This is a genomic window from Streptomyces viridochromogenes (assembly GCF_001270495.1).
GTDB classification, from domain to species: Bacteria; Actinomycetota; Actinomycetes; order Streptomycetales; family Streptomycetaceae; genus Streptomyces; species Streptomyces viridochromogenes_A.
Genome location: NZ_LGUR01000207.1, coordinates 172,517 through 226,272 on the forward strand (window position 1 = coordinate 172,517; position 53,756 = coordinate 226,272).

A 53,756-nucleotide genomic window follows, 5' to 3' on the forward strand; every position below is an offset into this window, starting at 1 on the left:
GAGTTCACGGCGCCCGACCGTCCCGCGGACCCTCGCCGCGTCAACGCCATCGTCAACGCGGCCCGAAGCATGGTCCCTTCGGCCGACCTCACCCACCGCACCGACGAGTGGGCCGGCCCCCGCCCGTGCACGGCCGACGGTCTGCCCCTGGTCGGCCCGACCCGCTCGCCTCGGGTCCATGTCTGCGGCGGGCACGGGATGTGGGGCATCGCGCTGGGGCCGCTCAGCGGCAAGTTGCTGGCGGAGTCGATCGTCACGGGCCGCGGGGCGCCCGAGCTGGCCGCGCTGCATCCGCTGAGATGAGGCGCGGGACGCTGAGGTGAGGGGGCGCGGGCGTCCTGTCGGATTGTCTCGAGCTGGCCCCTGGCCTGTTCGATCGCGAGACGCCCTGCGGCGAGGTGTGGAGCTGGCTCTACACAGGCATCATCACCGAGCTGGGGGTGGACGGCTTCTAGGAACGGCTGGGGCACAGGGGCCACGTCGCCTTCGTAAGGTCACCGGCCCTCCAGGTCCACAACGGATGGTTGATCGGAGTGACACTCCGACCGGCTGAAACTCACCCCAAAGGACAGCTGAACAGGGAGATGAAACAACTGGCAACGCCGCCGCGTCACAACACCACGTTGTACGGCTAGGGTGGCAGGCGTGGATCTCAATGCCGTCCGGACCTTCGTCGCCGTCGCGGATGCCGGCCAGTTCCAGAAGGCCGCCGTCGATCTGGCCCTCACCCAGCAGGCCGTGTCCAAGCGCGTCGCCACGCTGGAGCGGGACATCGGCGTGCGGCTGCTGACCCGCACGCCGCGAGGGGCCGAGCTCACCATCGACGGGCAGGCGTTCCTGTCGCATGCCCGGACCCTGCTCCAGGCCGAGGAGCGGGCGAGAGCCTCCGTGCGTCCCGGCAGCCGGGCCCTGCGCGTCGACGTGGTCGGCCGACGGGCCTCCCTGGCCGGACACCTGCGCGACTTCCATCGCGCCCACCCCGGGATCGCCCTCGACGTCGTGACACTGCCCGGCTCGGCGGAGGCCATCGCCGCCGTCCGGGACGGTGTCATCGACGCCACCTTCCGCGCGGTCACCATGCCCGGGCAGCACATCCCGGACGGCATCGAGTTCACCCCGGTCCACGACGAGCCGATCCACCTGTTCACCGGCCCGGCCCACCCGTTCGCCCGCGCCGCCGCGGTGACCCCCGCCCAGCTGGCCGGCCACCGGATCTGGATGCCGGGCAACGTCCCCGGCGCGGAGTGGACCGCGTACTACGACGCGCTCGCCGCCGACTTCGGGCTGGCCATCGAGGCCACCGGCCCCAACTTCGGGGTCGAGGCCCTCATCGACACCATCGCCGCCTCCGAGACGCTGGCGACCTTCCTCGGCACCCAGACGCCCCTCGTCTGGCCCGCCGGCTACGACATGCGGCTCATCCCGCTGCGCGACCCGACGCCGGTCTACCCGCACTCGATTCTCTGGCACGCCGACAACCCGCACCCGGCCCTCACCGCGCTCCGCGCCTACCTCGCCTCCGTCCACCACGACCCTCCGGACGGCGAGATCTGGACGCCGGCGTGGGCGCGGCGCGCTACGAACGGCTTCTCAGGTCCGCACTGACCGCCGCCGCGACGACCCGGTCCCGTTCGGCGGAGCCGAACAGGCCCTCGGACAGCCAGGTTTCGGCGAGCGCGCGAACTTCAATCTGGTGTCGGTCGGCTCCGGCAAGTGCGTGGCCCCGAGCGGCGGTTCGTCGGCCTCGAACACCAACCTGGTCCAACTGCCGTGCTCCGCTTCGAACGGCAGGGTGTGGCGGCTGCCCGCCTTCACCGGCGGCGGCAGCGGCCCGGCCACCTTCACCAACCCGCTGTCCCAGCGCGGGCCCGACCCCTGGCTGACGTACCACGACGGGTACTACTACCTGGCCACCACGACCTGGAACTCGACGGTCACCATGCGCGAGTCCCCCACCCTGGGTGGACTCGCCACCGCCCCCGAGCAGGTGATCTTCAACCTGACCCGGCCCAACGGGGCGGGCACGATGTGGGCCCCGGAGTTCCAGCTGCTCGACGGTCCGGGCGGCAAGCGCTGGTACTTCTACTACACGGCCGGGCGGGAGCCGTTCGATCTGGGCACCCAGCGCATCCATGTGCTGGAGAGCGCCGGCCTTGACCCAATGGGCCCCTACAGCTTCAAGGCCGACCTGCTCGACCCGACGCAGGACAACACCGGGGAGCTGGACCCGGGCATCCTGCAACTCAACGGCCGGCTCTATCTGCTGGGCACCTTCTACAACGGCTCGCAGCCGATGTTCATACGGCCACTGTCCAACCCCTGGACGGCGAGCGGTACCCGGCGCGTCCTGTCCGCCCCGACCTACGGCTGGGAGACGGTGGGCAGCGCGGTCAACGAGGGCGCCGAGGTGCTCCAGCGGGGCGGGAAGACGTTCATCGTCTACTCCGCGAGCCACTGCTCGACGCCCGACTACAAGCTGGGCATGCTCTCCTACAACGGCGGTGACCCGCTCGACTCCGTCTCCTGGGTCAAGTCCCCGAACCCCGTCTTCCAGCGGTCCGACGCCAACGGGGTGTACGGCCCGGGGCACAACGGCTTCTTCAAGTCGCCCGACGGGACGGAGGACTGGATCGTCTACAACGCCAACAGCTCCGCGAGCGGTGGCTGCGACATGCACCGCAGCACCAGGGCGCAGAAGTTCACCTGGAACGCCGACGGCACACCGAACTTCGGAACCCCGGTGGGCCTCGGCGTCCCGCTGATCTCACCGTGGGGCGAACAGGCGGACCAGGCGGACCAGGCGGACCAGGCGGGCTAGGCGCCGAGCGCCCCGAGGAGGACGGCGATGCCGAGCAGTCCGACGGTTCCGAGAACGGTACCGAGCGTGGCGGGCCACATACGGCCGATGCCCTGACGGGCGTAGTGCATGCCCGCCGCGCCAAAGGTGACGGCCAGGCCGCCGGCGATCAGAGCGAACGGAGAGATGACGAACGAGGTCAGGGCGGCGATGGCGCCGAAGACGAGAGCGGTGGGCCCCAGGGCGGCGGCGGGTGAGTCCTGCTGGGCTGCGGTGATCGGTTCACGCATGACCGGTTCCCCCTTTTCTGAACACGTTCAAAGTATGCGTGCTCATCGACGCGAGGTCCAGCCGGATGCCCCCGTTGACCGTGTGTTGGTGATCACGGAGTCCTGAGGTCGTCCACCCTCTCTCCCTCGGCCTGGGAGGGCTCGGTCCTGGGGACGTCCGGGTGCTGCTCCACGGCATTGCGCTCCGCGGGTTCGTCGCGTTCGCCCTCGGCCTGGGAGGGGGTGTGCGAGTACAGCCAGCGGTCGTAGTCCGAGGCTCCGGTCTTCATGGCTGACCTCCCTGGGTCGCTCCTCTTCCATGCTGCTCCCGGGCCGACGCGCCGACCAGTCGTCCTCACCCGGTGAGGCCGATCTCGGCGCAGGCCGCGCGCAGCGGCCGGACGCAGATCTGCTCGACGGTGAACCGGCCCTCGTTGATGAGCGTCTGGCGCACGTTGTCGGCCGTGACCTCCTTCGGCGTGAGGAGGATGGACGGGATGTCCTTGGTGGTCGGGCTGTCGGTCGTCGTCGTGGCGACGCCGTCGGCCCCCTCGTCGCGGCCCACGGCGACGGCCATGGCGGCGGCTGCCGCGGCTTCCTTCTCGAACGGTTTGTAGACCGTCATGTACTGCTCGCCCTTGACGATGCGCCGCACGGCCTCCAGGTCGGCGTCCTGCCCGGTGATCGGCGGGAGGTCCTTGACGCCGGCGTTCTTGAAGGCGGAGATGACACCGGCGGCGATGGCGTCGTTGGCCGCGACGACGCCGTCGATACGGTCAGCTCCCAGGGCGGAGATCGCGGCGGACATGTTGGCGTGGGCGTTCTCCGGGCTCCAGCCCGCGGTGTCGTACGATCTGGCGATCTTCGCCTTGCCCGAGATGACGGACATCGCGCCCTCGCGGAACCACGCCGCGTTGGCGCTGCTCGGATCGCCGTTCATCATCACGACGGTCCTGCCCCTCCCCCTCTCGTCCATGGCCTTCAGCAGCGCCTCGCCCTGAAGCCGACCGACCTGTGCGCCGTCGAAGCTGACGAAGCCCGAGATCGGGCCTTCGGCGAGGCGGTCGTACGCGATGACCGGGACGCCCGCCCGCTTCGCCTCCTGGATCGAGGAGCGCACCGCCCTGCTGTCGGCGGGGTCGAGGATCAGGACCTTCGCCCCGTTGGTGATCATGGAGATCACCTGCTGCCGCTGCCTCGCCGCGTCGTTCTCGGCGTTGGCGTACACCATGGTGCAGTCGGCACACAGTTCCTTGAGCCGCTGTTCGATGAGTGGCTTGTCCGAGTGCTCCCAGCGGGGAGTCACCCGGTTCGGGAGCAGGAGCCCCACCGTGAAGCTCTCCGCGCCCGCTCCGTCGTCCTCGCCGCAGGCGGCCAGGGACGCCGTCATGAGTCCCGCGACAAGCGCCGCGACGACGTGCAGCGTGCGGGTCCTCATCGCAGCTCGCCTCGTTCCGTTCAGAGCTTGGAGTCGGCGGGAGCGGGGTCGTTCCGTGCCACGGTGACCTCGCTCCACACCTGCTTTCCGCCGGCCACCGGCATCGAGCCGCAGGACTCCGACACCGCCTCGACCAGCAGCAGGCCCCGGCCGCCGGTCGACTCCCAGTCCACGATCACCGGCTTGGCGGGCGCGCGCGGCGAGGAGTCGCTCACATAGACCCGGACCCGGTCCCCGCGGAGCATCAGGTCGAGACGGACCGACCCCTGGGTGTGCACCAGGGCGTTGGTGACCAGTTCGGACACCACGAGCAGCACCGCGTCGGCCGCTTCCTCGACCTTCCACCGGCGCAGGGTGCGCGCGGTGAAGCGCCGGGCGTGCATCACGGCGTCGGGCAGCCGCCACACCACCCAGCCGGCCCGGATCGGCCGGGTCTTCATGCCGTCGTAGCGCAGCAGCAACAGCGCCACGTCGTCCTCGCGTCGGCCGATGTCGCCGAGCAGGTCGTCGGCCATCCGGGCCGGATCGGCCGGGTCGGCCGCGGCGAGCGCGGTGCGGGTCCGTTCCATGCCCACGTCCAGGGGCAGGTCGGCGGCCTCGACCAGACCGTCGGTGACCAGGGCGAGCACCGTACCGGGGGTCAGGGTGACCGCGGTCATGGGGAACTCCGCCTCCGCGAGCACCCCCAGCGGGGGGCCGCCCTCGACCTCCACCTCCTCGGTGCTGCCGTCGGGGTGGCGCAGCAGCGGGGAGAGGTGTCCGGCCCGGACGACCAGGGTGTTGCCCTCCTCCATGTCCAGTTCGACATAGCAGCAGGTGGCGAAGAGGTCGGTCTCCATGCCGACGAGCAGGCGGTTGGCGTGGGAGACGACCACGTCGGGCGGGTGGCCCTCGACCGCGTACGCCCTGACCGCCGTACGCATCTGGCCCATGATCGTCGCGGCTCCGGCGCTGTGTCCCTGCACATCGCCGATGACCAGCGCGACCCGGTCCTCGGACAGGGCGATGACGTCGTACCAGTCGCCGCCCACCTGAAGGCCGCGCCGGGCGGGCAGGTAGCGGGCGACGGCGGTGCCGCCGGGCAGTTCGGGCAGGCGCCGGGGCAGCAGGCTGCGCTGGAGCATCGTCGCGAGTTCCTGCTCGGCGTCGTAGGCGTGCGCCCGCTTGAGGGCCTGCCCGATGAGTGCCGCGGTGGCGGTCAGCAGGGACCGCTCCTCGGGGATGAACTCGTGCGGCTGGTCCCAGCCGACCAGGCACACCCCGGCGACCCGGCCCTTGGCCGGGAGCGGCAGGACGGCCAGGCCGCCGGGGCCGATGCCGGCGAGTCCCGGTTCGAGGGCCGTGCCGGCGGGCCAGAGGTCCATACGGCCGTCCCGCAGGGCCAGTTGAAGGGTGGGCAGGGCGCTGACCGGCGCGTCGGGCCACTCGGAACGCCACTGGGCGCGCCACAGTTCCGGCCAGGCGTCGGGCTGGGGCGGATCGAGCAGGGTGACCACGAGCCGGTCGTCCCGGACGTCGGCGAGCGCCACCCGGTCGGCGCCCAGCGGCTCACGCAGCGCGGCGACCGCCACGCGGCCGACGTCACGGACCGTCAGAGCATCGTCGAGTACGGCGGTCAGCCACTGGATCCGGGAGACGTCGTCGGTGCTGCGGCTCTTGACCGAGGTGGCCGTGACCACGCCCAGCACCTGCTCCGGCTGTTGGTCGGTGTGCGCCATCACCCGGCAGATCAGGCTCAGCCAGCGCATCTCCCCGGTGGGGCAGCGGACCCGGAACTCCAGCTCCCGACGGCCCGGCGCCTGTGTGGACGGCTCCAGGACCGACATCAGCGCCGGCATGTCCTCCGGGAGGGCGTGTGCGAGCAGGGTGTCCGCCTTGCCGTCGAAGTCGTCCGGCGTGGTGCCGACCAGGTCGAGCAGTGTGCCGTCCGCCTCGATCAGTCCGGTGTCCGGCACCAGGACGAACGTGCCGACGCGCAGGCTCCGCAGGGCGCGGCCCAGCAGGGAGGGCTGCGCGGGCCGGCCGGACTCGGCCAGCAGCAGACCGGCGACCGCGTCGGCGTAGCGCTCCAGGAAGCGCTGTTGCCCGGCGTCGAAGCCGTCCGCGGAGGCCCCCACGACGACGAGGCAGCCCAGCCGGCTGCCCTCCCTTTCCAGGGGCAGCGCGCCGAGCGAGGCCGACCTGGCGCGCGGGGGCGTGGGCGCGCCCACGGGATAGGAGGCGAGGGCCGCGGCGCTCAGCCACAGCGGCCGGTCGGTGCGGAAGGCGTGGGTCGCGGCTGAGCCACCGGACACGGCGAGCCGGTCCGGCAGCCGGTACTCGGGAGTGCCGCCGACCGTTTCCAGCAGCTGCAGCTCCTCGTCCCCGTCGGTGGGCGCGTAGACCGCGGCCAGCGCCGCTCCGGCGAAGGTCAGGGCGCGGTCGCCCGTGACGGCCTCCGGCTCCGTAGGCGGTGAACCTGTGTCCGCGGTGCCGACCTCCAATGCCCCCGGCGCCGAAACTCCGGTCCGGGCACGGCCGTCATGAGGCATGTCCGCAACCAACCTCCCGTCCGTACCGGAGGTGCCGAAGGGGATCGGGGCACCACCTCCCGCCGCCCCGGTCGCTTCCACACACCAGAATCGCATATATGGATGAGCCGGACATATCAGGCTGCTGCTCCATCGCTCCCCGGGACGCCGCCACTGACGCCATCGCTGCGTTCGCAGATCACCCCGGCCGGTGTCAGACTGACCACGTGGTCGCCCTGCCACGTCCACGCCGCACGTTCGAGCCGGATGTCCGGCACCGACATCATGGCCATCCGTCGACTGCCGGCGTTCTGCCCGGCCGTACGCGCACCCGCGTCGTCGACACCATGAGCGCCTCCTCGCCACGCCGGGCGAAGAACAAGGGAGGTCTCGCACATGAAGGCCCGCATACGGAACGCGGTTCTCGCCCTGACCGCGATTTCCACGGCCGTGGCCCTGGCGGCCTGCGGGGCGGGCGGGGAGAGCGATTCCGCCGAGGGGGACGCGCCGATGATCGGGGTGCTCCTGCCGGACGTCACCACGGCGCGTTGGGAGACCCGGGACAAGCCCCTGCTCGACAGGGAGATCAAGGAACTCTGCGGTGACTGCGCGATCGAGCAGACCAACGCCAAGGGCGATGTGGCCATGCAGCAGGAGCAGATGAACTCGATGATCACCAAGGGCGTCGACGCGATCCTGCTCGTGGCGGTGGACGCCAGATCGCTCGCCGCCTCGGTCAGGAAGGCGGTGGAGGCGGGCATCCCGGTCATCGCCTACGACCGCCTCGCCGAGGGCCCGATCTCCGGTTACGCGTCCTTCGACGGCGAGGAGGTCGGCCGGCTCCAGGGTCAGGCCCTGCTGAAGGCCATGGGCGACGAGGTGCCCGGCGCCCAGATCGTCATGATGAACGGCGATCCCAGCGACCCCAACGCGGTGCTCTTCAAGAGGGGCGCCCTGGCCGTCCTCACGGGGAAGGTGAAGATCGGCAAGTCGTACGACACGCTCCAGTGGCGGACCGAGGCAGCTCACCTGAACATGTCGGGTGCCATCGCGGCCCTCGGCGTCGACAACATCCAGGGGGTCTACGCCGCCAACGACGGCCTCGCCGCCGGCAGCATCGCCGCACTCAAGGCGAACAAGGTGGACCCGGTGCCCCCGGTCACGGGGCAGGACGCCGAACTCCGCGCCGTGCAGCGCATCGTCGACGGAGAGCAGTACATGACCGTCTACAAGCCCTTCGAACCCGAGGCCGCCGCCGGCGCCGCCATGGCCGTGGCCGCGGCCCGCGGGGAGAGCCTCGACCGGGTGGCCCGGGACGAGGTGACGACGCGTGATGGGCGGCGGGTTCCGGCCGTCATGCTCACCCCGGTGTCCGTGACCGTCAGCAACATCAAGGACACCCTGGTCAAGGACGGGGTGTACACGATCCGGCAGATCTGCACCTCTCAACTGGCAGCCGCGTGCACCTCGGCCGGACTGACCTGACATCCGCCGCGACCGCGTCCGGATGTCCGGATCCACGGGAAGGAGATCGTCTCCGTGTCCGCTCCCCCACTGCTGGCGCTGCACGGCGTGTGCAAGCGCTACGGCGCCGTCGAGGTCCTCGAGGACATCGAACTGGAGGTCCACGCGGGCCAGGTCGTCGCCCTCCTCGGCGACAACGGAGCCGGCAAGTCCACGCTGGTCAAGGTGATCTCCGGGGTCGCTCCCGCGGACCGGGGCGTCATCGAGTGGGAGGGCCGCACGGTCCACATCAGGCGCCCCAACGACGCCCGGGATCTCGGCATCGCCACCGTCTTCCAGGACCTCGCGCTGTGCGGGAATCTCGACGTCGTCGGCAATCTGTTCCTCGGACGTGAGATCCGCAGGTTCGGGTTCCTCGACGAGATGGAGATGGAGCGCCGCACTCTCCAGCTGCTGGAGCAGCTGACCAGGGGCGTTCCGGAGCTGCGCGCCCCGGTCGTGTCCCTGTCCAGCGGTCAGCGACAGACGGTCGCCATCGCCCGCTCCCTCCTCGGCGATCCGCAGCTGCTCCTGCTGGACGAACCGACCGCGGCACTGGGGCTCCAGCAGACCACCGAGGTGATGGACCTCGTCGACCAGCTGCGCGACCGCGGTCTGGGTGTCCTGCTCATCAGCCACAACATGGGCGACGTCAAGGCGCTCGCGGACCGGGCGGCCGTGCTGCGGCTCGGGCGCAACAACGGCTTCTTCGACGTGAACACGGCGTCCCAGGAACAGATCATCTCCTCCATCACCGGGGCGACGGAGAACACGCCCCGACGGCCGGCCCACCAGGAGTCGGGATGGTGAAAGGGACCCGCGACACGGCGGACGACCCGCGGACCGAAGCCGCCGCCCCCACCGCCGAGGCCCGTCGGGCGGATCGCGGGCAGGTCGTCGCCCGCGCCATGGACAGCTGTGCCCGTGCCATGGAGAGCGGGGTCGCCTTCTCCCGGCGCAAGCTGCGGGCCGGTGAACTGGGCTCGCTCCCCGTCGTCCTCGTCCTCGCCGTCGTCTGGATCACCTTCCAGTCCCTCAACGAGAACTTCCTCTCGCCCCGGAACCTGTCCAACCTCAGCGTGGACATCGTCGGCACGGGGCTGATCGCGGTCGGCATCGTCTTCGTTCTGCTGCTCGGCGAGCTCGATCTGTCGGTCGGTTCGATCAGCGGACTCGCGGCGGCCGTCTTCGCCGTACTGAACGTGAACAACGGCGTGCCCGAGTGGCTCGCCCTCGTCATCGCGGTGCTCGCCGGCACGGCGGCGGGCACAGTGCAGGGCTATTCCTTCGCCAGAACCCGGGTGCCGGCGTTCGTCGTCACGCTCGCGGGGCTGCTCACCTGGAACGGCCTCATGCTCTACATCCTGGGGACCAGCGGCACGATCAACCTCGACGAGAACGGGCTCGTCGCGGACCTGACCAGCTACTACTTCACCCATGACTCCGTCGCGTACGGCCTGGCGGCAGTCTCCGCCGGCATCGTCTTCCTCGTGTCCTACCAGGACCGGCGGCGCCGCATGGCCGCTCATATGCCGCACCGCTCGCTCCAGGTCATCGTGGTGCGCGCGGGAGGGCTCGCGGTGGTCGCGTTCGCCACCGCGTATCTGCTCAACCGCTTCCAGGGCCTGCCGCTGGCCCTGCTGATCTTCCTGGTGGTGGTGGCCGGCCTCGACGTGATCCTCCGCCGCACCCACTACGGGCGGCAGGTCTACGCCCTCGGCGGCGGGATCGAGGCGGCCCGTCGCGCCAGCCTCCATGTGACGCGGGTGCAGACCGCCGTGCTCGCGGTCTCGGGCACCATGGCCGCGGTCGGCGGACTCTTCCTGGCCTCGCGCATCACGTCGGTGAGCCAGAGTTCGGGCTCGGGGGTGCTGCTGCTCAACGCCATCGCGGCGGCCGTCATCGGCGGTACCAGCCTGTTCGGCGGACGCGGCTCCACCTGGTCGGCGGTGCTCGGCATGCTGGTCATCCAGTCGATCGCCTCCGGCATGGCGATCACGGACACACCCGCCGCCGTCCAGTTCATGATCACGGGCGGGGTGCTCTTCGCCGCCGTGGTCATCGACGCGCTGTCCCGCCGCTCGCAGGAGGCCCACGGGCGGGCCTGACGTGTCCGTCCCACCCGGCCTCCCCGGTACGCGAGGCGCGAGACAGTCCCCGCGCACCGGGATCCCGGGCACGCCCCCGGCGGTCAGCCGTTGGAGAAGCGGCCCGCCTGGTCCAGCAGCTGCTCCGCGTCGTCGGTCGGCGGGTAGATCCAGGTCTCGTTGATCTTCTTCTTGAGCGCCTTGGCCTCCGGCCCGGTCAGCGCGACCCTGCGGTCCCAGCCCTCCGTGTAGACGGCGTCGGCCGGACCGAGGTCCAGGCAGGTGGCGTAGGGGTCCGGGGTGAACGGCAGTGGGGCGGTGCCGAGGAGGTCGGCGGCCACGTTGTGACCGGCGAACTTGCCCATGGGCAGAGCGTGCTGGCACGACTGCGTGGTGGTGCGCCCGTCGTCGGCGGCGGCGAGCGCGGTGTCGCCGGCCGCGTAGACGTCGGGCACTCCGGCCACCCGCAGGTACTCGTCCACGCTCAGCCGTCCCAGCCGGTCACGCTCGCCGGGGATCTCGGCGGTGAGGGGGCTCGCCGCCATGCCGGCCGTCCATACGACGGTCGCCGCGGGGATGACCTCGCCGTCCGAGAGGGTGATGTCCCGGCGGGTCACCGACGCCACGGTGCGTCCGAGCCGCCGTTCGATCTTCAGCTCGTCGAGCGCGTCGAGGATGGTCGGGCGCGGCCCCGGGCCGAGCTCCGGTCCCACGACGTCGGCGAGGTCGACCAGCACGACCCGGGCGTCCTCGGTCGCGCCCTGGGCGCCGGAGATCGCCTTGAGGCGCTCGCCCAGCGCGGTGGCGAGCTCCACACCGGTGAAGCCGGCGCCGACCACCACAGCGGTGTAGCGGCCCTGGGACGGAGCCTCGGCGGGCAGCCGGCGGAGATGGTGGTCGAGGGCGGCCGCCGCGGGGAGGGTGTCGACGTCGAAGATGTGCCGCGCACCGGGGAAGTCGGGCCGGATGAGCCGGCTGCCCGTGGCCAGCACCAACTTGTCGTAGGACAGGTTCAGTTCCTCACCGGTGCGGGTGACGGCACGTACGGCGTGCGCTTCGGTGTCGATCCCCGTGACGGTCGCCGTGACGCGGCGTACGCCGATCGGGCCGAGGACGCGGTCCAGGGCGACCCGCATGCCCTCGGGGGCGTCCTCGTACAGGCGGGGCCGGATGACCATGTCGTCGCCGCCGTCGACCAGCGTCACCCGCAGCGCGTCGCCGGCACCCGCCTCACGAGCCGCGCGCACGGCTCCGGCCGCGCTCCACACGCCGGCGAAGCCGCCGCCGATGATCAGGACATCTTTCATGAACTGCTCCGTTGTCGAAGTCGGTCGGGTGACGAGCCGGTGCTCGGCTCCAGGCAGGAGCCCCAGCAATTCTGGACACTAAATATCCTGGATATTGAATGTCAAGATTTACGGCCCCGCACCGCCGGGACAGGCGGCCGCGCCACACACACGGGATGCTTGGGGAAGGGCGACCGACGAGGACGGCCGGGAGGTGAGGGCGGTGATCGCCGTCAACCCGATGGACGGTTCCTCCGTGCTGGCGACCTTCGGCGCCCTCGGGGTCCTCGCGGTGATCTTCGCTGAGTCGGGCCTGCTGGTGGTCGGCTTCTTCCTGCCCGGTGACACCCTGCTGTTCCCGGCGGGCGTGCTGTGCGCGGCGAGCGCCGACCAGGCGCCACGGCTGGTGCTCTGGCAGGTTCTGCTGTGCGCGGCCGTCGGCGCCGTGGCGGGTGCACAGGTCGGGTTCGTCATCGGACGGCACGGCGGGCGGGCCCTGCTGGCCCGCACATCGAAGCGCCGCGTCCGGGACGCGGCGGCGCGGGCGGAGAAGCTCCTGGCCCGCTACGGCTACGGCAAGGCCCTGGTGATCGGCCGTTTCGTCCCGATGGTGCGGACCGTCCTGCACCCGGCGGCCGGTGCGCTCGGCGTACCCACGCGGACCTTCACCGTCTGGCAGATCGTCGGCGGCCTGCTCTGGTCCCAGGGCCTCGTCCTGGCCGGGTACACCCTCGGCGCCTCCGTACCCGACATCGACGACTACCTGCTGCCGCTGGTCGCCCTCATCGTCATCCTCTCCCTGCTGCCGCTGCTGCCCCTGCTGACCGAAGCCCGCCGCGCGAGGCACGATCGCTGATCCGCGCCACCGCCGCCAGACCCCCCGCCCGTCACGAGCCACCGTCGCGAGTCACCCCGGACACGGAGAAGTCGACGTCCCCGAACCCCGGGCTCGAAAACTTCCGTTCGGCGGGTCGGACATCGTTCGAAAACTCTTGACGCTGCGCCACACCGCGATTGACACTCTCGCAACACGACGTCACACAGCCGAAACGGCAGGGTGCCCATGGCCGAGGCCCCGCCATGCCTCAGCAGGGAAACTCCACATGCCGTACATCGCACGCGCCCGTGCCCGCGTGAGACGCCGGGCGGGCCGACTCGCCGGGCTGACCACAGCGTCGCTGTTGCTGGGCCTCGCCGCGCCCCTCGTTCCCGCGCAGGCAGCGGAAACGGCCGGGGCGGCGGAGATCACCGACGGCCTCGCCCTCTGGTACAAGCTCGACGCCGCCTCCGGCAGCACGGTGCCCGACGCCTCCGGCAACGGCCGCGACGGCACGGTCAACGGCGCCGCGGACTGGTCCGGCACCGGTCAGGGGCTCGCCTTCAACGGCTCGGACACCTACGTCAAGGTGCCGAACGACGTCATGAAGGGCATGGCCGCGATCACCGTCTCGCTGGACGTGCGGATCGACTCCACGCAGAGCACGCCGTACTTCCTCTACGGCTTCGGCAACACCAGCGGCGGCAACGGCAACGGCTACCTCTTCACCACCGGCAACTCCCTGCGGACGTCCATCGCCGGCGGCAACTGGTCGACCGAGCAGACCACCAAGCCCGCCGACTCCCACAACCTCACCCGCGCCGTCTGGAAGCACCTCACCTACACCCAGACCGGCAACACGGGCGTGCTGTACGAGGACGGCGTCGAGGTCGGCCGCAACACATCCGTCAGCATCACCCCGGGCTCGATCGGCTCCGGCACCACCACCGCCAACTACCTGGGCAAGTCGGTCTACTCCGGCGACAAGCTGTTCAAGGGACGGATCCGCGACTTCCGGGTCTACGACCGTGCCCTCGCCGGCTCCGAGGTCGAGCAACTCGCCCTCCCCGTCGCCACCCAGGGCGTCGCCGACGACAAGGCCGCGCTGAGCCTCGGTGACACCAGCGCCGTCAGGGCCGACCTCGACCTGCCGAAGACCGGCACGGCGGGCGGATCCTCGATCAGCTGGGCCAGCGACGCTCCGGCCGTCGTGTCCGGCACCGGCAAGGTGACCCGCCCGGCCGCCGGTCAGCCCGACGCCCACGCCACGCTCACGGCGACCCTGAAGAAGGGCTCCGTGACCGACACCAGGACCTTCGAGGTCACGGTGCTCCCCGACTTCGACGACCGGACCGCCGCAGAGCAGGCCGCCGAAGCCCTCACGGTCCACAACCTCGACGACGTACGCGGCAACCTCACGCTCCCGTCGACCGGCTCCTACGGCACCGACGTCACCTGGTCCTCCGCGAAGCCGGACGTCGTCTCGGCCGACGGCGTCGTCCGCCGACCCGCGCACGGCGACGGAGCCACGACGGTCGAACTGACCGCCACCGTCACCAAGGGCGAGGCGAAGGCGACCCGCGCCTTCACCGCGAAGGTGCCCGAACTGCCGAAGCACGAGGCCCTCAAGGGCTACATGTTCAGCTACTTCACCGGCGAGGGCACCTCGGACGGCGAGCAGCTCTACGCCGCGCTCAGCAAGGGCGACGACCCGCTGAAGTGGCGGGAGCTGAACGACGGCAAGCCCGTCCTGACCTCCACGCTCGGCGAGAAGGGCCTGCGCGACCCCTTCATCATCCGCTCCCCCGAGGGCGACAAGTTCTACCAGATCGCCACCGACCTGCGGATCTACGGCAACGGCGACTGGGACGCGTCCCAGCGCACCGGCAGCAAGTCCATCATGGTCTGGGAGTCCACCGACCTGGTCCACTGGACGAACCAGCGGCTGGTTAAGGTCTCCCCGGACAGCGCGGGCAACACCTGGGCGCCGGAGGCGTTCTACGACGCGCAGCGCGGTGAGTACGTCGTCTTCTGGGCGTCGAAGCTGTACGACAACGAGGCGCACTCCGGCGACACGTACAACCGCATGATGTACGCGACGACCCGCGACTTCTACACGTTCAGCGAGCCCAAGGTCTGGATCGACCGCGGCTACTCCGTCATCGACTCCACGGTGATCCAGCACGACGGGACGTACTTCCGCCTCTCCAAGGACGAGCGGAACAACACCTCCTCCACGCCCAACAGCAAGTTCATCTTCGAGGAGAAGAGCGACTCGCTCCTGGACCTCTCCTGGGACGCGGTCGCCGAGGGCATCGGCAAGGGCGCGATGAACGCGGCCGAGGGGCCGCTGGTGTTCAAGTCGAACACCGAGGACAAGTGGTACGCGTTCCTGGACGAGTTCGGTGGTCGCGGCTACATCCCGTTCGAGACGACGGACCTCGCCTCCGGCTCCTGGACCCCGTCCACCGGCTACGACCTCCCGGCCAAGCCCCGCCACGGCACGGTGCTTCCGGTGACACAGGCCGAGTACGACCGGCTGCTGCGCGCCTACCAGCCGGACCAGTTGGTGGCGGGCGTCGAGGACGTGACGGTGAAGACGGGGATCGGCGAGGCCCCGGTCCTCCCGGCGACCGTGATCGCCGAGTACGCGGACGGCGTCAAGCGTCCCGTCTCCGTGACCTGGGAGGACGTCCCGGCGTCGAAGTACGCGCAGGCCGGCACCTTCACCGTGACCGGCAGCCTGCCCGACGGCGCCGCGATCCCGGTGCGGGCCGAGGTCACCGTCTCGGAGGAAGGCGCGGACGTCCCGGCCGACCTGCTCCTGCAGTACGACTTCGACGAGACCGGCGGCAGCATCGCCCGTGACTCCAGTGGCCACGGCTACCACGGCACCTACGTCCGTACGCCCGGCTTCGGCACCGGCGTCGACGGCGGCTCGTTCAAGATGTCCGGCGACTCCGGCTCGCCGTATGTGAAGATCCCGAACGGTGTGCTGAAGGACGCCGACAGCGTCACCGTCTCGACGTACGCCAAGTGGAAGGGCGGGGACAACTTCCAGTGGCTGTTCGGGCTCGGGCCCGACAGCGACAAGTACCTCTTCGCCACCCCCTCCAACGGCGGGTCCAGCCTCTACTCGGCCATCACCAAGGCGAGTTGGTCGGCGGAGTCGAAGCTGACGGCCGGCTCGCGGCTCACGCCCGGCGAGTGGCAGCACGTCACCGTGACCCTCGACGGCACGACCGGCGCGATGGTCCTCTACGTGGACGGCATCGAGGCGGCCCGCACGACGACCACCATCAAGCCGTCCGAGCTGTACGACGGGAACAAGGACTACGGCGGCTACATCGGCAGGTCCCTGTACGCGGCCGACCCGTACTTCGGCGGCGAGGTCGACGACTTCCGCGTCTACGACCGGGCCCTGACGGCCGCCGAGGTCATGGAGCTCAGCGGCAACACCGCGGGCATCGCGAAGGCGACGCACCCCGCGCTGAAGGTCGACGCGCTCATCGACAACGCCGGCGGCAGGATCACGCTGCCGATGAAGGAGGGCACGGATCTCACGGCCCTCGCACCGGAGTTCACCCTCGCCCACGGCGCGGCGATCAGCCCCGCCTCCGGCACCGTGCGGGACTTCAGCAAGCCGGTGACGTACGAGGTGACCGGCTCGGACGGCACGAAGCGCACCTGGACCGTCTCGGCGCTCGTCATGCGGAGCCCGGTGCTGCCGGGGCTGAACGCCGACCCGAACATCGTCCGCTTCGGCGACACCTTCTACCTGTACCCGACCACCGACGGCTTCGAGGGCTGGAGCGGTACGCAGTTCAAGGCGTACTCCTCGACCGACCTGGTCCACTGGAAGGACCACGGCGTCATCCTCGACCTGGGTCCGGACGTCTCCTGGGCGGACAGCAGGGCGTGGGCGCCGGCGATCGCCGAGAAGGACGGTAAGTACTACTTCTACTTCTGTGCCGACGCCAACATCGGCGTCGCGGTGTCCGACTCGCCGACGGGCCCGTTCAAGGACGCGCTCGGTCAACCGCTGCTCAAGGCGGGCCAGTTCAGCGGCCAGATGATCGACCCCGCCGTGTTCACGGACGACGACGGGCAGTCGTATCTCTACTGGGGCAACGGCCGCGCGTACGTCGCGCCGCTGAACGACGACATGACCTCCGTCGACACGTCGAAGGTCAAGGACATCACCCCGAGCGGCTACAACGAGGGCACCTTCGTCGTCAAGCGCAAGGGCACCTACTACTTCATGTGGTCGGAGAACGACACCCGGGACGAGAACTACCGCGTCGCCTACGCCACCGGCCCCTCCCCCACCGGCCCGTGGACCAAGCACGGCGTGATCCTGGAGAAGGACCTCTCCCTCGGTATCAAGGGCCCCGGCCACCACTCGGTCGTCCATGTCCCGAACACCGACGACTGGTACATCGCCTACCACCGGTTCGCCATCCCCGGCGGCGACGGCACCCATCGCGAAACGACCGTCGACAAGCTGGAGTTCGACGCCGAGGGACTGATCAAGAAGGTCGTGCCCACCCTCACCGGCATCGACCCGGTGACCGTTGTGCACGCCGGTCCGGACGGCAGCGGCAAGGAAGGCGACGCGATCCCGCTGAACGGCACGATCTCCGGTGCGGGCAGCCCGAAGTGGTCGGTCGAGGACGACGCGCCCTGCACGGTCGCCGACCCCAAGGCCGCGCGGACCACGATCACCTGCACCGACGACGGCACGTACGACGTCACCCTGACCGGCGGCCGGGGCAGCGACACGGCCACCGTCGCCGTCGCCAACGCGGCACCGGCGATCACGGCGGCGACCGGGCCGAAGTCCGCCGTGCCGGTCCGCCAACGCGCCACGGTCACCGCCGACTTCGGTGACGCGGGCAGCCGGGACTCCCACACCTGCACGGTCGACTGGAAGGACGGCACCGACCCGACCGCGGGCACGGTCACCGGCAGCGTGTGCCGCGCCGAGCGCGCCTACACCAAGCCCGGCATCCATCGTCCGGTGATCAGGGTCACCGACGACGACGGCGCCTCGGACAGCATCACGCTCCCCGAGCTGATCGTCTACGACCGCGCCGCGGGCCCCGCGCTCGGCACCGGCGTGATCACTTCCCCGGCCGGCGCCTACCCGGCCAAGCCGGAGCTGACCGGCAAGGCGGCCTTCTCCTTCGCCGTCGCGTACGTCAGGGGAGCCACCGCCCCCACGGGCAAGGCCGCCTTCGACCTCGGGCCGGCCAAGTTGAAGTTCCGTTCCACCGGCTCCGACTGGCTCGTGGTCACCGGCTCCCGGGCGGTCTACCAGGGCTCCGGCACCGTCAACGGCAGCGGCGGCTACGGCTTCCGGATCACGGCGACGGACGGCCCGGACACCTTCCGCATCAAGATCTGGAAGAAGTCCACGGGTGACGTGGTCTACGACAACGCCGACGGCGCGAGGACCACGGGCGTCGTCAGGATCGGCGACGACCCCGGAGGACGTGAGGGCTGACCCTGAGACCCGCTCCGGACGTTCCCTGGTTCCGTCCCTGATTCCGGACGTGAACGGTTGTGGCCACCCTCGGCTCGCTGTGAAGCTCGTCGAGGAGTGGCCACTCCTGTGTTCCATGGTCCGAGAAGTATCAGGAGTACCAGGAGGAACTCTGTGCAACCGTTCATGAAGGCGCTCACCGGGGCGCTCACCGCGGGCGTGCTCGCGGTCGGCGCGCTGGTGCTCGGCCCCGGCGTGGCGGACGCCGGCCCCTCCGGCCGCTTATCCGCAGGCCCCTCGGTCGCACCCGTCGCCCCGATCGACTGGAAGCCGTGCCCCGAGCATCCCACGGCCGAGTGCGGCACCCTGCGGCTGCCGGTGGACTGGGCGCACCCGGCGGGCGAGAAGTTCGACATGGCGGTGGCACGGCGCAAGGCGACCGACCCGGACCGCCGGGTCGGCGCGCTCCTGGTCAATCCGGGCGGGCCGGGGGACTCGGGGGTGAACTTCGCCCTCACCCGCGCGCCCGCCCAGTTCAGCAAGGACCTCCAGGCCAGGTTCGACATCGTCGGCTTCGATCCGCGCGGTGTCGGAGGCAGCCGGCCGGTGAAGTGCTCGACGGAACTGCTCGGCCGGGCGCCGTCCGCGTACCCCCGCGACCAGGCGGAGTTCGACCGGCTGGCCGCCTACAACCGGGAGTTGCGCGAGGACTGCCGACGGCACAGCGGCCCGGTCTTCGACCACGCCGACACCCTCGGCGTCGTCCGCGACATGGAGGCCCTACGCAGGTCACTGGGCGAGCAGAAGCTCACCTACTTCGGCCACTCGTACGGCACGCTGATCGGCGAGCAGTACGCGGAGCTGTACGGCGACCGGATCCGGGCCATGGCCCTCACCGCGAACATCGACCACAGCCTGGGCGCCCGGGACTTCATCGTCTCCTCCGCGGTCGCCGCCGAGGACTCCTTCCACGAGTTCGTGAAGTGGTGCGGCCGCTCGCCGTCCTGCGCACTGCACGGCCGGGATGTCACCGCCGTGTGGGACGGTCTGCTCGCCCGCGCCGACCGGGGCGAGATCCGGGATCCGGAGGACCCCGGCCGGACCCTCTCCGCGAACGACATCGCCCTGTTCGCCTTCAGGTACAAGTTCTACGGCCCGGACTGGGACGAACTCGCCGACTATGTGGCCGGACTCGAAGCGCAGACGCGGCCGGGCTCCCACGCCGAACCGCGGCCGGGCACATGGGAGACGCCTGCCGCCAAGGGCACCGGTCAGCAGACGGAGGCCGCCCCCTTCTCCGCGGTGTTCTGCCAGGACTGGCGTATCCGGCCGAAGGACTACCGGGAGTTCGCCCGTCTGACCGAGGCCGAACTGCGGGCTGCGCCGCACATGCGCGGCTCACCACGCGTCCACGCCGCGCTGGCCGGGTGCGTCGGCTGGCCGGACGAGGTGAACAACCCGCAGCACCGCCTGCGCATCACCGAGGCGCCCAAGATCCTCATGCTGCACTCCCGCCACGACCCGGCGAACAACCACGCGTGGGCGACCAACGTGCACCGGCAGACCCGCGGGACGACCGTCCTGGTGACGTACGAGGGCGCGGGACACAGTGTCTACGGACGCAGTGACTGCACCCGGGGCGCGGTGGACGGCTACCTCATGGCCCTGACGATTCCGCAGGACGGAAGCAGCTGCCCCGCGGCCGGTCCGGGCGGCTGAGCACCGAGGCGGCACGGCACCCTCGACCGGCGCCCTGGGTTGTCCTTGACCGCCGCGTTCCATACCCGGTCCATGGCCGCCCGCTCCCACGGCGGCACGTCGGGTGCGGCGGTCTCGGCCAGACGCACGTTGTCGACGTCCGGCAATTGGATCTCGCGAGAGTGCAACAAGGATTCGGCCACAGGACATCGTGTCAGGACAGTGAGCCACCTCGAGCCTCGCAGCGGCCGCCGCTGTCCGGGCTGGAGGGCCGGGCAGGACAGCACCGCATAGATGCCCTCAGCGGCGCTGAGCCGCGTCACCCCCGAACGGTTCGAGGTCCGGGCGGCGAAGGCCGGCGCCAACCAGCGTTGCAGGCCCACGGCGATCACCGCCCGTCGGCCTTTACGGTCGTGGATGTCGGCGACGTCGAACACCCGCCCCGAGCCGTAGCGTCACGCCAGCTTCTTCCGAACACCACCATCGGCGAGACACGAAAGAACAGATCACGGCCGACCCGACGGCGGCGTCGGCAGGCAGACGACAACGGCTTCCACCTGGTGCGGCTGCCGGTGGTGCTCTGAACCGTTGCCTCAGCGGCCGCCGCCCAGCACCGCGAGCACGGCCTCGCCCAGCGCCTCCGGGTCCAGGTCGGCGTACGTGGACACCGCGTCCTCGTACGCCGCCTTGTCCGCGTTCGATGCTGCCTCGCGGGAGACGGCCGAGGACATCGTGGGCTGGAAGTTGCGCAGGGCGCGGAAGCGGTCGGCGAGCGCGAGCAGCCGTACGCCCCGCGCTGTCGCGCCGGTGGACAGGTCGACCGTCCCGAGGGCGAGCAGCAGGGCCCCGCACACCGGGAAGTCCACCGTCACCCGGTGCGGGGCGACCTTGGGGCGGGTCAGCAGCGTGGTCAGCCGGTCCGGGAGCGGTGTCGCGATGCCTGCGACGAGGTCGAGGCGGCCGTGCCGGGCGTGGGCGGTCACGGCGACCGCCTGGAGTTCCAGCACCCAGGGTTCCATGACGAGTTCGTCGCCGAAGACAGGGCTGGCGCCGTGCTCCAGCCGGGCCACGGCACGGCGCCACAGCGCCAGCCCGGTCTCGATGTCCCCACGGGCGAGGGCGATCTCGGCGCGGGCTCCCAGGTCGGGGACGAACGCGTCGGAGCCCTCGCCGTCGGGCTGGTGCCGCAGTGCCTCACCGAGCCAGTGCTCGGCCGCGTCGAGATCCCCGGTCTGGAGGTTGGCGAGCATCATGCCCCAGCGCAGCCCGATCGGGTCGCCCCACTCGCCGTACTCCTCCAACGCCTCCAGCGCGGACCGCACATGGACGATGGCCTCGGCGCCCCGTTCCATCTGGAGGCACAGCTCGGCGACGCGCGAGGCGGGCCAGAAACTGAGCAGGGGGATGTTCCGGTCGCCGAGGGCCGCCACCATCCGGCGGGCGGCGTCCAGGGCCCGGTCCGGCTGGTGCTCGCTCTGCCACACATAGCTGGCCAGGCAGTTGGCGACGCCGGCGAGCAGCGGGGCGTCGCTGTCGCACAGGGCCTCCAGGGCGCTGTGGTCGCCGAGTACCTCGGGCAGTGCGGACAGCACGGTCGCGACGGCGCGGACGAGGGTGTCCGGCGGGGCGGGCGGCAGCCGTCTCAGGGTGACGAGGGTGCGGACGGCGCCGGGGCCGACGCCGAGGAAGATGTTGGCGGTGGTCAGGGCGGCGGCGGTGCGGGCCGGTTCGACGTAGTCGGGGCCGGGCCGGTAGTGGGAGAGCAGCCCGGCGGTGTCCTCGGTGAGGGCGATCAGGCGCGCGTAGTTGGCGTCGGTGGTCCACAGGCCGGCCAGGACGGCGGTGACCGTGGCGACGGTGTCGGCGTCCGCGCGGGCGAGGGCGATCCGCACGGCCTGGACGAGGTTGTCCTGCTCGGCGCGGATGAGGTGCCAGGAGGCGAGCGGGTCGGGACCGAACGGCGCGTCGTGGTACTCGACTCCGAAGTCCCGCGCCCAGTGCAGGAACCGTTCCTCGACCGTCGCGTCCTCACCGGCCCGCTCGCGGTGGGCGGCGGCGAACTCCCGTACCGTCTCCAGCATCCGGAAGCGGCTGCCGTACGCGGTGTCGGTCACCTTGAGCAGGGACTGGTCGACGAGGTCCGCCAGCACGTCCAGGGTGTCGTCGTCGCCGAGGAGGTCCGCGAGGACGTGTTCGGCCGCGGTGGCGGTGAAACCGCCGGGGAAGACGGCGAGGGCGCGCAGGGCGGTCCGGCCCGCCGGTTCGAGCAGGTTCCAGCTCCAGTCGACGACGGCGTGCAGGGTGCGGTGCCGCTGGGGTGCGTCCCGGGGACCGCCGCGCAGCAGGGCGAACCGGTCCTCCAGGCGGCGGGCGATCTCGGCCACCGACATCACCCGGACCCGGGCGGCGGCGAGTTCGGTGGCGAGCGGCAGTCCGTCGAGGCGGTGGCACAGGTCGGCCACGGCGTCGGTGGGCAGCTCGACGCCGGGGCGGGCGGCGCGGGCGCGCTGTTCGAACAGCTCGACGGTGGTGGCCGGGTCCAGTTCGGGCAGCGGGTGGACGGTCTCGGAGGACAGTCCGAGCGGGGCGCGGCTGGTGGTGAGGACGCTGACGTTCCTGGTCATCGACACGAGGGCCTGGACGAGGCCGGCGACGCCGGAGACCACCTGCTCGCAGTTGTCCAGGACGAGCAGCGCCGGTCCGGGGCCGAGGGCGCCGACGATGCCCGCGAGCGCGTCGGCGGGCGGCCCGAAGCCTCCGGTGGGGGCGCGCAGGCTGTCCCCGACGCCGAGCGCCGAGGCGACCTCGCCCGCGACGTCGGCGTCCTGGCGGACACCGGCGAGCGGCACCAGATGCACGACCCGGTGTTCGGCCTCGCGCGCGACGGCACTCGCGAGGCGCGTCTTGCCGAGGCCGCCCGGCCCGACGACGGACGTGACCCGTGAGCTGTGGATCAGCCGGGTGACGGCGGCGATGTCGGCCTCCCGCCCGAGCAGCGGGTTCGGTTCGTGCGGCACCCCGCGCCGCACCACGGGCGCCTGACCACGCAGCAGCTCCTGGTGCAGCTCCTGAAGGGCGGGACCCGGATCGGTGCCCAGCTCGTCGCGCAGGCGGCGGCGATGGATGTCGTACGTCGCCAGCGCGGCGGCGGCTCCGGCGGTGGCCACCTGACAGCGCATCAGCTCCAGCAGCGGCTCCTCGTCGAGGGGGTGCCCGGCCACCAGCTCGGCGAGCGGTCCCACCGCCTCCTCCCGGCGCCCGGCGCGGGCCAGCGAGAGCGCCCGCAGCCGCACCAACGACAGGTGCGTGGCGCCCAGTTCGAGGCGCAGGGCCACCAGGGGGTCGCCGATCGGCGCCCTTTCCGCGGGGCCGCCGCCCCACAGCGCGAGGCCCTCCTCGGCCTCGGCGACCGCGCCGTGATGGTCCCCGGCCCGTGCCTTCTCCCGTCCCGCTGCGGCGTGCAGCTGGACGGCCCAGGCGTCGACCTGGTCCTCGCGCAGGGCGATGCGGTAGCCGGTGGGTGTGCTCGCGATGACCTCCACGCCGAGCAGCGACCGGGCCCGCGACACGAGGATCTGCAGCGCCTTGGTCGGGTTCTCGGGCTGCTCGTCCGGCCACAGCCCGTCCACGAGCCGGCCCGTGCCGCATCCGGCCCGCGGCTCCCCGGCAAGCAGCGCGAGCAGCCCGCGCAGACGGGGCGCGGTGATCTCCTTGCCCCGGTGGGAGACGGACGTCAACAGCGTCAGCTCGATGGTCACCCGAGCAGACTAATCAGAACGAGCGGGTGCAACCCTCTCGCAACGTTGCCCGTGCTGCCCTTGCTGCCATGTATGAGGAGACCCCGCGCGTCGAACTCACCCCCGCGGCCGCCGACCTGCTGCGCCGTCTGCGCGCGACGCACGGCCCGCTGATGTTCCACCAGTCCGGCGGCTGCTGCGACGGCAGCGCCCCGATGTGCTATCCGGAGGGCGAGTTCCGCACGGGCGGCTCGGACGTGCTGCTCGCGGAGCTGCACGTCGAGGGGGTGGCGGAGCCGGTGACGTTCTGGATGTCGCGCAGCCAGTACGAGGCGTGGAGCCACACCCGGCTGATCGTCGACGTCGTCGAGGGCCGGGGCAGCGGGTTCTCTTTGGAGGCACCCGAGGGGGTGCGTTTCCTCACCCGTTCTCGCGTCGTCGGCGCCTAGCAACCCCGCAGGTCATCGCGGTCTGGTGCACTTCCCCCGAGTCCTGCCACATTTGACGAGACATCAGGGGGAGGAATCGTGACACGTCGTCAGAAACGGTTCGGGGCTGCCAGAGCGGCCCTCACGCTGCTCACGGCACTCGGCACGCTGGCCGGTGGAGCCCTGGTGGGGGCGGCACCGGCCGGCGCCGCGCAGGACACCCCGATCGCGCCGGGAGTCACGTACGACGAGTTCGACATCGCGGCGGGACGGGGCACGGCACACGCCCATGTCCTCACCGTCGACCTTCGCGATCCGCGCGTACGTCTCGATCTGCTGCACCCGGGGGCGGTGGCGGCGCGGGCGACCGTCTCGCGGCAGGCCACCGCCCAGGGCGCCGTCGCGGGCGTGAACGGCGACTTCTTCAACATCAGCGAGGCCCAGCATCCGGGCGTCCAGGCGACCGGCGCGAGTGTGGGACCGGCGGTCGCGCGCGGCCGGGCGCTGAAGGCGGCGGTGCCGAACGGCCAGCGTTTCGGACCCGCGCTGCCGCCCGGCACGAGCACCGAGGACGTGTTCGGCGTGGGCGTCGACCGACGCGCCCGGCTGGACGGCCTGAGCCTCGTCGGCTCGATCGGCACCCCCGAGGGCCGGCTGCCCCTGCGCGGCCTCAACCAGTACGCGCTGCCCGTGGGCTCCATCGGGGCGTTCACCGCCAAGTGGGGCAGCGCCTCCCGGGCACGCGCCGTCTGCGGCACGGACACCGACCGGGCGGCCCCGTGCAGCACCGACACCTACGAGGTGACCGTCCGAGACGGCCGGGTCGTGTCGACCGCCGACACCCCGGGGAGCGGACCCATCGCCCCGGACACGACCGTCCTCGTCGGCCGGGAGGCGGGGGCGCGGCAGTTGCGGGAGTTCTTCGCGGGCGAGCCGGTCACGGTACGGCACCGACTGGCGGCGGCGACGTCACGCGTCCCGTTCCGCTTCGCCCTCGGCGGCTATCCGGTCCTCGACGGCGGGCAGCCGTTGCCCGGCCTCGACGACAGGGCCTCGGCCGTGCGCACGGCCGTGGGCATCGCGGACGGCGGCCGGCGCCTGCTGCTGCTCGCCCTGGACGGTGCGCCCGAGTACCGCACCGGTCTGACCATCGCGGAAGTGGCTTCCGTCATGCGGGAGCTGGGTTCGGTCGACGCCTTCAGCCTGGACGGCGGTGGTTCGTCGACGCTGGTCGCCCGCGCGCCGGGGGCGGCGACGGTCTCGGTGCGGAACCACCCGTCCGACGGCGCGGAACGTCCTGTCCCCAACGGCATCGGAATCTTCTCGACCCGCTGAGCCTCACGGTCTGAGGCTGCTGACGATGTCCGCCGTGGCCGTCAGACCGCTGTTGATGGTGGGCGCCATGCTCGTGCTGGCCAGATAGAAGCCGAGCAGCAGACACACCACCGCGTGGGTGATCTTCAACCCGCCGTTGCGTACGAAGATCACCGCAAGGATGAACAGCAGCAACACCACAGAGATGGAAATGGCCATCGTCAACCTCCTCCGCCACGTCCGCTTCGCGGCGTTCGGCCGTAAGTGTGGCGTAGCGGAGGGTTCGTCCGGGCGGCTGAGCTGTACTCCGAACGTGTGGTGTCCTGCCGACCGGCCCTAGGCCGTCCGGCGGCCGTCGAGGAAGGCCTCCAGTCCGGCGAGGTCGTCGGTGTTGAGGAAGTCGACGTCGGCGGCCAGCAGTTCGCCCCAGAGCGCGTCGCGGGCGGGTCCGGCCACGTCCGGGGTGGCCCAGAAGCGCACCTTCTGGCCTCGGGAGTGCGATGCCCGGACGATGCCGCGCAGCTTGCTCCGCTCCGCGTCCGGGAAGGCGCCCACGCCGAGCCAGGTGAAGTTGAGCGTCCAGTTGTCGCTGATCAGCGGGACGAAGGAGGCGGGCGCGGAGCTGCCGAGGTCGGCGAGGCGGCCGTCGTAGAAGGCCCGGCGGACGGTCTGGGCCTCCATCGGCGTACGGGCCGCACGGTCGCCGGAGATGACGGCGGTGACCGCGCCGGGGAACACCCGGCCGTGGGCGTACGTCGTGAACAGGTGCTTGTACCGCTTCAGATGCCGGTCGAGTTCGAGGTACGTAGCGGCGCCCTCGGTCTTGATGTCGACGAGCAGCTGGACCGGCTTGCGGTGTCCCCGGTGGACGGAGCCGTGGTTGGCCCTGACGCGGGCGGCCAGCGGGTCGAGGTAGAGGGACTCCAGCGTGCGGGTGGGGTCGAGGTCCTCGGGGTCGTGGGCCACGAGGAGCTGGTCGCCGACCAGGTATATGTCGGCTTCCAGGCTGCCGAAGCGGTGGTCGAGGGCGTCGAGGAGGGGACGCGGATGCTCGTAGTCGTTGTGGGCGTGTGCCCGCCACAACGGGCGTGGGCCGTGCTTCCGTTCGCCCGCCTCCGCTGAGGTGGCGGGCAGGGCGACCGCGCCCGCGAGGGCGGCGCCGAGGGTGGTGAGGGCTCCGCGACGGGTGGTGAGGGCCATGCTCTGCCTCCCAGGTAGGGCCGGATGGAACCGCTGCGAGTATGCGATTCCGAAGGGCCCAAACAGCAGAGCTGTGCGCCGAGTTGGCCGGACTGCCGCCGGGTGTTCACTTCGCCCCAGACGTGCACACCGGAAAGCCCGCCCCAGGTGGGGCGGGCTTTCCGCGCGCTTCGCTCAGGTGTACGTCAGGGCGCCTGGAGGTCGACGAGTTCGGCCAGCGCCGCGCGGTGGGCGCCCGCCGTGCCGTAGGCGATCGAGTCGGCCTTGGCCCGCTTCAGGTACAGATGGGCCGGGTGCTCCCAGGTCATCCCGATACCGGCGTGCAACTGCACGGCCTCCTCGGCTGCGTGCACGGCGACGGACGCCGCGTAGGCCTGGGCGACGGCGACCGCCACATCGGCGTCCTCGCCGGTCGCCAGCGCGGCGGCGGCGTTGCGGGCGGCCGCGCGCAGGTTGACGACCTCCAGCCACAGCTGGGCGAGCCGGTGCTTGAGGGCCTGGAAGCCGCCGACGGGGCGGTTGAACTGCTTGCGGTCCTTCAGATAGCGGACCGTCTCGGTCAACGTCCAGTCGGCGAGCCCGAGTTGCTCGGAGGCGAGCAGTCCGGCTCCGGCGCGCAGGGCGCGGCGTACGGCGGGTTCGGCGTCGCCCAGCAGCCGGCCTGGCGCACCGTCCAGGGTGACCGTCGCCACGGGCCGGGTGAGGTCCAGCGACACCTGCGGGGTGACGGTCACCGCGTCGGCGTCCACCGCGTACAGCCCGCCGTCGTCCGCGGGCACGAGCAGCACGTCGGCGACGACCGCGTCCGCGACACCGGTCAACTCGCCGTGCAGGGCGCCGCCTTCATGCCGTACGACCTTGTAGGCGCCGCCGGGAGCGACGCTCAGCGTGACGGCGAGGGCGCCGATCCTCCGCCCGGCCGCCAGCTCGGCGAGCAGGCCCCCGTCGGCCTCGCAGGCGAGCAGCGCCTCGGTGGCCACGACTGCGCTCGTCAGATACGGCAGCGGAGCGACCGCGCGCCCCAACTCCTCCAGCACGACGGCGACTTCGCGGTGCGTGGCCCCCTGGCCGCCCTTCTCCTCCGGGATCAGGAGCCCCGCCAGGCCCATGCCGTCGGCGAGCGCCTTCCACGCCTCCACGTTGTGCGGGGTGTCCGTCTCGATGCGCGCGATGACACCGGGCGCGTCGCAGTGGTCGGTGAGCAGGTCGCGTACGGCGGCCCGCAGCGCTTCCTCCTCCTCCGAGTACAGCAGGTGGGGCTGTGTGCTCATCGGGCGAGGTCCTTCCAGGCGACGTCCTTGTCGGTGCGCGGCTCGGTGGGCAGGCCCAGGACGCGCTCGGCGACGATGTTCAGCAGGACCTCGCTGGTCCCGCCCTCGATGCTGTTGCCCTTGGAGCGGAGGTAGCGGTAGCCGGCGTCGCGGCCGGTGAAGTCCACGAGCTCCGGGCGGCGCATGGTCCAGTCGTCGTACAACAGGCCCTCTTCGCCGCGCAGTTCGACCTCCAGGCCGCTGATCTCCTGGTTGAGCCGGGCGAACGCGAGCTTCATGCCGGCGCCCTCGGGGCCGGGCTGGCCGGCGACGAGCTGCTGGCGCAGCCGCTCGCCGGTGAGGCGGGCGACCTCGGCCTCGACCCACAGCTTCAGCAGCCGCTGGTGCAGATCGTGGGTGCGCAGTTCGGGGCGTTCACGCCAGGTCTTGGAGATCGGGCCGATCATGCCGCCCTCGCGGGGCAGCCGCATGCCGCCGATCGCGACGCGTTCGTTGTTCAGCGTGGTCTGCGCGACCCGCCAGCCGTCGCCGATCTCCCCCAGGCGGCGGGATTCCGGGATGCGCACGTCGGTGAGGAAGACCTCGTTGAACTCGGCTTCACCGGTGATCTGCCGCAGCGGCCGGACCTCGACGCCCGGGTCGGTCATGTCGCAGATGAAGTAGGTGATGCCCGCGTGCTTGGGCACGTCCGGATCGGTGCGGGCGATGAGGATGGCCCAGCGGGCGACGTGGGCGCTGGACGTCCACACCTTCTGCCCGTTGACGACCCAGTCCTCGCCCTCCCGTACGGCCCGGGTGCCCAGCGCGGCCAGGTCGGATCCGGCGCCCGGCTCGCTGAAGAGCTGGCACCAGACCTCCTCGCCGGTCCACAGCGGCCGCAGATAGCGCCGCTTCTGCTCCTCGGTGCCGTACTGGAGGACCGTCGGGGCGGCCATACCCAGGCCGATCCCGATGCGCCGGGGATCGTTGTCGGGGGCGCCCGCGGCCTCCAGCTCGGCGTCCACGACGGCCTGGAGGGAGCGGGGCGCGCCGAGCCCGCCGAGGCCCTCCGGGTAGTGGACCCACGCCAGGCCCGCGTCGAAGCGGGCGCGCAGGAAGTCCAGTCGGTCGGTGGTGGTCGGCGGGTGGGCGGCCAGCAACTCCGCCGTACGGCGGCGCAGTTCGGCGGCGTCGGTCATGCCGCTCCTCCTTCGGTGAGTCCCGGGATCACGGCGACGCGCCCCGTGGTGACGCCGTCGGCGACGCGCTGTACGGCGGCAGCGGCCCCGCCCAGCGGTACGCGCTCGCTTACCAGCGGCTTGATGGCGCCCCGGGCGGCCAGCTCGGTGAGCTGTTCGTGGCAGTGCTGGATCAGCTTCGGGTTCTTGGTGTTGTACAGGCCCCAGTGCAGGCCGAGGATCGAGTAGTTCTTCACCAGCGCGTGGTTGAGCGCGGGGCTGGGGATCGACCCGCTGGCGAAGCCCACGACGACGATCCGGCCCTCGAAGGCGACGACCTTGGCGGACTGGGCGTAGGCCTCGCCGCCGACGGGGTCGTAGATGACATCGGCGCCCCGGCCGCCGGTGGCCTCCTTCACCGCCGCGATGACGTCCTCGCTACGCCGGTCGATCACGACGTCACAGCCCAGTTCCCGGGCGACGGCCGCCTTCTCGGCGCCGCCGACGACACCGATGACGGTGGCGCCGGCGGCCTTCCCGAGCTGCACGGCCGCGCTGCCGACCCCTCCTGCGGCAGCGTGGACGAGCAGGGTCTCGCCGGCTTCCAGCCCGGCCCGCCGGTGCAGACCGAACCAGCCCGTCTGGTATCCGATGTGCAGGGCGGCGGCCTCGGCGTCGTCCAGCGCGTCGGGCGCGGGCAGGACGGCGGCGGCGTCCGCGACGGCGTACTCGGCGAAACCGCCGTACGGCAGGGCGGGATTGGCGAGGACGCGGCGACCGTCCTCGGTCTCGCCGCAGATCTCCACGCCCGGTGTGAAGGGCAGCGGCGGCCTGACCTGGTAGTGACCCCGGCACAGCAGCGCGTCCGGGAAGTTGATGTTCGCGGCACGCACCTTCAGCAGGACCTGGCCGTCACCGGGCGTGGGCGTCTCGATCTCGTCGAGCCGCATCACCTCGCTCGGCTCGCCGTTCTCGTGCACTTGCCATGCCTGCATGCGGTGCCTCCACGGGACTGCTTCGTCTGACCGGGGTCGGTACGCATACTAAGCGGTCGCTTGCCATCAGGGAACAGTCATCCAGGAACAGTCGGGTGCGTCACGACCGCTTGGGTCGCGCCCGCACATGCATCCGCTCCCCCTGCGGCCCGAACAGACTGAGGAACTCCACCGGCCCCTCCCCCGTCGACCCGAACCAGTGCGGGACCCGGGTGTCGAACTCGACGGCCTCCCCCGCGGTCAGCACGATGTCGTGATCGCCCAGGACCATCCTCAGCCTCCCCGCCATCACATACAGCCACTCGTACCCCTCATGGGTCCGCGGCTCCGGCTCGGCCTTCTCCTGCGGCACCAGCACCTTGAAGGCCTGGAGGCCGCCGGGCTGGCGGGTCAGCGGCCAGTACGTGCGCCCGTGCCGCCTGATCGGCTCGGCCCGCACCCGGGGGTCACGCACCACGGGCGCGGCCACCAGTTCGTCCAGCGCCACCTCGTGCGCTCGCGCGATCGGCAGCAGCAGTTCCAGACTGGGCTTGCGCAGCCCCGACTCCAGCCTGGAGAGCGTGCTCACCGAGATACCGGTCGCCTCGGACAGACCGGCCAGCGTCGCCCCCCGCTCCTTGCGGATCCGTCGCAGCCGTGGACCGACCTCCGCGAGCACCGTGTCCATGTCGTCGTCACCGTTGCGGTCGCCGCTGTCGTCACTCATGGATGCCATTGCAGTTTCGGCAAACACGTTTGTCAATACGGTAGTGACCGCGCGACTGTCTCGGTGGAGGTGGTCACCATGACCGAGCACAACACCGGTTCGCACGGTTCGTACGAGGTGGTAGTCGTCGGAGGCGGCGCCGCGGGCCTGTCCGCCGCCCTCGTCCTGGGCCGCGCCCGGCGCCGCACCCTGGTCGTCGACGCCGGCGAACCACGCAACGCGCCCGCCGCCCATATGCAGGGCTATCTGTCCCGGGACGGCATGCCACCCGCCGAGTTCCTGGCCGTCGGACGCGAGGAGATCGCGCGGTACGGCGTGGAGCTGGTCCGGGACCGGGTGGTGGACGTCGAGCGCGGCGAGGACTTCGCGGTCACGCTGGCCGGCGGCCGGCACGTGCACGCCCGGCGTCTCGTCATCGCCACCGGCCTCAGGGACGAGCTGCCGGACGTCCCCGGCGTCGCCGAGCGCTTCGGCCGGGATGTACTGCACTGCCCGTACTGCCATGGCTGGGAGGTCCGCGACCGGGCCTTCGGCGTGCTGGCGACCACGCCGATGAGCGTGCACCAGGCGCTCATGGTGTCGCAGTGGTCGAAGGACGTGACCTTCTTCCTGCACAAGGTCGCCGAGTCGGACCTCTCGGACGACGACCTGCGCAGGCTCGCGGCGGCGGGCGTGAAGACCGTGCCGGGTGCGGTGGCCGGGCTGGTGATCGAGGACGACCTGCTGACGGGCGTACGCCTGGCCGACGGCACGGAACACGCCCGCGAGGTGCTCTTCGTCGCACCCCGCGCGGTCCCACGGACCGGGTTGCTGGAGAAGCTCGGCGCCGAGTTCCAGGAGACGCCCTTCGGCTCATACCCGGTGGTCGACCCGACGGGGCTCACCTCCGTGCCGGGCGTCTGGGCGGCCGGCAACGCGATGGGCTTCTCCGAGCAGGTCATCAATGCCGCGGCGGGCGGATACCGGGCGGGCGCCTTCATCAATGGTGAGCTGCTGATGACGGACCTGGACGCGTCGGCCCCTCGCTGAGGACGCCTGCCGAAGTCAGCTGCGGTTCGGCGACGCACCCAAGGGGCGCGGGGCTGTGTCGACATGCGGCTCCGCCGCGTGGGCGCGACGAGCCACGACGGCGCCGCAGCCGCACGACGACCCATCGCGGCAATAACCGTTCGTCCAGGTGTAAACCCGCGGAGCGCGTCGCACCATGGCTGCATGCTGCTGACCCGGCTGGCCCAAGTGTCCCAGGACGTCGCCGCGACCTCGGCCCGCTCCCGGAAGATCGCTCTGCTGGCGGAACTCTTCCGGGACGCCGAGGCGGACGACGTACCCATCGTCATCCCGTATCTGGCGGGCCGCCTGCCACAGGGCCGGCTCGGCATCGGCTGGAAGGTGTTGAGCCGTCCGGTCGCCCCGGCCGTCGAGGCGACCCTCACCGTGGCCGAGGTGGACGCCCGGCTCACCGAACTGGGCAAGGTGTCCGGCGCCGGCTCGCAGGCCGAACGGACCCGTCTGGTAGGCGAGTTGATGGGTGCGGCCACGGAGAACGAGCAGCGCTTCCTCTTCGGGCTGATCACCGGCGAGGTGCGGCAGGGCGCCCTGGACGCGGTGGCGGTGGAGGGTCTGGCCCAGGCGACCGGGGCGCCGCCCGCGGACGTACGGCGGGCGGTGATGCTCGCCGGCTCGCTCCAGACGGTGGCCGAGGCCCTGCTCGCCGAGGGCCCCGCCGCCCTCGCCCGCTTCCGCCTCACCGTCGGCCGTCCGGTGCTGCCGATGCTGGCGCACAGCGCCTCGTCGGTGGCGGAGGCGGTCGACAAGCTCGCCGCCTGCGCGGTCGAGGAGAAGCTGGACGGTATCCGCGTCCAGTTGCACCGCGACGGCGACACCGTACGGGTCTACACCCGCACCCTGGACGACATCACCGATCGCCTCCCCGAACTCACCGCCACGGCCAGGGAGTTGAGGGGCGAGCGCTTCATTCTGGACGGCGAGGTCATCGCCTTCGACGCCGCCGGGCGCCCCCGCTCCTTCCAGGAGACCGCCGGCCGCGTCGGCTCCCGCGTGGACGTGGCGACGGCGGCGAAGGAGGTCCCCGTCTCCCCCGTCTTCTTCGACGTCCTGTCCGTCGACGACCACGACCTGCTCGACCTGCCATTCACGGAACGGCACGCGGAACTGGCCCGGCTGGTGCCGGAGCCGATGCGGGTGCGCCGCACCCTGGTCTCCGGCCCCGAGGATCTCGCCCAGGCCGAGGACTTCCTCGCCGAGACCCTCAATCGCGGCCACGAGGGCGTGGTCGTCAAGGCCCTCGACGCCCCCTACAGCGCGGGCCGGCGCGGCGCCTCCTGGCTGAAGGTCAAGCCCGTCCACACCCTCGACCTGGTGGTGTTGGCCGCCGAATGGGGCCACGGCCGCAGGACCGGCAAGCTCTCCAACCTGCACCTCGGCGCCCGTACGGCGGACGGCGGCTTCGCCATGCTCGGCAAGACGTTCAAGGGCATGACCGACACGATGCTGACCTGGCAGACCGAGCGGCTCCAGGAACTGGCCGTGGAAACCAAGGGCTGGGGGGTGACCGTACGCCCCGAACTCGTCGTCGAGATCGCCTACGACGGCCTCCAGCGCTCCACCCGCTACCCGGCCGGCGTGACGCTCCGCTTCGCGCGCGTGGTCCGCTATCGCGAGGACAAGCGACCGGAGGAGGCCGACACGGTCGAGACCCTGCTCGCCGCCCACCCCGAGGTGCGGCCATGACCACAGAGGTGAAGCCGTGACGTCGTCCCAGGGGAAGCGCAGTGCCGGCCTGCTCCTCTTCCGCCACACCGCTGACGGCCTGGAGGTGTTGCTCGGCCATATGGGCGGCCCGTTCTTCGCCAAGAAGGAAGCCGGGGCGTGGACGGTCCCGAAGGGCGAGTACGAACCCGACGAGCCCGCCTGGGAGGCGGCCCGCCGCGAGTTCCAGGAGGAGCTGGGGCTGGCGCCGCCCGACGGGGAGGCCGTACCGCTCGGCGAGGTCAGGCAGACCAACGGCAAGATCGTCACGGCGTGGGCGGTGGAGGCCGACCTCGATCCGGCGACCGTGGTCCCCGGCACGTTCCGGATGGAATGGCCACCACGCTCGGGACGGACCCAGGATTTCCCGGAGCTGGACCGGGTGGAGTGGCTGGGCGTCGACCGCGCGCGCGAGGTCATCGTCAAGGCCCAGGCGGCGTTTCTCGACCGGCTGGCGGAGCACTCGGCCTGAGCGGCCGTACACGCGTTGCGGTAGCCACCGCCGCGCGCGAAGGTCGAAGCATCAGCCCGCTTCCAGGAGGTCGGTCATGCCCATCGCAACGGTGAACCCGGCGAACGGCGAGACGCTCAAGACGTACGAGGCCATGGGTACCGAGGAGATCGAGCGCAGGCTCCAGCTCGCCGAGGCCACGTTCCGCACGTACCGGACGACCAGCTTCGTCGACCGCGGTCGCCTGCTGCTCCAGGCCGCGAATCTCCTGGAAGAGGACCAGCAGGACATCGCCCGGGTGATGACCACCGAGATGGGCAAGCCGATCACGCAGGCCCGCGCGGAGGCCGCCAAGTGCGCCAAGGCGATGCGGTGGTACGCCGAACGCGCCGAGGAACTGCTCGCCGACGAGGAGCCCGCCGACTCCGACGTCAAGGACTCGGGCGCCTCGCGCGTGCGGGTGCGCTACCGCCCCCTCGGGCCGGTCCTCGCGGTGATGCCCTGGAACTTCCCGCTCTGGCAGGTGATCCGCTTCGCGGCCCCGGCCCTGATGGCCGGCAACGTCGGCCTGCTGAAACACGCCTCGAACGTCCCCCAGACCGCCCTCTACCTGGAGGACCTGTTCCACCGCGCGGGCTACCCCGAGGGCTGCTTCCAGACCCTGCTCATCGGCTCCGGACAGGTCGACGAGATCCTGCGCGACGACCGAGTCAAGGCGGCCACACTGACGGGCAGCGAGCCCGCGGGCCGCGCGGTCGCCGCCACCTGCGGGGAGATGATCAAGAGGACGGTGCTGGAGTTGGGCGGCAGCGACCCGTATGTCGTCATGCCGTCCGCAGACCTCGACCGGGCCGCGAAGGTGGCGGTGACCGCGCGCGTGCAGAACAACGGGCAGTCGTGCATCGCCGCCAAGCGGTTCATCGTGCACACCGACGTCTACGACGCCTTCGCCGAACGGTTCGTCGAGGGAATGAAGGCGCTGACGGTCGGTGACCCGATGCAGGAGGAGACGGACGTCGGCCCGCTGTCGAGCGAACAGGGGCGGACGGACCTGGAGGAACTGGTCGACGACGCCAAGCGGGCCGGCGCGACCGTCCTGTGCGGCGGTTACCGGCTGCGCCGGCCCGAACTGCCCGGCTGGTACTACCCGCCCACCGTGCTCGCCGACATCACCCGCGAGATGCGGATCCACCGCGAGGAGGCCTTCGGGCCGGTCGCCACGCTGTACCGGGCGGGCGACCTGGACGAGGCGGTGCTCATCGCGAACGACTCGCCCTTCGGGCTGAGTTCGAACGTGTGGACGCGGAACGAGGCCGAGGTCGACCGGTTCGTACGGGATCTGGAGGCCGGAAGCGTGTACGTCAACGGGATGACGGCCTCCCATCCGGCGTTCCCGTTTGGCGGAGTGAAGCGGTCCGGATACGGGCGTGAGCTGTCCGGGCACGGAATCCGCGAGTTCTGCAACATCACTACGGTTTGGCAGGGTGCGTGAGCGCCGCGCGGATACGATCCCGGGTGTGAACCGCGAAGTGACTCTGCCGCTGATCGTCGACGACCGCGGGACCCTGCAGGTGGCTGCCGCTGATGTGAGCAAGCTGCTGCGGACCGTGGGTGGACGGTGGCTGCACCTTGTCGAGGCCGGGGAGGACGGGCTCGACGAGGACACGGTTGCGGCGTTGACCATCGAGCTGGCGAAGCTAGCGGATCGGATCGACGTGGCGTGCATCGCGCACAGCAGCGGGGGCGCGCCGTAGGGAGTGCGGGGCGTTGCCGAGTGCGGTGGCAACGCCCTGGAGGGGCGCGGGGAACTGCGCGACCAGCCCGAACGAACCCGCGGACCGCATCGCGCAGAGACCCCCGGGGCGCTACCGGATCGGCATCCCCGACAACGTACGCGCGATCACCAGCCGCTGAATCTCACTCGTCCCCTCGAAGATCGTGTAGATCGCGCTGTCCCGGTGCATCCGCTCCACGGGGTACTCCCGCGTGTAGCCGTTGCCGCCGAGTATCTGTATCGCCTGAGCCGTGACCTTCTTGGCCGTCTCACTCGCGAACAGCTTCGACATCGACCCCTCGGCCGCCGTGAACGGCTTCCCGTTGACCGCCATCCAGGAAGCACGCCACACCAGCAGCCGCGCCGCGTCGATCTGCGTGCGCATCTCCGCCAGCTGGAAGGCCACACCCTGGTTGTCGATGATCGGCCGCCCGAACTGCTCACGCGTCATCGCGTAGTCGAGGGCGACCTCGTACGCGGCGCGGGCCGTACCGACGGCCATCGCACCGACGGCCGGCCGCGAAGCCTCGAACGTGGCCATCGCCGCGTTCTTCACACGCTCGCCGCTCGCGGCCTTGGCCCGCTCGCGAGCCCGCGCCAGCCTCTCGTCCAGCTTCTCCTTGCCTCCCAGCAGGCAGGAGCCGGGCACCCGCACGTTGTCGAGGATGACCTCGGCGGTGTGCGAGGCACGGATGCCGTGCTTCTTGAACTTCTGGCCCTGGGCCAGGCCCGGCGTGTTCGGCGGGACGATGAAGGACGCGTGGCCCCTGGAGCCCAGCTCCGGGTCGACGACCGCGACGACCACGTGGACGTTGGCGATACCGCCGTTGGTCGCCCAGGTCTTCGTGCCGTTGATGACCCACTCGTCCTTGGCCTCGTCGTACACGGCACGCGTACGCATCGAGGCCACGTCGGACCCGGCGTCGGGCTCGGAGGAGCAGAACGCGGCGAGCTTGACATCATTGGCGTCGCCGTACATCTGAGGCACCCAGGTGCCGATCTGCTCCTCGGTGCCGTTGGCCAGGACGCCGACCGCGGCGAGGCCCGTGCCGACGATCGACAGGGCGATGCCCGCGTCTCCCCAGAACAGTTCCTCCATCGCCATCGGGATGCCGAGGCCGGTCTGGTCGAAGTACTGCTGGGCGTAGAAGTCGAGCGAGTAGATACCGACCTTCGCGGCCTCCTGGATGACCGGCCAGGGAGTCTCCTCACGCTCGTCCCATTCGGCGGCCGCGGGGCGGATCACGTCGGCGGCGAAACCGTGCAGCCAGTCCCGGACCTCCTTCTGTTCGTCGTTGAGCTCCATGGTGAACTCGGCCATGTCCCCTCCAGCGGCGTTCGTGCATGCCTGCATGCTTGTTACTAGCGGTAACCCTAGTTTGTTACTCGCGGGTAGGTAAAGTCAACTCGCGATGCCGGGTCGGCAGCCCGTTCGATGGTTGCGGCAGGTTGAGTGTTAGTTTGCGCAGGCGTCATCGATTCACCACGGGTGGGGAGAGCTCATGGACACCACGCAGCGGACCGAGCAGCAGCGGTCCGCCGACCGCCGCCGGCGCGAACTGCTGGAGGCCGCCGACAGGGTGGTGCTCCGCGACGGCCCACAGGCCTCGATGAACGCGATCGCGGCGGAGGCGGGTATTACGAAGCCGATTCTGTACCGGCACTTCGGCGACAAGAGCGGACTTTACGCGGCGTTGGCCAAGAGGCACACGGACGCGTTGCTGAACTCACTGCGGGCCGCGTTGGACGCCCCGGCGGACCGGCGTGAGCGGGTCGAGGCCACGTTGGACACGTATCTCGCCGCCATCGAGGCACGGCCCCAGGTGTACCGGTTCCTGATGCATCCGGCGGAGGGCGGCCAGACGGCGGACCAGGGGTTCGACGTCGGCAAGCATTCCGTGCCGCTGCTCCGCAGGATGGGCGAGGAACTGGCCACGGTGATCGAGGAGCGGTTGGATCTCGGGCCCGGTGGTCAGCAGCTGGCTCGGGTGTGGGGGCACGGGATAGTCGGGATGATGCATGCCGCGGGTGACTGGTGGCTGGGGGAACGGCCCTGTTCGCGGGCGGAGTTGGTGCGTAGCCTGGCCGACCTGTTGTGGGGGCGGCTTGCGGCCGCGGGGGACAAGATGGGCGGTCCGGGGTTCTGACCGTCGCAATTCGGCTGCGGGTTCGTGGGGGCTGGTCGCGCCCCTAGGCAGGCAGTGCCGGCCTGCGCCAGGAGGCTCGGGCCACCTGGCGCATGAGACGGCGGTGACGCCAGCCGCTCACTCGGTCCGCGTAGACCCTCCCCTCCAAGTGGTCGCACTCGTGCTGGAGGCACCTCGCGAAGAACCCCGTGCCATGGACCGTCACCGGTTCCCCGGTCATCGTGAACCCCTCGACCACCGCATGGTCGAACCGTTCCGTCCCCGCCTCCAGGCCCGGCAGGGACAGGCAACCCTCCGGTCCGCGGAGCACCACACCGTCGGCCTCCACCAGTCGCGGGTTCACCACGTGCCCCAGGTGTCGTACGTCCTCGTCGTCCGGGCAGTCGTATACGAACACCCGCAGCGACTCCCCCACCTGGTTCGCCGCGAGGCCCACGCCCTGCGCGGCGTACATCGTCGCGAACAAGTCCTCCACCAGTGTCGCCAGTTCGGGGCCGAAGTCGGTGACCTCCTCGCAGGGTGCGCGCAGCACCCGGTCGCCGAGCAGGGTGAGGGGACGGACGCGCCCGTGCGCGCCCGGAATGGAGGCGTTTCGCATGGCCGCAAGGGTACGGCGATTCGGGAGTGCGAATGGATCTCGATAGGCTGACCACCACCACGTTGCCGGCAGGCAGAGGCGCGGCGCGTACGCAAGGAGGATCGAGAACTGATGGCAGGCAACTCGGACCCGCTCTCGCCGCGGGCCAAGCTCGCCGTGACCGCGGGCAAGGCGGTCGCGGCGGCATCGCGCGCTGCGGGGCGCGGCAGCGGTTCGGTGATCGGCGGCCGGGTGGCGCTCAAGCTCGACCCCGACCTCCTCGCGCGACTCGCACAGAACCTGGATGTGGTCCTGGTCTCGGCGACCAACGGGAAGACCACCACCACCCGGCTCATCGCCGAGGCACTGCGGGCCGCCGGGCCCGTCGTGTCCAACGCGCTCGGCGCCAACATGCCGGCCGGTATCACCTCGGCGCTCGCGGGCAGCTCGGAAGCCCGCTACGGCGTCATCGAGGTCGACGAGAAGTACCTCGCCGGAGTCGCCCGGGACACCGACCCCAAATGCATCGCGCTGCTCAACCTCTCCCGTGACCAGCTGGACCGTGCCGCCGAGACCCGGATGCTCGCCGAGAACTGGCGTGAGGGACTCGCGGGTTCGAAGGCCGTGATCGTCGCCAACGCCGACGACCCGCTGGTCGTGTGGGCGGCCTCGTCGTCCCCGAACGTGATCTGGGTCGCCGCCGGCCAGATGTGGAAGGACGACGCCTGGTCCTGCCCGTCCTGCGGTGGCGTGATGCAGCGGCCGGGAGACGACTGGTTCTGTGGCGAGTGCGGCTTCCGGCGGCCCACGCCGAGCTGGGCGCTCTCCGGTGACCATGTCCTCGACCCGCACGGGTCGGCCTGGCCCATTCATCTCCAGCTGCCCGGGCGCGCCAACAAGGCCAACGCGGCGTCGTCGGCCGCCGTGGCCGCCGTGTTCGGGGTGCCGCCGCAGGTCGCCCTGGAGCGGATGTACCAGGTGCAGGCCGTCGCCGGGCGCTATGACGTCGTCCAGTTCCAGGAGCGGGATCTGCGGCTGCTGCTCGCCAAGAACCCGGCCGGCTGGCTGGAGACGTTCTCCCTCATCGACCCGCCGCCCACCCCGGTGATCCTCTCCGTGAACGCGCGCGGCGCCGACGGTACCGACACGTCCTGGCTGTGGGACGTCGACTACACCCGGCTGACCGGGCACCCGATCTGTGTCATCGGCGACCGCAAGCTGGACCTCGCGGTGCGCCTGGAGGTCGCGAACCAGCAGTTCCAGGTGTGCGAGAACCTGGACCAGGCCGTGCAGATGAGTCCGCCGGGCCGGATCGAGGTCATCGCCAACTACACCGCGTTCCAGGACCTGCGCCGCCGCGTCGGCAACTGAGCACGAGATTTCAGGGGACTTAAGTGAGCGACAACCAACTGCGGGTCGTCTGGATCTACCCGGACCTGCTCAGCACCTACGGCGACCAGGGCAACGCCCTCGTCGTGGAGCGCCGGGCCCGGCAGCGCGGCCTCGACGTGGCCCGTCTCGACGTGCGCAGCGACCAGGCGATCCCGACCTCCGGCGACATCTATCTGATCGGCGGCGGCGAGGACCGTCCGCAGCGGCTCGCCGCCGAGCGGCTGCGCCGGGACGGCGGTCTGCACCGGGCCGTCGAGAACGGCGCCATCGTGTTCTCGGTCTGCGCCGGATACCAGATCCTCGGGCACGAGTTCATCAACGACCTCGGTCAGCGTGAGCCCGGTCTCGGGCTGATCGACGTGGTGTCCGTGCGCGGTGAGGGCGAGCGGTGCGTCGGTGACGTCCTCGGGGACATCGACCCGAGGCTCGGCCTGCCCCCGCTGACCGGCTTCGAGAACCACCAGGGCGTCACCCACCTCGGCCCCACCGCCCGCCCCTTCGCCAAGGTCCGCCTCGGCAACGGCAACGGAACCGGTGACGGCACGGAGGGGGCGTACAACGACACGGTCTTCGGTACCTACATGCACGGTCCGGTGCTGGCGCGGAACCCGCTGATCGCCGACCACCTGCTGAAGCTGGCGCTCGACGTGAACGCGCTGCCGCCGACCGACGACCGCTGGTACGAGGCACTGCGCAACGAGCGCATCGCGGCCGCCCAGCAGCCTGCTTGACGGCTCGTTCCGCTGGATTCCAGCCTGCTGTCACCAGCCCGTCTGACGGCCCGTCCGCACAGGTGAGCGGGGTCGTCCAGCAGGCGGACGCACGGTTCGGCCCCGCCCCCTGATGCCGCTAGGGTGGCGGGGATTCGAGCCGGACAACGTGGTCCGGTCCCGGCCCACGTTGAGAAGGTATTCCGGGCTATGCGCATTGGTGTCCTCACGTCCGGCGGCGACTGCCCCGGCCTGAACGCCGTCATCCGGTCCGTCGTGCACCGCGCCGTCGTCGACCACGGCGACGAGGTCATCGGCTTCCGGGACGGCTGGAAGGGCCTCCTGGAGTGCGACTACCTCAAGCTCGACCTCGACGCGGTGGGTGGCATCCTCGCCCGCGGCGGCACGATTCTCGGTTCGTCCCGGGTCCAGCCCTCCCATCTGCGGGACGGGGTGGAGCGGGCCAAGGGCCATGTCGCGGAGCTCGGCCTCGACGCGATCATCCCGATCGGCGGCGAGGGCACGCTCAAGGCGGCCCGGCTGATGTCGGACAGCGGACTGCCCATCGTGGGAGTGCCGAAGACCATCGACAACGACATCGCGGTCACGGACGTCACCTTCGGTTTCGACACGGCCGTGGGTGTGGCGACCGAGGCCCTGGACCGGCTCAAGACCACCGCCGAGTCCCACCAGCGGGTCCTGGTCGTCGAGGTCATGGGCCGCCACACCGGCTGGATCGCGTTGCACTCCGGCATGGCGGCCGGCGCGCACGCCATCGTCGTACCGGAACGGCCCTTCGACATCGAGGAACTGGCTCGGCGGGTCGGTGCGCGGTTCGACGCCGGCAAGCGCTTCGCGATCGTCGTGGCGGCCGAGGGAGCCAAGCCGCGGCCCGGCTCCATGGAGTTCGACGAGGGCGGCAAGGACATCTACGGCCACGAGCGCTTCGCCGGGATCGCGCGCCAGCTGTCGATCGAGCTGGAGCAGCGGCTGGGCAAGGAGGCCCGTCCGGTCATCCTCGGGCATGTACAGCGGGGCGGTACGCCCACCGCGTACGACCGGGTGCTGGCGACCCGGTTCGGGTGGCATGCGGTGGAGGCCGTACACCGGGGCGAGTTCGGTCACATGACGGCGCTGCGGGGGACGGACATCGTGATGGTGCCGCTCGCGGAGGCCGTGGAGACGTTGAAGACGGTTCCCGCGGAGCGGTACGAAGAGGCTGAGTGCGTGTTGTGACGTGCCGGGCAGAGCTCGGTCCGTTCGGTTGATGTGCGGGCTGCGGGCTGTGTGTGGTTGATGGCGCGGTTCCCCGCGCCCCTGGTCGGCTGTCCTACCCCCGGTCACGAACGTGGCCGGGGGTAGTTCTAGTCTGGGCCGGACAGACTTGCACAACCCCCACGAAACAGGAGCCGCCGGAATGGATCACAGCGGGCACGGCATGACCATGGATCTGCCGCCGTTCACGCTGGGGCGGGGTCTTCAGTGGTCGGCCGACCCGTTCTTCCTCGTCGCCTGTCTGGTGGGGCTCGCGCTGTACGGGTGGGGGGTCGTGCGGCTCACGCGACGCGGGGACAAGTGGCCCGTGGGGCGGACCGTCTCCTACGTCGCCGGTGTGCTGTCCGTGCTGCTCGTCATGTGTACCGGGCTGAACGACTACGGCATGGTCATGTTCAGCGTGCACATGGTGCAGCACATGGTGATCAGCATGCTGTCGCCGATCCTGCTCCTGCTCGGTGCCCCGATGACACTGGCGCTGCGGGCGCTGCCTCCGGCGGGGCGGGGCCGCAAGGGGCCGCGGGAGTTGTTGCTGGCCCTGCTGCACAGCCGGTACATGCGGATCATCACCCATCCGGCGTTCACCATTCCGCTGTTCATCGCCAGCCTGTACGCGCTGTACTTCACGCCGCTCTTCGATTTCCTGATGGGCTCCAAGACCGGGCACATCGCGATGATGGTGCATTTCCTCGCCGTGGGTGTGGTGTTCTTCTGGCCGATCATCGGCGTGGATCCCGGCCCGCACCGACCGGGGTATCTGATGCGGATGCTGGAGCTGTTCGCGGGGATGCCGTTCCACGCGTTCTTCGGTATCGCGTTGATGATGGCGTCGGAGCCGATGGTCGAGACGTTCAAGAACCCGCCCGCCTCCCTCGGTATCGAGGCGCTCTCCGACCAGAACGCGGCCGGCGGGATCGCCTGGGCGTTCAGCGAGATTCCGTCGGTACTGGTGCTGATCGCCCTGCTGTTCCAGTGGTACGGCTCGGAGCAGCGGCAGGCCCGGCGCAAGGACCGGGCCGCCGACCGGGACGGCGACAAGGAACTCGAGGCCTACAACGCCTATTTGGCCTCATTGAACGCACGCGGAAACTGAGGAAACCGAAAGGCTGCGCCTTTCAGTAGCATGAAGCGCGTCGGGGGAACCGCACCGGGGGGAGCGGTAATGGCGCTTCGCGTGTTCGTGCACAGGGCCGGGAAAACGGCGATTCGGAGGATCGCCGTCCTGTTGGTCCTCGTTCTGGCGCTCAGTGGGTGCGATCGGGACGCACCCGTGTGGGCGGTGAAAGCGGTGGCCGCGGGAGTTCCGTCGCTCGCGCCCTTCTTCGACGAGAGTCAGGGCCTGGGGAAGGACCAGCAGGTCAGGGCGCGGACGGCGCCCGGCGGTCTTCAGCAGGGTGACACTCCTGGGCTGTACGGCGGTTCGAAGCAGCCGACGATCTGTGATGTCCGGCGGCTCAAGGAGTTCCTCACCGATCCCGCCCAGGAGCGCAAGGCACAGGCGTGGGCAGCCGCGCTCTCCATTACCAGGGGCGAGATTCCGGATTATCTCGGTCGACTCACACCGGTTCTCCTGCGTCACGACACCCTCGTGAAGAACCACGACTATAAAAAGGGAAGGGCCGCCCCCTTCAACGCGCTGCTCCAGACGGGAATCGCGATTCTCGTCGACGCGCAAGGACTTCCCGCGGTGAAGTGCTCGTGCGGAAATCCGCTGCGGCCCTTCGAGGGTGACACGACCCGGATAAAGGTCGACTTCGACGACCGCAACGAGGAATGGAAGGGCTACGAGGAGGCGTCCGTGGTGGCCGTGCGGCCCGCAACACGGAAAGTGGAGCGGCTCGACCTCGTCGACGTCCATGAACCCGACCGCGGCATCGCCCGACCGGTCGGCACCACCGGCGCCGACGACACCACGTTCGACACGCGTGAACGACGTGCGGTGCCGAGGCTCGCCGGGGAGACGTTCGGACAGGCGAGCCGGCAGCTGGCCGACCAGGGGCTGGCGGTCGCCTTCGAGGGCGGCGGGCTGCCGCCGGACGACGCCCGGGTCACGGCGTCGGATCCGCCGGCCGGGAGCAGTCTGCGGTTCGGGGAGTACGTGACGTTGAGCGTGGCCGGGGGGACCTCCGGAGGCTCGACCGAGGGGGCGACGTCGACATCGACGTCCACTCCCCCGGGCGCGGGGACTTCCGGGTCTTCGGGGTCTTCCGGGTCGACGCAGGATCCGCCGGCCTCGACGCCACCGACGTCCTCGCCTTCCACTCCGTCCACGCCCTCCACGTCGTCCTCGTCCTCCTCACCCTCGACGTCCCCGCCGTCCAGCTCGGCTCCGCCGCCCCCGTCGTCGTCCGCACCCGGCAGTCCCGGTCCCAGCGGCCCCGGTCCCACGAGCGGGCTCCCGTCGTCCGCCCCGCCCTCATCCAACCCACCGCCCAGCTCCGCGCCGCCGCCCTCGCCGACCAAGCTCCCCACGTCCAGCTCCGCACCCCCGCCTCCGCCCGTGACCAGCTCACCACCGGTGACCACGAGCGCGCCCCCGACCAGCGCCCCGGCGACCGGCGTCCCGTCCACCGGTGGGCCCGCCACGAGCGCGACCGCCTAGCAACCACGCAGCGCACCCGCAGAACCCGGGAGTCACCGGATGCCTTCAGGATCACCGACATCGGGAGTGGGCCGGGTCATCGCCGGCCGTTATCTGCTGCTGAACCGGCTCGGCAGCGGGGGTATGGGCCATGTCTGGCTCGCCCACGACCAGAGACTCGCCTGCGAGGTCGCGCTGAAGGAGATCGTGTTCCGGGACCCGGCCGAGGCCGACGAGCGCGAGGCCAGGGTGGCGCGGGCCCGGGCCGAGGCAAGGCACGCCGCGGGGCTGCGCGGGCATCCGCATGTGGTGACCGTGCACGACGTGCTGGAGCACGAGGGTCTGCCGTGGATCGTCATGGAGTACGTGGCAGGCGCTATCAACCTGCGCGACCTCATCGAACAGCACGGTCCTCCGGCGCCCGCGGAGTGCGCCCGCGTCGGGCTCGCCGTACTCGACGCGCTGACGGCCGGACATGAGCGGGGCGTCATGCACCGGGACGTGAAACCGGCGAACATCCTGCTGGCGCCGGACCGCACCGGGGCCCCGCACGGCCGTGTGCTGCTCACCGACTACGGCATCTCCGTGCAGCCGGACGCCGGGGAGAAGCGGTACACACTGGCCTCGGTGCTCGTGGGTACGGCGGGGTATCTGGCGCCGGAGCGGGTCACGGGCGGGGCGCCCACGCCGGCCACGGATCTGTTCTCGCTGGGCTGCACGCTGTACCAGGCCGTCGAGGGGCGGGGTCCCTTCGACCGCGAGTCGCATCTCGCCCAGGTCACCGCGGTGGTCATGGAGGAGCCCCGGCCGGCCGTACGGGCCGGGGCGCTGGGGCCCGTCGTGCGGGCCCTGCTGGAGAAGGATCCGGCACGGCGGATGTCCGCGGCGGAGGCGGCGGCGGCGCTGTCACGGATCGTCACCCCGGAGGTCGACGCGTACGCGCGCACCCAGACCGACCTCGGTTCGCAGCCGCACTGGGGTGGGGCACCGCCGGGGCCCGCGCCCGACCCGGCGGGGTTCGGCCCCTCCCTGCCCGTGTCCGACCGGGCCGTGTCCGATCGCCCCCGCGGCGCCCAGGGCTTCGGTTCGCTGCCCGAGCCGCCCGAGCCGCTCGGCGGCCCGCATGACTTCCGTCCCGTGCCTGACGGGCCAGACGGGCCCAGCCGGACCCGCCCGCGTGTTCTCCACGCGGTTCTCGCCGGCCTTCTCGGGCTGGCGCTGGCGGGGGCCGGTGTCTGGTACGCCATGGCCCGGGAGTCGGACCCCGCCGGCGGGACGGGGCGGCCGTACGGTGCTGCCGTCGGGCTCGCTGCCCCGCTCAAGGACGGTGACTGCGTACTGGCCGACTGGCCCGGCGCGACCGCTTTCAAGGGCACGCCCCGGCTGAGTCTGGACCCCAGCTGCCGGGAGCAGGCGCCCGACGGGCAGGTGATGGGCTTCGTCACCGCCGCGTCCGCCGCCGAGGCCCGTCAGGAGGGGCCGGCCGCGTGCGAGGAGCGGACGGAGGAGGTCCGCGAGCGGCTCGCGGACGTGCGCAGCTTCGCCCTCGTACCGACCGAGGCGGGATTCGAGACGGCCGGGCGGCGCACGGCCTGTCTGGTGCTGGGCGCGAACGGGCCGGTGTACGGGCCGCTGGGCGGGCACCGGCAGGAGGGGGCGGCCTTCGCCGACACGGCGACCATGCAGCGGCGGGACTGTCTGGACGTGCGCTCCCGCCGGGACGCGCGGCTGGTGTCCTGCGCGGACCCGCACGACGAGCAGGTGCTCGGGTTCACCCGACTGGGCGCCGACGTCACGCTGTCCGAGGCACGCACCGAGTCGGACACGGCGTGCGCCCGGGAGGTGCCACCGCGCGACTACGGCTTCGATCCTTCCGTGTACACGGCGGGCTCCTGGACGAGCGAGGGAGCCTGGAAGAACGGGACTCATTTCGCCGTGTGCACCGTCCGGAAGCAGAACGGGGGCACCATGGAGGGGGACGAACCCTGAGGAGGGTGTTGCGATGCCCGGTTCTAGCGGTTCCACGGATGGTTCTACCAAGGCGATGGGGGTGGTCACCGTCGGCGGTCTCGTCGTGGTGACGGCCTACACGGTGGCGCTCGGGAGCAATGGCTGGCTGTGGTTCGGGTGGGTGGTGCTGGGGCTGATCACCCTGGGGATGGTCGCCAGCCGCAGCACCTGAGCCGTAGAGCTGGTGTCGGGGCCTGTGTCACTCCCGGGTGAGCCGTCCCGCGGAGTGCACGCCCGGTTGGTACTTCGGCAGCCGGGCGGTGATCTTCATGCCCGCTCCCGGGGCGGTCTCGATGACGAGGCCGTAAGCATCGCCGTACACCTGCCGGAGCCGGTCGTCGACGTTGGACAGGCCGATTCCGCCCGACGGGCTGACCTCGCCTGCGAGGATGCGCCGCAGCAGAGCGGGGTCCATGCCGGCGCCGTCGTCCTCGATGACGACGAGGGCCTCGGCGCCCGCGTCCTGTGCGGTGATGCTGATGTGGCTCTTGCCGGGGAGCGCCGACCTGCCCTCCAGGCCGTGTTTGACGGCGTTCTCGACGAGCGGCTGGAGGCAGAGGAAGGGCAGGGCGACCGGGAGCACCTCCGGGGCGATCTGGAGGGTGACCGACAGGCGGTCGCCGAAGCGTGCCCGGACCAGCGCCAAGTAGTGGTCGATGGCGTGGAGTTCGTCGGCGAGGGTGGTGAAGTCGCCGTGCCTGCGGAAGGAGTAGCGGGTGAAGTCGGCGAATTCCAGGAGCAGTTCGCGGGCACGTTCGGGGTCGGTGCGGACGAAGCTGGCGATCACCGCGAGCGAGTTGAAGATGAAGTGCGGGGAGATCTGCGCGCGCAGGGCCTTGATCTCGGCCTCGATCAGGCGGGTGCGGGACTGGTCGAGGTCGGCCAGTTCCAGCTGGACGGAGACCCAGCGGGCCACCTCGCCGGCGGCCCGCACGAGGACCGCCGACTCGCGGGGCGCGCAGGCGACGAGGGCGCCGTGGACCCGGTCGTCGACGGTGAGCGGAGCGACCACCGCCCAGCGCACCGGGCAGTCGGGGGTGTCGCAGGTGAGCGGGAAGGCCTCGCCGCGGCCCGACTCCAGGGGTCCGGCGAGGAGCTCCATGATCTCCGTACGGTGGTGTCCACCGACCCCGTCCCAGACCAGGACGTCCTTCTGGTCGGTCAGGCACAGCGCGTCCGTGCCGAGCAGTGAGCGGAGTCTGCGGGCCGACTTGCGGGCGGTCTCCTCGGTGAGGCCGGCGCGCAGCGGGGGCGCGGCGAGCGAGGCGGTGTGCAGCGTCTCGAACGTGGCGTGCTCGACGGGGGTGCCGAGGCCGCCCATGTTCTGGGAGCGGACGGTGCGCCGGCCGAGCCAGAAACCGGCGGCGAGCAGCGGGAGGATCGCCACACACAGGCCCGCGATGAATCCGCTCATGCCGTCACCGCCTCGCGTCGTCCGGCGATGAGATGCCTCATGCCTTCACCTCCGCCCGCAGCTCCTCCGGCAGATGGAAGCGTGCCAGGATCGCCGCCGTCCCCGCCGGGACCCGGCCCGGGGTGGCCAGGGACACCAGGATCATGGTGAGGAAGCCCAGCGGCACCGACCAGAGCGCGGGCCAGGCGAGCAGCGCGTGCAGGGCGCCGGAGCCCGGGAAGCCGGCCATCGTCGCCGCGACGGCCAGCAGCGCGGAGCCGCCGCCCACCAGCATCCCGGCTGCCGCGCCGGGCGGGGTCAGCCGCCGCCACCAGATGCCGAGGACGAGCAACGGGCAGAACGAGGACGCCGACACGGCGAAGGCGAGGCCCACCGCGTCGGCGACGGGGAGCCCGCCGACCAGGGCGCTCGCGGCCAGCGGGACGGCCATGGCGAGGACCGTGCCGAGCCGGAAGTGCCGTACGCCCCGGGACGGGAGGACATCCTGGGTGAGTACGCCCGCGACGGCCATGGTCAGACCCGACGCCGTCGACAGGAACGCGGCGAAGGCGCCGCCCGCGACCAGCGCGCCGAGGAGGTCGCCGCCGAGTCCGCCGATCATTCGCTCGGGCAGCAGCAGGACGGCGGCGTCCGCGTCTCCGGAGAGGGAGAGTTCGGGGGCGTAGAGGCGGCCGAGGGCGCCGTAGACCGGGGGCAGGAGGTAGAAGGCGCCGATCAGGCCGAGCACGGCGACGGTGGTGCGGCGGGCGGCGACGCCGTGCGGGCTGGTGTAGAAGCGGACGACGACGTGCGGCAGGCCCATGGTGCCCAGGAAGGTGGCGAGGATCAGTCCGTACGTGGCGTACAGCGGGCGTTCGCCGCGGTTCTCGGCCTGCGAGGGCGACAGGCTGCCGCTGCTGCCGCGGTCGGGGTCGGGGACGGGGGCGCCCTTGTCGAAGGTGAGCCGGGTGCCCGCCTCGATGTGGTGGGTGCCGACGGGGAGCCGGACCTTCTGGTCCTCGTGCGCGCGGCCGTCGACGGTGCCTTTCACAGTGACGGTCAGCGGGCGGTCGAGCTTCAGGTCGAGGGTGTCGTCGACGCGGACGGCGCTCTGTTCGCGGAACGTCGACGGTTCGTCGAAGGGGCGGCTGGGGGCGCCGTCGCCCTGCCAGGCGAGGATCAGGAAGAGGGCGGGGACGAGCAGGGCGGTGAGTTTGAGCCAGTACTGGAATGCCTGCACGAAGGTGATGCTGCGCATGCCGCCGGCGGCGACGATGGCGACCACGACGACGGCGACGATCAGTCCGCCGAGCTCGTCGGGCGCTCCCGTCAGCACGGTCAACGTCAGTCCGGCGCCCTGGAGTTGGGGCAGCAGATACAGCCACCCGGTGCCGACGACGAAGGCGCCCGCGAGCCGTCGTACGGCATGGGAGGAGAGGCGGGCCTCGGCGAAGTCGGGGAGGGTGTAGGCGCCCGAGCGGCGCAGGGGGGCGGCGACGAACAGCAGCAGGACCAGGTATCCGGCGGTGTAGCCGACCGGGTACCAGAGCATGTCCGGGCCCTGCACGAGGACCAGTCCCGCGATGCCGAGGAAGGAGGCGGCGGAGAGGTACTCGCCGCTGATCGCGGCGGCGTTGAGGCGGGGGCCGACGGTGCGGGAGGCGACGTAGAAGTCGGAGGTGGTGCGGGAGATGCGCAGCCCGAAGGCGCCGACGAGGACGGTCGCCAGGACGACGAGGGCGACGGCGGGGACGGCGTAGCTGGAGTTCACGGCCGTATCAGTTCTTTCGGGCTCAATCGTTTTCCTGGGCTCAACGGTCTTCGACGAGCCGTACGAAGTCCCGTTCGTTGCGTTCGGCTCGGCGCACGAACCAGAGGGCCAGCAGGACCAGCGGGGCGTAGAGGCCGAAGCCGAGGATCGCCCAGACCAGGTGGCGGGCGTCGGGCATCGCCGCGAAGAGCAGGGGCAGCGGGCCGACGAGCAGGCCGAGGACGGCGAACACGGCCAGGGCGGTGCGCAGCTGGGTGCGCATGAGGGAGCGGACGTAGGTGTGACCGAGGGTGGTCTGTTCGTCGATCTCGGTGCGGGGGCGGTAGTAGCCGGAGACGCGGCGGGTCTGCCGGGGCGGGCCGGTGACGACGACGCGGCGTTCGGCGGGGTTCTGGGGCATCGTCACGGCCTCCGCATGAGCAGGTCCCGCAGCTCGCGGGCGTGGCGCCGGCTGACCTGGAGTTCCTCGGCGCCGACCATGACACTGACGGATCCCGCGTCCAGGCGGAGTTCTCCGATGTGGCGCAGGGCGACGAGATGGCGGCGGTGGATGCGGACGAAGCCGCGGAAGCGCCAGCGCTCCTCCAGGGTCGACAGGGGGATGCGGACGAGGTGGCTGCCCTTGTCGGTGTGCAGCCGGGCGTAGTCGCCCTGGGCCTCGACATGGGTGATGTCGTCGACGGCGACGAAGCGGGTCACGCCGCCGAGCTCCACGGGTATGTGGTCGGGGTCGGGCTCGCTCACGGGTATGCGGGGGGTGGCGTCGCGCTGGGCGGCGTCCCGCTGGGAGGCGGCGCGCAGTTCGACGGCGCGGCGGACCGCCTCGGCGAGCCGTTCCTTGCGGACCGGTTTGAGCACGTAGTCGACGGCCTTGAGGTCGAAGGCCTGGACGGCGAAGTCCTCGTGGGCGGTGACGAACACGACCAGCGGCGGCTTGGCGAACCCGGTCAGCAGCCGGGCCAGGTCCAGTCCGTCCAGGCCGGGCATGTTGATGTCGAGGAAGACGACGTCGATCGCCTCGGGCCCGCCAGGACCCGACTCCAGGGCGCGGTTGATGCGGCGCAGCGCCTCGGTGGCGTCGCCGGCGCCCTCCGCGCTGCCGATGCGGGGGTCGGAGTTCAGGAGGTAGAGCAGCTCCTCCAGCGAGGGGCGTTCGTCGTCGACAGCCAGGGCGCGCAGCATGAACCCGGAGTGTAGGAGTAATTCGCACGCTTGCACATGTGCTCAGGGTGTGGGTTCGCGCTGGGTATCGGGCCGCTTACAGTGCCCTCATGAACAGCGGCGCGGCGTCCTTCGACGAACTCGACCGGAAGATCATCACCGCCCTCATGGCGAACGCCAGGACGAGCTTCGCCGAGATCGGCACGAGCGTCGGGCTGTCCGCGACGGCGGTGAAGCGGCGCGTGGACCGGCTGCGCGACACGGGCGTGATCACCGGGTTCACGGCCACGGTCAGGCCGTCGGCGCTGGGCTGGCGGACGGAGGCGTACGTCGAGGTGTACTGCGAGGGCGCGGCCCCGCCGCGGCGGCTCGCTGAGGTGGTCCGCAACCACCCCGAGATCACCGCGGCGATGACGGTGACCGGGGGCGCGGACGCGCTGCTGCATGTGCGGGCGCGGGATGTGGAGCACTTCGAGGAGGTGCTGGAACGCATCCGTGTCGAGCCGTTCATCCGCAAGACGATCAGCGTGATGGTGCTGTCCCACCTGATCCCGGAGAGTCCGGAGGCGGGCGCCAGCCAGCCCGTCCCGACGGCCCGTGCCGACTGACGCACCGATTTGACGCACCGGTTTGACGCGTCACCTGACACACCGCTTGACGCGCGGACTGACACCGCTTGACGCAGCAGACCTGCGCTGAGCAGACCAAAGACGCAGCATTCCTGCGTGGACACGCAATTCCTGTTTCTTGTCGCTCGTCCGCCGGCTTTCTTACCTTGGTGTCAATCCTCATCAACACCGTAGGAAGCGGAGGAACCCCTCTGTGCCCGAAACCCGTGTGCCGCGCCGGCGGCGCTTCCTCGTCTGCGAACCCAGACATTTCGCCGTGCAGTACGCGATCAACCCCTGGATGCAGCCCGATGTCCGGGTGGACGTCGATCTGGCCCAGCAGCAGTGGCAGTCGCTGATCAGCGCCTACCGCTCCCACGGCCATACGGTCGAGACCCTGGAGCCGGTCACCGGTCTCCCGGACATGGTCTTCGCCGCGAACTCCGCGGTCGTCGTCGGCGGCCGCGTCTTCGGCTCCCTCTTCCACGCGCCCGAGCGCCGCCCCGAGTCCACGCACTACGACACCTGGTTCAAGACGGCGGGCTTCGACGTGTACCGGCCCGAGTCCGTCTGCGAGGGCGAGGGCGATCTGGTCTGGACGGGCCGCTATGTGCTCGCCGGCACCGGATTCCGTACGACCCGGGAGGCGCACCGCGAGGTTCAGGAGTTCTTCGGTCACCCGGTGATCAGCCTGACGCTGGTGGATCCGTACTTCTACCACCTGGACACGGCGCTGTTCGTGCTCGACGACGACAACATCGTCTACTACCCGGAGGCGTTCTCGGCCGGCAGCCGCGAGGTGCTCGCGCGGCTCTACCCGGACGCGGTGCTCGCCACCCGCGACGACGCGACGGCCTTCGGCCTGAACTCCGTGTCCGACGGCCGCAACGTGTTCATCGCGCCGCAGGCCGAGGCGCTCGCCGCGCGGCTGGACGAGCGCGGCTATGTCCCCGTCCCCGTCGACCTGTCGGAGTTCCGCAAGGCCGGCGGCGGCATCAAGTGCTGCACTCAGGAGATCCGCTCATGACCGCGCCCGCGCAGACCCGTTCGTCCGCCGATCTGATCCGCGCCGAGGAGCCGGTCCTGGCGCACAACTACCATCCGCTGCCCGTGGTCGTCGCCCGCGCCGAGGGCACCTGGGTGGAGGACGTGGAGGGCCGCCGCTACCTCGACATGCTGGCCGGCTACTCGGCGCTGAACTTCGGCCACCGCCATCCGGCGCTGATCGAGGCGGCGCACACGCAACTCGACCGGCTGACCCTGACCTCCCGGGCTTTCCACAACGACCGGCTCGCGGAGTTCGCCGAGCGGCTGGCGGCGCTGACGGGCCTGGACATGGTGCTGCCGATGAACACGGGCGCCGAGGCCGTGGAGAGCGGCATCAAGGTGGCCCGCAAGTGGGCGTACGAGGTGAAGGGCGTCCCGGCCGACCAGGCGACGATCGTGGTCGCGGCGGACAACTTCCACGGCCGTACGACGACCATCGTGTCGTTCTCCACGGACGAGACGGCGCGGCAGGGCTTCGGCCCGTTCACGCCGGGCTTCCGGGTCGTGCCGTACAACGACCTGGCCGCGCTGGAGGCGGCGGTCGACGAGACGACGGCGGCGGTGCTGCTGGAGCCGATCCAGGGCGAGGCGGGGGTCCTCATCCCCGACGAGGGCTACCTGGCCGGTGTCCGCGAGCTCACCCGCCGCAAGGGCTGCCTGTTCATCGCGGACGAGATCCAGTCGGGCCTCGGCCGCACGGGGCGCACGCTCGCCGTCGAGCACGATGCGGTCGTCCCGGACATGCTGCTGCTCGGCAAGGCGCTGGGCGGCGGCATCGTGCCGGTGTCCGCGGTGGTCGCCGGCCGTGACGTGCTCGGGGTGCTGCGGCCGGGCGAACACGGCTCGACGTTCGGCGGCAACCCGCTCGCCGCCGCGGTGGGCACGGCGGTCGTCGAACTCCTGGAGACGGGCGAGTTCCAGCGCCGTGCCGCCGAGCTGGGCGTGGTCCTGCGGGGCGGCCTGTCGGCGCTGCTCGGCCAGGGCGTCGTCGGCTTCCGCGCGCGGGGCCTGTGGGCCGGCGTCGACATCGACCCGGCGGTCGGCACGGGCCGGGAGATCGGCGAACGCCTGATGCGCGAGGGCGTCCTGGTCAAGGACACCCACGGCTCCACGATCCGCCTGGCACCCCCGCTGACGATCACGGCGGAGGAGCTGACGGGGGCCCTGGGGGCGCTGGAGAAGGTACTGGCGTAGGCGTCCTGGACCGACAGCCCGGCTCCCGAACGACGGGGGCCGGGCTACCGACGCCCCGCCCGACCAGCACGCCCGGCCTCACGACCACCGCCACCCCGCACCCCTGCCGCGCGGCCCACCGCCGCCCCGCACCCTCTGCATCACGGCCCACCGCCGCCCCGCACCCTCTGCATCACGGCCCACCGCCGCCCCACACCC

The 53,756-nt window shown here is 71.2% G+C and carries 45 protein-coding genes (1 of these 45 cut by a window edge); 27 read left to right on the top strand and 18 right to left on the bottom strand.

Annotated features, from left to right (window positions below):
• The 3 genes from ADK36_RS25950 to ADK36_RS25960 form a co-directional block, all read left to right on the top strand.
• Window positions 1–303: the 3' end of an NAD(P)/FAD-dependent oxidoreductase gene (locus ADK36_RS25950; protein ID WP_053199266.1), read on the top strand. The gene continues 939 nt to the left of window position 1, outside the view; the window shows 303 of its 1,242 coding nt (coding positions 940–1,242); the start codon falls outside the window, past its left edge; the stop codon is at window positions 301–303.
• Between the two features lie 342 nt (window positions 304–645).
• A complete protein-coding gene (locus ADK36_RS25955; RefSeq protein ID WP_048580474.1) occupies window positions 646–1,605 on the top strand; it encodes a LysR family transcriptional regulator in 960 nt (319 codons plus the stop codon).
• 88 nt (window positions 1,606–1,693) lie between these two features.
• Window positions 1,694–2,818, top strand: coding sequence for a family 43 glycosylhydrolase (locus ADK36_RS25960; protein ID WP_234329871.1), 1,125 nt, complete (start codon window positions 1,694–1,696; stop codon window positions 2,816–2,818).
• Here the strand turns inward: ADK36_RS25960 and ADK36_RS25965 are convergent.
• The 4 genes from ADK36_RS25965 to ADK36_RS25975 form a co-directional block, all read right to left on the bottom strand.
• Window positions 2,815–3,087 (bottom strand): hypothetical protein, encoded by a 273-nt coding sequence (locus tag ADK36_RS25965; protein ID WP_048580475.1) that lies wholly within the window; start codon window positions 3,085–3,087, stop codon window positions 2,815–2,817. The two genes, ADK36_RS25960 and ADK36_RS25965, sit on opposite strands and share 4 nt — an antisense overlap.
• A 92-nt stretch (window positions 3,088–3,179) precedes the next feature.
• Complete coding sequence (locus ADK36_RS49620; protein WP_199830246.1) at window positions 3,180–3,356, bottom strand: hypothetical protein; 177 nt, start codon at window positions 3,354–3,356, stop codon at window positions 3,180–3,182.
• A 65-nt stretch (window positions 3,357–3,421) separates the two neighbouring features.
• A complete protein-coding gene (locus tag ADK36_RS25970) occupies window positions 3,422–4,504 on the bottom strand; it encodes a sugar ABC transporter substrate-binding protein (protein WP_048580476.1) in 1,083 nt (360 codons plus the stop codon).
• Window positions 4,505–4,524: 20 nt separating this feature from the next.
• Window positions 4,525–7,035 carry a SpoIIE family protein phosphatase gene (locus ADK36_RS25975; protein ID WP_048580477.1) on the bottom strand — a complete coding sequence of 837 codons (2,511 nt, stop codon included), beginning with the start codon at window positions 7,033–7,035 and terminating at the stop codon, window positions 4,525–4,527.
• Between the two features lie 375 nt (window positions 7,036–7,410).
• Here ADK36_RS25975 and ADK36_RS25980 point away from each other — a divergent pair, with 375 nt between their 5' ends.
• From ADK36_RS25980 to ADK36_RS25990, 3 genes are read left to right on the top strand one after another with little or no spacing between them, the layout of a single operon-like run.
• Complete coding sequence (locus ADK36_RS25980; RefSeq protein WP_053199268.1) at window positions 7,411–8,499, top strand: substrate-binding domain-containing protein; 1,089 nt, start codon at window positions 7,411–7,413, stop codon at window positions 8,497–8,499.
• A 54-nt stretch (window positions 8,500–8,553) separates the two neighbouring features.
• A complete protein-coding gene (locus ADK36_RS25985) occupies window positions 8,554–9,327 on the top strand; it encodes an ATP-binding cassette domain-containing protein (RefSeq protein ID WP_048580479.1) in 774 nt (257 codons plus the stop codon).
• Window positions 9,321–10,625, top strand: a complete 1,305-nt coding sequence (locus ADK36_RS25990; RefSeq protein ID WP_053199270.1) for a sugar ABC transporter permease — start codon at window positions 9,321–9,323, stop codon at window positions 10,623–10,625. Before ADK36_RS25985 ends, ADK36_RS25990 begins: the two co-directional genes overlap by 7 nt.
• Window positions 10,626–10,708: 83 nt before the next feature.
• Here the strand turns inward: ADK36_RS25990 and ADK36_RS25995 are convergent, their stop codons facing one another.
• Entirely contained in the window at window positions 10,709–11,911 is a 1,203-nt protein-coding gene (locus tag ADK36_RS25995) for an NAD(P)/FAD-dependent oxidoreductase (protein ID WP_078942698.1), read from the bottom strand.
• A gap of 202 nt (window positions 11,912–12,113) precedes the next feature.
• On the opposite strand from ADK36_RS25995, the gene ADK36_RS26000 reads away from it, so the two are divergent.
• The 3 genes from ADK36_RS26000 to ADK36_RS26010 all read left to right on the top strand — a co-directional run bounded on the left by ADK36_RS26000 (window position 12,114) and on the right by ADK36_RS26010 (window position 19,911).
• On the top strand, window positions 12,114–12,746 hold the full coding sequence (locus ADK36_RS26000; protein WP_053199272.1) for a DedA family protein: 633 nt from the start codon (window positions 12,114–12,116) through the stop codon (window positions 12,744–12,746).
• 247 nt (window positions 12,747–12,993) lie between these two features.
• A complete protein-coding gene (locus ADK36_RS26005; RefSeq protein WP_053199274.1) occupies window positions 12,994–18,213 on the top strand; it encodes a family 43 glycosylhydrolase in 5,220 nt (1,739 codons plus the stop codon).
• 153 nt (window positions 18,214–18,366) lie between these two features.
• Complete coding sequence (locus ADK36_RS26010; protein ID WP_338060791.1) at window positions 18,367–19,911, top strand: alpha/beta fold hydrolase; 1,545 nt, start codon at window positions 18,367–18,369, stop codon at window positions 19,909–19,911.
• 572 nt (window positions 19,912–20,483) lie between these two features.
• On the opposite strand, the gene ADK36_RS26015 is transcribed toward ADK36_RS26010, so the two are convergent.
• Window positions 20,484–23,648: an ATP-binding protein gene (locus ADK36_RS26015; protein WP_053199276.1), complete on the bottom strand. Its 3,165-nt coding sequence runs from the start codon at window positions 23,646–23,648 to the stop codon at window positions 20,484–20,486.
• A 68-nt stretch (window positions 23,649–23,716) separates the two neighbouring features.
• Here ADK36_RS26015 and ADK36_RS26020 point away from each other — a divergent pair, with 68 nt between their 5' ends.
• Both ADK36_RS26020 and ADK36_RS26025 read left to right on the top strand, forming a co-directional pair.
• On the top strand, window positions 23,717–24,076 hold the full coding sequence (locus ADK36_RS26020) for a DUF779 domain-containing protein (protein ID WP_030054024.1): 360 nt from the start codon (window positions 23,717–23,719) through the stop codon (window positions 24,074–24,076).
• A gap of 78 nt (window positions 24,077–24,154) precedes the next feature.
• Window positions 24,155–25,390 (top strand): phosphodiester glycosidase family protein, encoded by a 1,236-nt coding sequence (locus ADK36_RS26025; RefSeq protein WP_048580483.1) that lies wholly within the window; start codon window positions 24,155–24,157, stop codon window positions 25,388–25,390.
• 3 nt (window positions 25,391–25,393) lie between these two features.
• Here ADK36_RS26025 and ADK36_RS26030 read toward each other — a convergent pair whose 3' ends face one another.
• The 6 genes from ADK36_RS26030 to ADK36_RS26055 all read right to left on the bottom strand — a co-directional run bounded on the left by ADK36_RS26030 (window position 25,394) and on the right by ADK36_RS26055 (window position 30,698).
• Window positions 25,394–25,588 (bottom strand): hypothetical protein, encoded by a 195-nt coding sequence (locus tag ADK36_RS26030; protein WP_048580484.1) that lies wholly within the window; start codon window positions 25,586–25,588, stop codon window positions 25,394–25,396.
• Between the two features lie 117 nt (window positions 25,589–25,705).
• The gene (locus tag ADK36_RS26035; RefSeq protein WP_053199277.1) at window positions 25,706–26,569 is read right to left on the bottom strand and encodes a phosphatidylinositol-specific phospholipase C/glycerophosphodiester phosphodiesterase family protein; all 864 of its coding nucleotides are present in this window, start codon (window positions 26,567–26,569) and stop codon (window positions 25,706–25,708) included.
• A gap of 185 nt (window positions 26,570–26,754) precedes the next feature.
• A complete protein-coding gene (locus tag ADK36_RS26040; protein WP_048580486.1) occupies window positions 26,755–27,840 on the bottom strand; it encodes an acyl-CoA dehydrogenase family protein in 1,086 nt (361 codons plus the stop codon).
• The gene (locus ADK36_RS26045) at window positions 27,837–29,018 is read right to left on the bottom strand and encodes an acyl-CoA dehydrogenase family protein (RefSeq protein WP_053199280.1); all 1,182 of its coding nucleotides are present in this window, start codon (window positions 29,016–29,018) and stop codon (window positions 27,837–27,839) included. The genes ADK36_RS26040 and ADK36_RS26045 overlap by 4 nt, the downstream gene beginning before the upstream one ends.
• Window positions 29,015–29,992, bottom strand: coding sequence for an NADPH:quinone oxidoreductase family protein (locus tag ADK36_RS26050; RefSeq protein WP_048580488.1), 978 nt, complete (start codon window positions 29,990–29,992; stop codon window positions 29,015–29,017). Before ADK36_RS26050 ends, ADK36_RS26045 begins: the two co-directional genes overlap by 4 nt.
• 100 nt (window positions 29,993–30,092) lie before the next feature.
• Window positions 30,093–30,698 (bottom strand): helix-turn-helix domain-containing protein, encoded by a 606-nt coding sequence (locus tag ADK36_RS26055; RefSeq protein ID WP_048580489.1) that lies wholly within the window; start codon window positions 30,696–30,698, stop codon window positions 30,093–30,095.
• Between the two features lie 78 nt (window positions 30,699–30,776).
• Between ADK36_RS26055 and ADK36_RS26060 the strand changes: the two genes are divergently transcribed.
• The 5 genes from ADK36_RS26060 (at window position 30,777) to ADK36_RS26080 (ending at window position 35,672) form a co-directional block, all read left to right on the top strand.
• Window positions 30,777–31,727 carry an NAD(P)/FAD-dependent oxidoreductase gene (locus ADK36_RS26060; RefSeq protein ID WP_053199303.1) on the top strand — a complete coding sequence of 317 codons (951 nt, stop codon included), beginning with the start codon at window positions 30,777–30,779 and terminating at the stop codon, window positions 31,725–31,727.
• 183 nt (window positions 31,728–31,910) lie between these two features.
• The gene (locus tag ADK36_RS26065) at window positions 31,911–33,449 is read left to right on the top strand and encodes an ATP-dependent DNA ligase (RefSeq protein WP_053199281.1); all 1,539 of its coding nucleotides are present in this window, start codon (window positions 31,911–31,913) and stop codon (window positions 33,447–33,449) included.
• 16 nt (window positions 33,450–33,465) lie between these two features.
• Window positions 33,466–33,939, top strand: coding sequence for an NUDIX domain-containing protein (locus ADK36_RS26070; protein ID WP_048580491.1), 474 nt, complete (start codon window positions 33,466–33,468; stop codon window positions 33,937–33,939).
• Between the two features lie 76 nt (window positions 33,940–34,015).
• Window positions 34,016–35,410 carry an NADP-dependent succinic semialdehyde dehydrogenase gene (locus ADK36_RS26075; protein WP_053199282.1) on the top strand — a complete coding sequence of 465 codons (1,395 nt, stop codon included), beginning with the start codon at window positions 34,016–34,018 and terminating at the stop codon, window positions 35,408–35,410.
• Between the two features lie 25 nt (window positions 35,411–35,435).
• Entirely contained in the window at window positions 35,436–35,672 is a 237-nt protein-coding gene (locus ADK36_RS26080) for a DUF6213 family protein (protein ID WP_048580541.1), read from the top strand.
• 111 nt (window positions 35,673–35,783) lie between these two features.
• Here ADK36_RS26080 and ADK36_RS26085 read toward each other — a convergent pair whose 3' ends face one another.
• Window positions 35,784–37,013 carry an acyl-CoA dehydrogenase family protein gene (locus ADK36_RS26085; RefSeq protein WP_048580493.1) on the bottom strand — a complete coding sequence of 410 codons (1,230 nt, stop codon included), beginning with the start codon at window positions 37,011–37,013 and terminating at the stop codon, window positions 35,784–35,786.
• Window positions 37,014–37,194: 181 nt separating this feature from the next.
• Between ADK36_RS26085 and ADK36_RS26090 the strand changes: the two genes are divergently transcribed.
• On the top strand, window positions 37,195–37,839 hold the full coding sequence (locus ADK36_RS26090) for a TetR family transcriptional regulator (RefSeq protein ID WP_048580494.1): 645 nt from the start codon (window positions 37,195–37,197) through the stop codon (window positions 37,837–37,839).
• A 43-nt stretch (window positions 37,840–37,882) separates the two neighbouring features.
• Here the strand turns inward: ADK36_RS26090 and def are convergent, their stop codons facing one another.
• Window positions 37,883–38,437 carry a peptide deformylase gene (gene def / locus ADK36_RS26095; protein WP_048580495.1) on the bottom strand — a complete coding sequence of 185 codons (555 nt, stop codon included), beginning with the start codon at window positions 38,435–38,437 and terminating at the stop codon, window positions 37,883–37,885.
• A gap of 111 nt (window positions 38,438–38,548) precedes the next feature.
• Between def and ADK36_RS26100 the strand changes: the two genes are divergently transcribed.
• The 7 genes from ADK36_RS26100 to ADK36_RS26130 all read left to right on the top strand — a co-directional run bounded on the left by ADK36_RS26100 (window position 38,549) and on the right by ADK36_RS26130 (window position 46,556).
• Window positions 38,549–39,787 carry a MurT ligase domain-containing protein gene (locus ADK36_RS26100; RefSeq protein ID WP_048580496.1) on the top strand — a complete coding sequence of 413 codons (1,239 nt, stop codon included), beginning with the start codon at window positions 38,549–38,551 and terminating at the stop codon, window positions 39,785–39,787.
• A 23-nt stretch (window positions 39,788–39,810) separates the two neighbouring features.
• Window positions 39,811–40,539 carry a type 1 glutamine amidotransferase gene (locus ADK36_RS26105; protein ID WP_048580497.1) on the top strand — a complete coding sequence of 243 codons (729 nt, stop codon included), beginning with the start codon at window positions 39,811–39,813 and terminating at the stop codon, window positions 40,537–40,539.
• 189 nt (window positions 40,540–40,728) lie between these two features.
• Window positions 40,729–41,754, top strand: a complete 1,026-nt coding sequence (locus ADK36_RS26110) for a 6-phosphofructokinase (protein WP_048580498.1) — start codon at window positions 40,729–40,731, stop codon at window positions 41,752–41,754.
• Between the two features lie 181 nt (window positions 41,755–41,935).
• The gene (locus ADK36_RS26115) at window positions 41,936–42,886 is read left to right on the top strand and encodes a cytochrome c oxidase assembly protein (protein ID WP_048580499.1); all 951 of its coding nucleotides are present in this window, start codon (window positions 41,936–41,938) and stop codon (window positions 42,884–42,886) included.
• A gap of 69 nt (window positions 42,887–42,955) precedes the next feature.
• Window positions 42,956–44,395, top strand: a complete 1,440-nt coding sequence (locus ADK36_RS46655; RefSeq protein ID WP_078942697.1) for a PASTA domain-containing protein — start codon at window positions 42,956–42,958, stop codon at window positions 44,393–44,395.
• A 39-nt stretch (window positions 44,396–44,434) separates the two neighbouring features.
• Window positions 44,435–46,363 carry a serine/threonine-protein kinase gene (locus ADK36_RS26125; RefSeq protein ID WP_048580501.1) on the top strand — a complete coding sequence of 643 codons (1,929 nt, stop codon included), beginning with the start codon at window positions 44,435–44,437 and terminating at the stop codon, window positions 46,361–46,363.
• A gap of 13 nt (window positions 46,364–46,376) precedes the next feature.
• Entirely contained in the window at window positions 46,377–46,556 is a 180-nt protein-coding gene (locus ADK36_RS26130; RefSeq protein WP_048580502.1) for a hypothetical protein, read from the top strand.
• Between the two features lie 27 nt (window positions 46,557–46,583).
• Here the strand turns inward: ADK36_RS26130 and ADK36_RS26135 are convergent, their stop codons facing one another.
• The 4 genes from ADK36_RS26135 to ADK36_RS26150 are packed head-to-tail and all read right to left on the bottom strand — an operon-like array spanning window position 46,584 to window position 50,730.
• Entirely contained in the window at window positions 46,584–47,798 is a 1,215-nt protein-coding gene (locus ADK36_RS26135) for a sensor histidine kinase (RefSeq protein ID WP_048580503.1), read from the bottom strand.
• Window positions 47,799–47,835: 37 nt separating this feature from the next.
• A complete protein-coding gene (locus ADK36_RS26140) occupies window positions 47,836–49,548 on the bottom strand; it encodes a cation acetate symporter (RefSeq protein WP_048580504.1) in 1,713 nt (570 codons plus the stop codon).
• A 40-nt stretch (window positions 49,549–49,588) separates the two neighbouring features.
• Window positions 49,589–49,948 carry a hypothetical protein gene (locus ADK36_RS26145; protein ID WP_048580505.1) on the bottom strand — a complete coding sequence of 120 codons (360 nt, stop codon included), beginning with the start codon at window positions 49,946–49,948 and terminating at the stop codon, window positions 49,589–49,591.
• Window positions 49,949–49,950: 2 nt separating this feature from the next.
• Complete coding sequence (locus tag ADK36_RS26150; protein ID WP_048580506.1) at window positions 49,951–50,730, bottom strand: LytR/AlgR family response regulator transcription factor; 780 nt, start codon at window positions 50,728–50,730, stop codon at window positions 49,951–49,953.
• Window positions 50,731–50,819: 89 nt separating this feature from the next.
• Between ADK36_RS26150 and ADK36_RS26155 the strand changes: the two genes are divergently transcribed.
• The 3 genes from ADK36_RS26155 to rocD all read left to right on the top strand — a co-directional run bounded on the left by ADK36_RS26155 (window position 50,820) and on the right by rocD (window position 53,558).
• On the top strand, window positions 50,820–51,317 hold the full coding sequence (locus ADK36_RS26155) for an Lrp/AsnC family transcriptional regulator (RefSeq protein ID WP_048580507.1): 498 nt from the start codon (window positions 50,820–50,822) through the stop codon (window positions 51,315–51,317).
• Window positions 51,318–51,531: 214 nt separating this feature from the next.
• A complete protein-coding gene (gene ddaH / locus ADK36_RS26160; RefSeq protein ID WP_048580508.1) occupies window positions 51,532–52,344 on the top strand; it encodes a dimethylargininase in 813 nt (270 codons plus the stop codon).
• Entirely contained in the window at window positions 52,341–53,558 is a 1,218-nt protein-coding gene (gene rocD, locus ADK36_RS26165) for an ornithine--oxo-acid transaminase (protein ID WP_048580509.1), read from the top strand. Before ddaH ends, rocD begins: the two co-directional genes overlap by 4 nt.
• Window positions 53,559–53,756 lie beyond the last annotated feature (198 nt).

Coding starts and splice junctions, on each gene's coding strand:
- ADK36_RS25965 (WP_048580475.1), bottom strand. CDS start 3,087: ATGCGTGAACCGATCACCGCAGCCCAGCAGGACTCACCCGCCGCCGCC.
- ADK36_RS49620 (WP_199830246.1), bottom strand. CDS start 3,356: ATGAAGACCGGAGCCTCGGACTACGACCGCTGGCTGTACTCGCACACC.
- ADK36_RS25970 (WP_048580476.1), bottom strand. CDS start 4,504: ATGAGGACCCGCACGCTGCACGTCGTCGCGGCGCTTGTCGCGGGACTC.
- ADK36_RS25975 (WP_048580477.1), bottom strand. CDS start 7,035: ATGCCTCATGACGGCCGTGCCCGGACCGGAGTTTCGGCGCCGGGGGCA.
- ADK36_RS25980 (WP_053199268.1), top strand. CDS start 7,411: ATGAAGGCCCGCATACGGAACGCGGTTCTCGCCCTGACCGCGATTTCC.
- ADK36_RS25990 (WP_053199270.1), top strand. CDS start 9,321: ATGGTGAAAGGGACCCGCGACACGGCGGACGACCCGCGGACCGAAGCC.
- ADK36_RS25995 (WP_078942698.1), bottom strand. CDS start 11,911: ATGAAAGATGTCCTGATCATCGGCGGCGGCTTCGCCGGCGTGTGGAGC.
- ADK36_RS26005 (WP_053199274.1), top strand. CDS start 12,994: ATGCCGTACATCGCACGCGCCCGTGCCCGCGTGAGACGCCGGGCGGGC.
- ADK36_RS26020 (WP_030054024.1), top strand. CDS start 23,717: ATGTATGAGGAGACCCCGCGCGTCGAACTCACCCCCGCGGCCGCCGAC.
- ADK36_RS26030 (WP_048580484.1), bottom strand. CDS start 25,588: ATGGCCATTTCCATCTCTGTGGTGTTGCTGCTGTTCATCCTTGCGGTG.
- ADK36_RS26035 (WP_053199277.1), bottom strand. CDS start 26,569: ATGGCCCTCACCACCCGTCGCGGAGCCCTCACCACCCTCGGCGCCGCC.
- ADK36_RS26040 (WP_048580486.1), bottom strand. CDS start 27,840: ATGAGCACACAGCCCCACCTGCTGTACTCGGAGGAGGAGGAAGCGCTG.
- ADK36_RS26045 (WP_053199280.1), bottom strand. CDS start 29,018: ATGACCGACGCCGCCGAACTGCGCCGCCGTACGGCGGAGTTGCTGGCC.
- ADK36_RS26050 (WP_048580488.1), bottom strand. CDS start 29,992: ATGCAGGCATGGCAAGTGCACGAGAACGGCGAGCCGAGCGAGGTGATG.
- ADK36_RS26055 (WP_048580489.1), bottom strand. CDS start 30,698: ATGAGTGACGACAGCGGCGACCGCAACGGTGACGACGACATGGACACG.
- ADK36_RS26060 (WP_053199303.1), top strand. CDS start 30,777: ATGACCGAGCACAACACCGGTTCGCACGGTTCGTACGAGGTGGTAGTC.
- ADK36_RS26065 (WP_053199281.1), top strand. CDS start 31,911: ATGCTGCTGACCCGGCTGGCCCAAGTGTCCCAGGACGTCGCCGCGACC.
- ADK36_RS26075 (WP_053199282.1), top strand. CDS start 34,016: ATGCCCATCGCAACGGTGAACCCGGCGAACGGCGAGACGCTCAAGACG.
- ADK36_RS26085 (WP_048580493.1), bottom strand. CDS start 37,013: ATGGCCGAGTTCACCATGGAGCTCAACGACGAACAGAAGGAGGTCCGG.
- ADK36_RS26090 (WP_048580494.1), top strand. CDS start 37,195: ATGGACACCACGCAGCGGACCGAGCAGCAGCGGTCCGCCGACCGCCGC.
- def (WP_048580495.1), bottom strand. CDS start 38,437: ATGCGAAACGCCTCCATTCCGGGCGCGCACGGGCGCGTCCGTCCCCTC.
- ADK36_RS26100 (WP_048580496.1), top strand. CDS start 38,549: ATGGCAGGCAACTCGGACCCGCTCTCGCCGCGGGCCAAGCTCGCCGTG.
- ADK36_RS26110 (WP_048580498.1), top strand. CDS start 40,729: ATGCGCATTGGTGTCCTCACGTCCGGCGGCGACTGCCCCGGCCTGAAC.
- ADK36_RS26115 (WP_048580499.1), top strand. CDS start 41,936: ATGGATCACAGCGGGCACGGCATGACCATGGATCTGCCGCCGTTCACG.
- ADK36_RS46655 (WP_078942697.1), top strand. CDS start 42,956: ATGGCGCTTCGCGTGTTCGTGCACAGGGCCGGGAAAACGGCGATTCGG.
- ADK36_RS26125 (WP_048580501.1), top strand. CDS start 44,435: ATGCCTTCAGGATCACCGACATCGGGAGTGGGCCGGGTCATCGCCGGC.
- ADK36_RS26130 (WP_048580502.1), top strand. CDS start 46,377: ATGCCCGGTTCTAGCGGTTCCACGGATGGTTCTACCAAGGCGATGGGG.
- ADK36_RS26135 (WP_048580503.1), bottom strand. CDS start 47,798: ATGAGCGGATTCATCGCGGGCCTGTGTGTGGCGATCCTCCCGCTGCTC.
- ADK36_RS26145 (WP_048580505.1), bottom strand. CDS start 49,948: ATGCCCCAGAACCCCGCCGAACGCCGCGTCGTCGTCACCGGCCCGCCC.
- ADK36_RS26150 (WP_048580506.1), bottom strand. CDS start 50,730: ATGCTGCGCGCCCTGGCTGTCGACGACGAACGCCCCTCGCTGGAGGAG.
- ADK36_RS26155 (WP_048580507.1), top strand. CDS start 50,820: ATGAACAGCGGCGCGGCGTCCTTCGACGAACTCGACCGGAAGATCATC.
- rocD (WP_048580509.1), top strand. CDS start 52,341: ATGACCGCGCCCGCGCAGACCCGTTCGTCCGCCGATCTGATCCGCGCC.